This window comes from Paraburkholderia heleia NBRC 101817 (genome assembly GCF_000739775.1).
Classification (GTDB): domain Bacteria; phylum Pseudomonadota; class Gammaproteobacteria; order Burkholderiales; family Burkholderiaceae; genus Paraburkholderia; species Paraburkholderia heleia.
In genome coordinates this window covers 1-57,671 of the sequence record NZ_BBJH01000047.1, presented here as the reverse complement: position 1 = coordinate 57,671, position 57,671 = coordinate 1, and the positions used below count along the sequence as shown (strand labels likewise).

General features: G+C 63.0%; 50 protein-coding genes and 2 pseudogenes (1 of these 52 running past the window's edge). 28 read left to right on the top strand and 24 right to left on the bottom strand.

The annotated features are described in order from the left end of the window. Together BHE01S_RS30510 and BHE01S_RS30505 are read left to right on the top strand one after the other, a co-directional pair. Positions 1-443, top strand: the 3' portion of a protein-coding gene (locus BHE01S_RS30510; RefSeq protein ID WP_084069395.1) for a Pr6Pr family membrane protein. The gene continues 301 nt to the left of window position 1, outside the view; only the last 443 of its 744 coding nucleotides appear in the window; its start codon lies off the left edge, out of view; it ends in the stop codon at positions 441-443. Positions 444-467: 24 nt separating this feature from the next. Continuing rightward, positions 468-977 carry a DUF1697 domain-containing protein gene (locus tag BHE01S_RS30505; protein ID WP_042270617.1) on the top strand — a complete coding sequence of 170 codons (510 nt, stop codon included), beginning with the start codon at positions 468-470 and terminating at the stop codon, positions 975-977. A gap of 111 nt (positions 978-1,088) precedes the next feature. Here the strand turns inward: BHE01S_RS30505 and BHE01S_RS30500 are convergent, their stop codons facing one another. Genes BHE01S_RS30500 through BHE01S_RS30485 form a run of 4 tightly spaced genes read right to left on the bottom strand, consistent with a single transcriptional unit; the run spans position 1,089 to position 6,212 of the window. Beyond that, positions 1,089-2,381: an MFS transporter gene (locus BHE01S_RS30500; protein WP_042270616.1), complete on the bottom strand. Its 1,293-nt coding sequence runs from the start codon at positions 2,379-2,381 to the stop codon at positions 1,089-1,091. 17 nt (positions 2,382-2,398) lie between these two features. Then, on the bottom strand, positions 2,399-2,950 hold the full coding sequence (locus BHE01S_RS30495) for a GAF domain-containing protein (RefSeq protein WP_052406191.1): 552 nt from the start codon (positions 2,948-2,950) through the stop codon (positions 2,399-2,401). A 30-nt stretch (positions 2,951-2,980) separates the two neighbouring features. Beyond that, positions 2,981-4,393, bottom strand: coding sequence for an MFS transporter (locus BHE01S_RS30490; protein WP_042270615.1), 1,413 nt, complete (start codon positions 4,391-4,393; stop codon positions 2,981-2,983). A 34-nt stretch (positions 4,394-4,427) separates the two neighbouring features. Continuing rightward, the gene (locus BHE01S_RS30485) at positions 4,428-6,212 is read right to left on the bottom strand and encodes a gamma-glutamyltransferase family protein (RefSeq protein WP_042270614.1); all 1,785 of its coding nucleotides are present in this window, start codon (positions 6,210-6,212) and stop codon (positions 4,428-4,430) included. 30 nt (positions 6,213-6,242) lie between these two features. On the opposite strand from BHE01S_RS30485, the gene BHE01S_RS30480 reads away from it, so the two are divergent. Beyond that, a complete protein-coding gene (locus tag BHE01S_RS30480; RefSeq protein ID WP_245639902.1) occupies positions 6,243-7,088 on the top strand; it encodes a FadR/GntR family transcriptional regulator in 846 nt (281 codons plus the stop codon). A gap of 89 nt (positions 7,089-7,177) precedes the next feature. Here BHE01S_RS30480 and BHE01S_RS30475 read toward each other — a convergent pair whose 3' ends face one another. Beyond that, positions 7,178-8,374 carry an NnrS family protein gene (locus BHE01S_RS30475; RefSeq protein ID WP_042270611.1) on the bottom strand — a complete coding sequence of 399 codons (1,197 nt, stop codon included), beginning with the start codon at positions 8,372-8,374 and terminating at the stop codon, positions 7,178-7,180. Positions 8,375-8,711: 337 nt separating this feature from the next. On the opposite strand from BHE01S_RS30475, the gene BHE01S_RS30470 reads away from it, so the two are divergent. Next, the gene (locus BHE01S_RS30470) at positions 8,712-9,698 is read left to right on the top strand and encodes an aldo/keto reductase (RefSeq protein WP_042270608.1); all 987 of its coding nucleotides are present in this window, start codon (positions 8,712-8,714) and stop codon (positions 9,696-9,698) included. Between the two features lie 197 nt (positions 9,699-9,895). Here the strand turns inward: BHE01S_RS30470 and BHE01S_RS30465 are convergent, their stop codons facing one another. Both BHE01S_RS30465 and BHE01S_RS30460 read right to left on the bottom strand, forming a co-directional pair. Beyond that, positions 9,896-10,444, bottom strand: a complete 549-nt coding sequence (locus BHE01S_RS30465) for a carboxymuconolactone decarboxylase family protein (protein WP_042270606.1) — start codon at positions 10,442-10,444, stop codon at positions 9,896-9,898. A 181-nt stretch (positions 10,445-10,625) separates the two neighbouring features. Continuing rightward, positions 10,626-11,603 (bottom strand): AraC family transcriptional regulator, encoded by a 978-nt coding sequence (locus tag BHE01S_RS30460; protein ID WP_042270604.1) that lies wholly within the window; start codon positions 11,601-11,603, stop codon positions 10,626-10,628. 41 nt (positions 11,604-11,644) lie between these two features. Between BHE01S_RS30460 and BHE01S_RS30455 the strand changes: the two genes are divergently transcribed. The 3 genes from BHE01S_RS30455 (at position 11,645) to BHE01S_RS30445 (ending at position 13,940) form a co-directional block, all read left to right on the top strand. Continuing rightward, positions 11,645-12,394 carry an SDR family oxidoreductase gene (locus BHE01S_RS30455; protein WP_042270602.1) on the top strand — a complete coding sequence of 250 codons (750 nt, stop codon included), beginning with the start codon at positions 11,645-11,647 and terminating at the stop codon, positions 12,392-12,394. A gap of 19 nt (positions 12,395-12,413) precedes the next feature. After that, positions 12,414-13,172 (top strand): SDR family oxidoreductase, encoded by a 759-nt coding sequence (locus BHE01S_RS30450; RefSeq protein ID WP_042270600.1) that lies wholly within the window; start codon positions 12,414-12,416, stop codon positions 13,170-13,172. A 411-nt stretch (positions 13,173-13,583) separates the two neighbouring features. Further along, positions 13,584-13,940, top strand: coding sequence for a SpoIIAA family protein (locus tag BHE01S_RS30445; RefSeq protein WP_042270598.1), 357 nt, complete (start codon positions 13,584-13,586; stop codon positions 13,938-13,940). A gap of 163 nt (positions 13,941-14,103) precedes the next feature. On the opposite strand, the gene BHE01S_RS30440 is transcribed toward BHE01S_RS30445, so the two are convergent. Both BHE01S_RS30440 and BHE01S_RS36175 read right to left on the bottom strand, forming a co-directional pair. Continuing rightward, positions 14,104-15,120, bottom strand: coding sequence for a hypothetical protein (locus BHE01S_RS30440; RefSeq protein WP_042270596.1), 1,017 nt, complete (start codon positions 15,118-15,120; stop codon positions 14,104-14,106). Between the two features lie 161 nt (positions 15,121-15,281). Continuing rightward, positions 15,282-15,926, bottom strand: a complete 645-nt coding sequence (locus BHE01S_RS36175; RefSeq protein ID WP_052406190.1) for a response regulator — start codon at positions 15,924-15,926, stop codon at positions 15,282-15,284. A gap of 334 nt (positions 15,927-16,260) precedes the next feature. On the opposite strand from BHE01S_RS36175, the gene BHE01S_RS30430 reads away from it, so the two are divergent. Beyond that, positions 16,261-18,210: an ArnT family glycosyltransferase gene (locus tag BHE01S_RS30430; protein WP_063769114.1), complete on the top strand. Its 1,950-nt coding sequence runs from the start codon at positions 16,261-16,263 to the stop codon at positions 18,208-18,210. Between the two features lie 43 nt (positions 18,211-18,253). Here the strand turns inward: BHE01S_RS30430 and BHE01S_RS30425 are convergent, their stop codons facing one another. Together BHE01S_RS30425 and BHE01S_RS30420 are read right to left on the bottom strand one after the other, a co-directional pair. Next, positions 18,254-18,745, bottom strand: coding sequence for an aminoacyl-tRNA deacylase (locus BHE01S_RS30425; RefSeq protein WP_042270592.1), 492 nt, complete (start codon positions 18,743-18,745; stop codon positions 18,254-18,256). 170 nt (positions 18,746-18,915) lie between these two features. Further along, positions 18,916-19,227, bottom strand: a complete 312-nt coding sequence (locus BHE01S_RS30420; protein ID WP_042270654.1) for a DUF4148 domain-containing protein — start codon at positions 19,225-19,227, stop codon at positions 18,916-18,918. 196 nt (positions 19,228-19,423) lie between these two features. Between BHE01S_RS30420 and BHE01S_RS30415 the strand changes: the two genes are divergently transcribed. The 13 genes from BHE01S_RS30415 (at position 19,424) to BHE01S_RS30360 (ending at position 37,356) form a co-directional block, all read left to right on the top strand. After that, complete coding sequence (locus BHE01S_RS30415; RefSeq protein ID WP_042270590.1) at positions 19,424-20,113, top strand: response regulator transcription factor; 690 nt, start codon at positions 19,424-19,426, stop codon at positions 20,111-20,113. Beyond that, the gene (locus BHE01S_RS30410; RefSeq protein WP_042270652.1) at positions 20,103-21,383 is read left to right on the top strand and encodes a sensor histidine kinase; all 1,281 of its coding nucleotides are present in this window, start codon (positions 20,103-20,105) and stop codon (positions 21,381-21,383) included. Before BHE01S_RS30415 ends, BHE01S_RS30410 begins: the two co-directional genes overlap by 11 nt. 248 nt (positions 21,384-21,631) lie before the next feature. Further along, positions 21,632-22,876, top strand: coding sequence for a hypothetical protein (locus BHE01S_RS30405; protein ID WP_042270587.1), 1,245 nt, complete (start codon positions 21,632-21,634; stop codon positions 22,874-22,876). Positions 22,877-22,930: 54 nt separating this feature from the next. Further along, a complete protein-coding gene (gene potE / locus BHE01S_RS30400; protein WP_042270585.1) occupies positions 22,931-25,177 on the top strand; it encodes a putrescine-ornithine antiporter in 2,247 nt (748 codons plus the stop codon). A 280-nt stretch (positions 25,178-25,457) separates the two neighbouring features. Next, a complete protein-coding gene (locus BHE01S_RS30395; protein WP_084069385.1) occupies positions 25,458-27,110 on the top strand; it encodes a sensor histidine kinase in 1,653 nt (550 codons plus the stop codon). 3 nt (positions 27,111-27,113) lie between these two features. Then, on the top strand, positions 27,114-27,566 hold the full coding sequence (locus BHE01S_RS30390; protein ID WP_042270584.1) for a response regulator: 453 nt from the start codon (positions 27,114-27,116) through the stop codon (positions 27,564-27,566). Continuing rightward, a complete protein-coding gene (locus BHE01S_RS30385; protein ID WP_042270582.1) occupies positions 27,563-29,032 on the top strand; it encodes a hybrid sensor histidine kinase/response regulator in 1,470 nt (489 codons plus the stop codon). The genes BHE01S_RS30390 and BHE01S_RS30385 overlap by 4 nt, the downstream gene beginning before the upstream one ends. Positions 29,033-29,235: 203 nt before the next feature. Continuing rightward, positions 29,236-30,714, top strand: a complete 1,479-nt coding sequence (gene arcD / locus BHE01S_RS30380; protein ID WP_042270580.1) for an arginine-ornithine antiporter — start codon at positions 29,236-29,238, stop codon at positions 30,712-30,714. A gap of 14 nt (positions 30,715-30,728) precedes the next feature. Continuing rightward, the gene (locus BHE01S_RS38145; RefSeq protein WP_157025738.1) at positions 30,729-30,905 is read left to right on the top strand and encodes a hypothetical protein; all 177 of its coding nucleotides are present in this window, start codon (positions 30,729-30,731) and stop codon (positions 30,903-30,905) included. Positions 30,906-30,980: 75 nt separating this feature from the next. Further along, the gene (locus BHE01S_RS30375) at positions 30,981-31,961 is read left to right on the top strand and encodes an HlyD family secretion protein (protein WP_042270648.1); all 981 of its coding nucleotides are present in this window, start codon (positions 30,981-30,983) and stop codon (positions 31,959-31,961) included. Between the two features lie 3 nt (positions 31,962-31,964). Next, complete coding sequence (rbbA, locus tag BHE01S_RS30370; protein WP_042270578.1) at positions 31,965-34,763, top strand: ribosome-associated ATPase/putative transporter RbbA; 2,799 nt, start codon at positions 31,965-31,967, stop codon at positions 34,761-34,763. A 3-nt stretch (positions 34,764-34,766) separates the two neighbouring features. Next, on the top strand, positions 34,767-35,894 hold the full coding sequence (locus BHE01S_RS30365) for an ABC transporter permease (protein WP_042270576.1): 1,128 nt from the start codon (positions 34,767-34,769) through the stop codon (positions 35,892-35,894). A 7-nt stretch (positions 35,895-35,901) separates the two neighbouring features. Further along, positions 35,902-37,356, top strand: coding sequence for a TolC family protein (locus BHE01S_RS30360; RefSeq protein ID WP_174479542.1), 1,455 nt, complete (start codon positions 35,902-35,904; stop codon positions 37,354-37,356). 19 nt (positions 37,357-37,375) lie between these two features. On the opposite strand, the gene BHE01S_RS30355 is transcribed toward BHE01S_RS30360, so the two are convergent. From BHE01S_RS30355 to BHE01S_RS30320, 9 genes and pseudogenes are all read right to left on the bottom strand, one after another. Then, complete coding sequence (locus BHE01S_RS30355; protein WP_042270572.1) at positions 37,376-38,884, bottom strand: acetyl-CoA hydrolase/transferase family protein; 1,509 nt, start codon at positions 38,882-38,884, stop codon at positions 37,376-37,378. A gap of 492 nt (positions 38,885-39,376) precedes the next feature. After that, complete coding sequence (locus BHE01S_RS38140) at positions 39,377-39,883, bottom strand: hypothetical protein (RefSeq protein ID WP_052406189.1); 507 nt, start codon at positions 39,881-39,883, stop codon at positions 39,377-39,379. Positions 39,884-40,067: 184 nt separating this feature from the next. Continuing rightward, positions 40,068-40,254: pseudogene (locus tag BHE01S_RS39600) on the bottom strand (DNA-binding response regulator); the annotation flags it as partial. 25 nt (positions 40,255-40,279) lie between these two features. Further along, complete coding sequence (locus BHE01S_RS30340; protein ID WP_042270568.1) at positions 40,280-41,020, bottom strand: cytochrome b/b6 domain-containing protein; 741 nt, start codon at positions 41,018-41,020, stop codon at positions 40,280-40,282. Next, positions 40,992-41,399 (bottom strand): hypothetical protein, encoded by a 408-nt coding sequence (locus tag BHE01S_RS37305; protein ID WP_084069391.1) that lies wholly within the window; start codon positions 41,397-41,399, stop codon positions 40,992-40,994. The genes BHE01S_RS30340 and BHE01S_RS37305 overlap by 29 nt, the downstream gene beginning before the upstream one ends. A 35-nt stretch (positions 41,400-41,434) precedes the next feature. Beyond that, on the bottom strand, positions 41,435-41,785 hold the full coding sequence (locus BHE01S_RS30335) for a DUF1924 domain-containing protein (protein WP_157025744.1): 351 nt from the start codon (positions 41,783-41,785) through the stop codon (positions 41,435-41,437). Between the two features lie 219 nt (positions 41,786-42,004). After that, the gene (locus BHE01S_RS30330; protein ID WP_042270567.1) at positions 42,005-44,527 is read right to left on the bottom strand and encodes a cation-translocating P-type ATPase; all 2,523 of its coding nucleotides are present in this window, start codon (positions 44,525-44,527) and stop codon (positions 42,005-42,007) included. A 607-nt stretch (positions 44,528-45,134) separates the two neighbouring features. Continuing rightward, positions 45,135-46,313 carry a porin gene (locus BHE01S_RS30325; protein ID WP_042270564.1) on the bottom strand — a complete coding sequence of 393 codons (1,179 nt, stop codon included), beginning with the start codon at positions 46,311-46,313 and terminating at the stop codon, positions 45,135-45,137. A gap of 381 nt (positions 46,314-46,694) precedes the next feature. Next, on the bottom strand, positions 46,695-47,069 hold the full coding sequence (locus tag BHE01S_RS30320) for a DUF3562 domain-containing protein (RefSeq protein WP_157025736.1): 375 nt from the start codon (positions 47,067-47,069) through the stop codon (positions 46,695-46,697). Positions 47,070-47,173: 104 nt separating this feature from the next. Between BHE01S_RS30320 and BHE01S_RS30315 the strand changes: the two genes are divergently transcribed. Together BHE01S_RS30315 and BHE01S_RS37300 are read left to right on the top strand one after the other, a co-directional pair. Further along, positions 47,174-47,488, top strand: coding sequence for a hypothetical protein (locus tag BHE01S_RS30315; protein ID WP_157025734.1), 315 nt, complete (start codon positions 47,174-47,176; stop codon positions 47,486-47,488). A gap of 16 nt (positions 47,489-47,504) precedes the next feature. After that, a pseudogene (locus BHE01S_RS37300) lies at positions 47,505-48,091 on the top strand (transposase); the annotation flags it as partial. Between the two features lie 61 nt (positions 48,092-48,152). Here BHE01S_RS37300 and BHE01S_RS30300 read toward each other — a convergent pair. From BHE01S_RS30300 to BHE01S_RS30290, 3 genes are all read right to left on the bottom strand, one after another. Continuing rightward, positions 48,153-49,517: an MFS transporter gene (locus BHE01S_RS30300; RefSeq protein WP_042270556.1), complete on the bottom strand. Its 1,365-nt coding sequence runs from the start codon at positions 49,515-49,517 to the stop codon at positions 48,153-48,155. Positions 49,518-49,607: 90 nt separating this feature from the next. Continuing rightward, positions 49,608-51,131 carry a bifunctional 3-(3-hydroxy-phenyl)propionate/3-hydroxycinnamic acid hydroxylase MhpA gene (gene mhpA, locus BHE01S_RS30295; protein ID WP_042270554.1) on the bottom strand — a complete coding sequence of 508 codons (1,524 nt, stop codon included), beginning with the start codon at positions 51,129-51,131 and terminating at the stop codon, positions 49,608-49,610. A gap of 57 nt (positions 51,132-51,188) precedes the next feature. Further along, the gene (locus tag BHE01S_RS30290) at positions 51,189-52,040 is read right to left on the bottom strand and encodes a fumarylacetoacetate hydrolase family protein (protein WP_042270552.1); all 852 of its coding nucleotides are present in this window, start codon (positions 52,038-52,040) and stop codon (positions 51,189-51,191) included. 146 nt (positions 52,041-52,186) lie between these two features. Here BHE01S_RS30290 and BHE01S_RS30285 point away from each other — a divergent pair, with 146 nt between their 5' ends. The 5 genes from BHE01S_RS30285 (at position 52,187) to BHE01S_RS30265 (ending at position 55,994) form a co-directional block, all read left to right on the top strand. Then, a complete protein-coding gene (locus BHE01S_RS30285) occupies positions 52,187-52,753 on the top strand; it encodes a VOC family protein (protein ID WP_042270550.1) in 567 nt (188 codons plus the stop codon). A 164-nt stretch (positions 52,754-52,917) separates the two neighbouring features. Beyond that, positions 52,918-53,730, top strand: coding sequence for an IclR family transcriptional regulator (locus BHE01S_RS30280; protein ID WP_042270548.1), 813 nt, complete (start codon positions 52,918-52,920; stop codon positions 53,728-53,730). Between the two features lie 242 nt (positions 53,731-53,972). Then, positions 53,973-54,503: a hypothetical protein gene (locus tag BHE01S_RS30275; protein WP_157025732.1), complete on the top strand. Its 531-nt coding sequence runs from the start codon at positions 53,973-53,975 to the stop codon at positions 54,501-54,503. A 108-nt stretch (positions 54,504-54,611) separates the two neighbouring features. Continuing rightward, a complete protein-coding gene (locus BHE01S_RS30270) occupies positions 54,612-55,049 on the top strand; it encodes a GNAT family N-acetyltransferase (RefSeq protein WP_042270543.1) in 438 nt (145 codons plus the stop codon). 381 nt (positions 55,050-55,430) lie between these two features. Further along, entirely contained in the window at positions 55,431-55,994 is a 564-nt protein-coding gene (locus BHE01S_RS30265) for a lipid-binding SYLF domain-containing protein (protein WP_042270541.1), read from the top strand. Between the two features lie 518 nt (positions 55,995-56,512). Here BHE01S_RS30265 and BHE01S_RS30260 read toward each other — a convergent pair. Further along, a complete protein-coding gene (locus BHE01S_RS30260; protein ID WP_042270540.1) occupies positions 56,513-57,595 on the bottom strand; it encodes an ArsO family NAD(P)H-dependent flavin-containing monooxygenase in 1,083 nt (360 codons plus the stop codon). Between the last annotated feature and the right edge of the window lie 76 nt (positions 57,596-57,671).

Below are 57,671 nucleotides of genomic sequence, written 5' to 3'. Positions count from 1 at the left end.
GTGCGGTGAGTGCTGTCACGGTGTACATGGTGTTCGTTGGCATTGCTTATAACCTGCTGCTGCGGCATCTCTGGACGCCGCACGGTTATCGTGCGCTGCTCAACGAGAGCCTTCACAGCCTGATCCCGCTGCTATGCGCGGCGTATTGGCTGCTATTTGTCCCGCGCTTCAGCCTGAGTGCTCGCGATCGCCTCGCCTGGCTCGTCTATCCGCTGGGCTACCTTGCCGTCACCTTCTGGCGCGGCAGCGAGACCGACTTCTACCCCTATCCGTTCATCGACGTCGCACAGCTCGGCTATGCACACGTGCTCGTCAACAGCGCCTTGCTGCTCGCCGCGTTCATGGTGCTGATGGCGGTATTCGTGACGATCAGCGCACGCAGGCGCCCCGCCATCGTGGCAAGCGAAGGCCTCGCCGTAACCGACTTGCCGCGCCCTGACTAACTCGCGACTTCCCGGAACGAACCGATGCCCGTCTATATCGCCCTGCTACGCGCCGTGAATGTCGGCGGAACCGGCAAGCTCCCCATGCCCGAACTTCGCGGCATGTGCGAAGCGCTCGGGTTCACGCAAGTGCGCACCTATATCGCGAGCGGCAACGTGGTCTTCGAGAGCCGGCTGGCCGAGGCATCGGTGAAAAAGAAGCTCGAGCAGAGCCTGGAGACTTATGCCGGCAAACCCGTTGGCGTGGTGGTGCGCACAGCCGCGGAACTGGCCGCTGTGCTCCAGGGCAACCCGTTTCCCGCAGCCGCGCCTGATCGCACTGTCGCCATCTTTCTCGACACGCCGCCGCCCGCGGACGCATTCGACAACGTGAGCGGCCAACAGGCGGAAGAATTCCGCCTGGGCGAGCGCGAAATCTATGTGTTCTACAAGGACGGTATCGGGCGCTCGAAGCTCAAGATCGCTGCGGCGAAGGCCGGAACGGCGCGCAACATGAATACCGTGGCGAAGCTTCTCGAGATGGCGCAAGCGTGAGGTGCCCGTGACTTGCGCGGCGCACTGAACCACAGCGCAGGCCCTTGTTTCAACGACCAGAAGAAAAACTCGCAGCGGAGTCCGGTTTGGGACCACCCGCCCCGCTACGCGTCACCCCCTGCCTGGCGCCGTCGTCAAACTCCCCTGCCGCGCCTCCCCGCTCGCCTGCGCCGGATCGCCTTCGCTCGTATCGTGCAGGCGGTCCGGAATGAACAGCGCCGTCACACCGCTCAGGAAAAACACCGCGCCAACCACCAGAAAGCCCATGCCGATCGAAAACTGCGTAGCGATGTAGCCGATCACCACCGGCGCCGCGCCCGAGCAAAAGCGTCCCACGTTATACGAACCGCCCACCGCCGTGCCGCGAATTCGCGTTGCGAAGCTCTCCGACATGAACGTGCCGATCGTGCCCAGCGGCACGCCATAGAGAAAGCCGAACACGAGCATCAGCCACGCAATGTTCCCGCGGGTATGCAACAGCACGATCACGGGAAGAAAGACTGCCGCACCGATGCAGCCCAGCACATATACGCCGCGCCGGCTCCAGCGGTCGCCCAGCCAGCCCGCCACGATCTTGCCGATGAACGCCACGACCCAGGTCGCGGTCATGTACCCCGTCATCGAGCTGAACTTGATGTGCAATTCGCTTTCCAGATACGTGGGCAACCAGTTGTTCAGGCCGTAGAACCCCGAAAGCGCAAATACGGAAGCGAGCGACCAGAAGATGAACATCCGGCGTGCCTCGCGGTCCGCGAATATCAATGCGTAGCGGTTGTCGCGCCAGCGGCGGCCGCGCGGGCGAACCGCGGCCTCGCTCATGCGCCAGCTCGGCGGCTCGGGCACGAAGAAGTGAATCGCCACCGCGAGCAGCACGGGCGCCGCCGCCACATAAAACAGCATGCGCCAGCCGTAGTGCGGCAGGATCCAGGTGCTGAGCGCGATCACCGTGATATAGCCCGCGGAAATCGCCGTTTGCAGCATGCCGAGTATCAGCGAGCGCCGCGCCATGGGCACGTATTCGGCCACGAGCGTGCTCACCAGCACCATGCAGCCAATGCCCATCGAACTGATGAAGCGCACGACCGCGAATTCGACGAAGCTGTGCGTGAGACCGAGGAGACCCGCGCCCACCGAGAACAGCACCATCGCCCAGACCACCACGCGCACGCGCCCGAACGAGTCGCTCGCCCAGCCGCCCAGAATTCCGCCAATCGCCATGCCGAGCAGCGTCAGGCTGCCGAGTGCGCCCGCCTCGACATTGGTCAAGCCGAATTCGCTCTTGATACGCGAGAGCGTGAGGCCGTACATCATGACGTCCGCACCGTCGACCAGCAGCGCGAGATAGCCGAGCGCGAAGACGAGCAGCCAGCGATTGGCATTCCCCGCAGATGTCGTTGTCTTCATCAACACGGGTCCTGCGATCAAGGGCTTGAATGGGCTGCGCAAGACACGCCGTGCGCAAGGAGCGCAGGCGCGAGAAACGCGCCGAGCAGCAGGCCGGTTGCCTCGTGTCGCGCGGCGTACCAGCCCTCTACGTGCGTAAGGTTCATCGTCCCGACACAACGGCCGTTATAGGCCACTGGTATGTTCAGAATCGAGCCGAGTCCCATCGCCGTCATCACCGCGTGATCGTCGAAGGCTTCGCGCAGACCCTCCGGCGTTGTAGCGCGAAACGGTTCGAGATCCGCAAGAATGCGCTGCGCCCAGGGCGTGCCGCTCTTGCGCTTGCGTCCGCCCGGCGGGTAGACGTCGGGCATGTTCGAGAATACGCGCTCCACTTCCTCTCTCCCGGCGTCATAGGCCATGATCGTGAAGAGGCGAAAGCCGATGGCTTCGGCGGCGACGGCACACACTTCACGGAAAATCGCGTCCGGTTGCCCCGGCCGGCGAATGACGCGCGAAAGGCGCGTGAGAACGGAAATTTCGCGTTGCAGCGTGTAGGGTTCGTTCGCGAGGGAAAGGGGCGTCTGCATGGGGCGTACGAAAGTGAGAATGGGACGTGCTCAGCCGCGTAGCCCGTCGCGAGCGAGCGGCTTGCGCGCATCGAAGTCCGCCTGCGCGCCACTCGCCTCGATATCTTCAAGCGAGCGATTGCGCGTTTCGATGCCGAGGAAGAACACGACGCAAGCGCCCGCCAGCAGCACGGCGGTCGTCATGGCGAACACGCCGAAAAAGCCGAACGCCGGGTACACGAGACCGACCAGAATAGGGGCGCTCACCGAGCCGATACGACCGAACGAAGACGACGATCCCGTACCCGTCGTGCGTACGGCCGTAGGGAAAACCTCGGGCGTATAGGCATAGACGCCCGCAAAAGCGCCATTCATGAAGAACGAGAGACACACGCCCGCCGCCGTGATCTGCATGCCCGTGTGCGAGAAAGCCAGCGCAATCGCGGCGAGCCCCCCTAGCGTCATATACGAGGCCACGACGCCCTTGCGGCCGATCTGCTCATTGAGCCAGGCCGCCGAGAAATAGCCGGGAATCTGTGCGCCGTAGATGGCAATCGAATAGCCGAAGCTCTTCGTGAGCGTCAGGCCTTCCTTGACGAGCAAGCTCGGAATCCACGAGAAGAACGAGTAGTACGCGAAGGCCACGGAGAACCACATCAACCAGCTCACAGCGGTCGTGCCGGCGAGCCGGCGCGAAAACAGCGTCAGCACGTTCTGCAGCGCGCCGCCGCTGCCCTGCGCCGCGGCGGGAATCGCGTCGACCGAGCCCGGCGGCGCGAGCGCAATGCCTTCTTGCTCGTAGCGCGACTCGATCGCCCGCACGATGCTGTCGGCTTCGGCGGAGCGTCCGCGGCTTTCGAGCCAGCGCGGCGACTCGGGCAGCGTCCTGCGCCACCAGAGCAGCATCACTACCGGCAGCGAGGTCAGCACGGCGAGATAGCGCCAGCCGTCCGCGAAATTGCGCACGACGGTATAGCCAAGAATCGATGAACTTAGATATCCGAACGACATGAAGCCGACCAGCGCGCCGCAGAACATCCCGCGATAGCGCCGCGGCACGAATTCCGCGAGGAACGGTGCGATGACGACCGTTTCCGCGCCCGAACCGAAGCCCGCAAGTATGCGCAGCGCGAAAAACGTGTGCCAGTCATGCGCCGTGGCGCTCGCCATGGAAGCCGCGCAATAGATTGCCAGCGCGCTCATCATGATGCGGCGGCGGCCAATCACATCGGCCAGCACCCCCGAGAGAAATGCGCCGAAAAAATAACCGATATACGTGCTGCTGGCGACGAGTCCCGTTTCGGCACTCGTCAGATGCCACAGCCTGCTCACGACGGGCAGCAAAAAGGCGAGCGACGAAGAGTCCAGCCCGTCGAACATATAGCCGAGGCCGCCGATCAGCAGCAGTTTGCGATGGAAGCCCGCGAGCGGCAATCTTTCGAGTCGGGCGGCGACGGTGGACATGGTTGGGTCGGTTCCAGTTGAGCGTGGCGCGTGTTCAGCGGCCTATCGCATAGGCCTGCATCTGGCGCGGCGTGGCCGCGCCGCGCATCAGTCCGTTGCGCACGCCCACGGCGCACACGCGCCCGAGCCCCCAGGGCTCGGCCACAGCGAGGTCGTGGCCGCGCGAGCGCAATTGCGCGAGCGTGGCTTCGGGAAAGCGCGACTCGGCCGACATCTTGCCGAGCTGCATCGAGCGCGGATAAAACGAGCCAGGAAAGTGCGCGGTCTGGAACGAGGGGGCGTCCACGGCGGCCTGCAGGTTCATGCCAGCATGCACGTGCCGCAGGAACAACTGCATCGACCATTGATCCTGCTGGTCGCCGCCCGGCGTGCCGAACGCAGCATAAGGCTTGCCCTCGCGCGTGACGAGCGTGGGCGAGAGCGTCGTGCGTGGTCTCCGGCCCGGCCCGAGCGACGATGGCAAGCCCTCTTCCATCCAGAACATCTGCGCGCGCGTGGTGACGTTGAAACCGAGCCCAGGCACCGCCGGCGACGCCTGCAGCCACCCGCCCGACGGCGTGGCCGACACCATGTTGCCCCAGCGGTCGACCACGTCGAGATGAACGGTGTCGCCGCGCAATTCGGGCAGCGGCGCGAACGTCGGCTCGCCCTGCCCGAAGCCGCCCTGCTGCTGCCGCCCCGCGCTGGCGAGAATGCGCGCCGCGCGCGCTTCGCTGTCGAGAAGCGGCCCGGGGCGGAATTCGAATGAAGCCTTGTGCGGATCGACAAGGCGGCGGCGCGCGTCGTTGTACGCGTCGCTCAGCAGCGTCTGCATCGGCACGTCGGCGAAGCGCGGATCGCCATAAAACACGTCGCGGTCGGCAAACGCGAGCTTCGACGTTTCGATGACCGTGTGCACGAAATCCGCGCCGAACGGATCCATTGCGCCCAGATCGAAGCCCTTGAGCAGCGCGAGCTGCTGCAGGAACATCGGCCCCTGGCCCCACGGTCCTGTCTTGTGCACGCGCAGTCCTGCGTACTCGTACGAGAGCGCTTCCTCATAGGTGGGCTCCCAGCGCGCGAGATCGTCCGCATTGAGCAGGCCGCGATTGCGAAGACCGGACGTGTCGAGCACGTCGGTCGAGCGGAAATACTGGTCGATCGCGTCGGCCACGAAGCCGCGGTAGAACGTCGAACGCGCGAGTTCGCACTGCTCGGCGCGGTCGCTGTTCGCGCTCGCCTCCCGCAGGATGCGGCGGTACGTGGCGGCAATCGCGGGATTGGCGAACAGCGCGTTCGGGGCGGGGGCGTCGCCGTTGCGCAACCATTGCTCGGCGGAGGTCGTCCATTCGCTGAGGAAGAAGTCCTTGATCGCGAGAATCGACGCGCACATGCGCGGCAGCACCGGATAACCGTTTTCGGCATAGCCGATCGCGTAGCTCAGCACGTCTTCGAGCGGCAGTTGCCCGTAGTCGCGCAGCATCGTCATCCATGCGCCAAACGCGCCGGGCACCACGGCGGGCAGCAGGCCGGTGCCCGGCACGACGTCGAGCCCGAGCGCGCGCATGCGCTCGATCGTCATGGCCGCCGGCGTCACCCCCTGGCCGCACAGCACGCGCACACGGTCTTCCCGCGCGCTGTAGAACACGACGGGCAACTCGCCGCCCGGGCCGTTGAGATGCGGCTCGACGATCTGCAGCACGAAGCCGGCCGCCGCCGCCGCGTCGAACGCGTTGCCGCCCTTCTCGAGCACCGCCATCGCCGACGCGCTGGCGAGCCAATGCGTGGACGCCACCATCCCGAAGGTCCCGATCAGCTCCGGGCGCGTTGTAAACGACATCTTCCACTCCCTGTGCGAGCGGTTCGACTTGTGAGCGAACCATTTTTGATTGGTTCAAAGACCTTTCACGCTCAGCTTACGAAGGAAGATTTTTGGCCGCACCCGGTGTTAACCCTGGAATTCCGCCGAACTCCCCCGCGTTTCGTTCACTCTGGAGACCACGCGGTTGCGCGTCGCCGCATGACTGCTAGAATCGAACCAATTCATATTGGTTCACACCTCATCATGGAAAGGTCCGCGCTCGACCCCCTGCTTGCCTACATCGCACGACACCGCTTGAAAGACGGCGACGCGTTGCCTCCCGAACGCAAGCTCGCCGAAGACCTCGGCGTGAGCCGCCGTGAACTGCGCGCGGCGCTTGCCTCGCTGGAGGCGTCGGGCCGAATCTGGCGCGGCGTGGGACGCGGCACTTATCTGGGCGCGCGGCCGCTGAAGTTCGCGCCCACATTGCGCGGCCTGCGCTCGCGCACGAGCCCGGCCGACATCGCGGAGATGCGCCTGATGTTCGAGCCCGCGTTAGCCGGTCTTGCCGCCGCCAAGGCCACGCCCGAGGATCTCGCCGAACTGGAGAAGTGCGCAAAAAGAAACGCGGCGGCGAAAAACGATGAGGAGTGGCAACTATGGGACCAGCGCTTTCACCTGCTGATCGCACAGGCCTCGCGCAATCCCGCGATTATTGCTCTCATGGAAGTGATCAACGGCATGCGGGTCAAGCCGACCCAGCGTGAAAAAACCACGGATCAGGCCACGCGCCATCCTTTCGCGCAGCAGCACCAGTCTATCGTCGATGCGATTCTCGCCCGCGACGGCGAAACCGCCGCACGCTGCATGCGCGAGCATCTGTTGAAGGTGCAGGGATACGGCTCACCGCATTGATTGGCGGCCGGCGGGCCCAAAGCGTTACGCGCGTCCAGCCCTCGCCAGTCAACAGACTCGCGCGATACGCCGTGCGCAAGGCCGATGGATCAGCCCTCCTTACCATCGACACGCGGCGCAATGAGCCAGCCGGCATAGCGATAGCAATAGGCTGCGAACGCAACGACCCAGCACGCGCCCGACGCTTCGATCCACAACGTGAGCCACTGCGGTGCGAGCCACGGTCCCACCACGCGAATCAGGGCGGCGATCACGAGCAGCGCATAGCAGGCGATATCGAAGCCGCCCGCCACCAGCTTGCGGCCCGTATGTCCGCGCGCCGTGCGTGTGATCATCGCCATGATCGCGCAGCCGATAGCGCCCACCGTGAACGCGTGGATGGCGACCGTATGCGCGACGAGCCCCAATGCCGCGAGCGCGAGCAACCCGAAGCCGACGGGTATCCACGCATAGGCGACGTGCAGTATGGTCAGGATCGGTCGGTTACCGACACGCCACGAACGCCAACCCCAGATCCGCGCGCCTTGTGCGCACGCCGCCACGAGCGCGGCCAGCGCGACGAGCACGCCTGAGCCGAGCGCGGCGTCGAGCACGAAGGCCAGCGCGCTGAGCGGCATCACCGCGCGCTCGACCGCATGCCAGCGCTGTGCCGTGTAACCCGGCACGGCATTGGCCGTGAAGGACGGAATGATGCGCCCGCCGATGATCGTGATGAAAAGCACCAGCATGCCCACGGCGAGATACGCGCTGTGCAGCGCCCGGTCCGCGCGACCGGCCAGCATCGAAACATGGAACGCCACGTTCAGCGCGGCGAGCATGCCGAGCGCGACCGGCAAAAAGATGTTATGGCTGTTTTTTGCGCCGACGAGCACGCGCAGCAGGACAAGCGCGCATGCGGGGAGAAAGAAGCTGTCGACCACGGCGGCGACGCCAGACGGCGCGTAGGCAACGGTAATGCGCCCCGCGAGCCACAGCAGCCATAGCGCCGCCAGCGACTTGCCCTGCGCCGGCGTGACCGACGTCCACGCGCGCACGGCAGTCAGCAAAAAACCCGCCACGATCGCTGCGCCGAAGCCGAAAATCATCTCGTGCGCGTGCCAGAACATGCCCGGCAGGTACGAACCGAGGCCCGGCAACGGATGGCCGGCATACGCGGCCATCCAGGCCAGCAGCGCCGCGCCGCCAAAGAGCGCACCGCCAAGGTAAAACGGCCGGAAGCCGAGCGCCCACAGCGCAAAACCGCCGCGAGCCGCGGGGGTGGGTTCTTCTATCCGAAAGACGGTCATGATCGCTCTCGCCAATACATTCATTTTCAATGCATCTTATATGGACTGGCGCAGAAATGCCGCTGGGAAGCTGAAAACGCGATGTAATGCCGCAGGTTTGATACTGGCCTCGCCAGGAACCGGGTCAGGCGCGCTCACGCATGCTTGTACGTCAGCAAAGGTTCGGCGTGCGATGGCCGCCGCAAACCTGACTATGCGTTTGCGGGAAATGCGCCTGGCGTGCTGCCGCCCACTCGAGACAAGCACCGAAGAATCGTGCAAGGAATCAAGAGTATCGTGCTAACACGTATTCGTCGCGCGTGCCATTGTAGATAGCTAGCCATCACAGGAGGGCACTATGCTGAACACGCGCAAGCTTGGACGTGAAGGACTCGTCGTTTCGGAGATCGGGCTGGGGTGCATGGGGATGTCGTACGCCTACGGCACGCCCGATGACACAGAGTCGATCGCCACGATTCACCGGGCGATCGAGCTGGGTTGCACGTTCCTCGATACTGCAGAGATCTACGGTCCTTTCGCCAACGAGGAACTGCTCGGACGCGCGCTAAAAGGGCGTCGTCACGCGGTGACGATTGCGACCAAATTCGGCTTCAGGTTCGACAACGGGGTACGCGGCCTCGACAGCCGCCCCGACCATATCAGGGAGGTGATCGACGCGTCGCTGGCCCGATTGCAGACCGATCACATCGATCTGCTCTACCAGCATCGCGTAGATCCCGCCGTGCCGATCGAGGACGTGGCGGGTGCGGTCAAGGATGCGATCGCCGCCGGCAAGGTTCGCTATTTCGGCTTGTCTGAAGCGAGCGTCGATACCATCCGGCGCGCCCATGCCGTGCAACCCGTCTCGGCCGTGCAAAGCGAGTATTCGCTATTTGAGCGCGGCGTCGAAGACAAGGTACTGCCGGCGCTGCGCGAACTGGGTATCGGCTTTGTTCCCTACAGTCCGCTCGGCCGGGGCTTCCTGACCGGCAACGCCAGGCGCGCGGAGGACCTTTCGGCCGACGATTGGCGAGCCGCCAACGATCCGCGCATACAGGGCGGCAACTTCGATACCAACGTCAAGCTCGCAGATTTCGTCAAGACCCTTGCCGAAGAAAAGTCCGTGACACCGGGCCAGATCGCGCTCGCCTGGCTGCTCGAGCAAGGTGACGATCTGGTGCCGATCCCCGGCACCAAACGGCGCAAATACCTTGAAGAAAACGTGAACGCAGCTTCAGTTCGCCTGACGCTGGCGGAACTGGATCGCATCCGGGGTTTCCTTGCCGGGCATCAGACTGCGGGCACACGTTATCTGCCGCCCATGCTGTCTCAGCTAGACCGCTAGCGGACGACCAGACATCCGCCAGCAGGCAGTACCCAAGGCCTGTTCACATTCATAGCGGGCTTGCGGACGTACCTTGCCGGTCGCATTGCGGCCAGCAAGGTACGTCCAGTCGTGCAGAATCCGCCCTGTCACGAGGCCATCGGCTGCAGGCAAGGTATCTTCGCAGAAGCCTCGCTGGGTGCATCAGCCCATGGTGCTTAGGCCTGCCAGGCGTATTGCCGGAACATCTCCTCGAGCGGCGAATTGGCGACGCTGCCGGCGTAGTTCGTCATGGTCGACGCAGCGACAACCAGGATGACGTCGAGCACCAGAGTCGGGGCGAAACCGGCGGCCGTGAAGGACGCGACGTCCTGATCGTCGAGACGGCCGCGTTTGTCGATCAACGTGCGCGCGAGATGCGAGAGCGCTGCAAGCTTTTCGTCGGTCGGCAGACGACGGGCGCGAATCGCATGCACATCGGCTTCGCTGAGCCCTTCCTTGAGTGCGAGGAAGGTGTGGAAGGCGACGGCCCAGGTGCAGCCATTGGCGACGGCATTCGTGAGCAACAGGGCCTGAACCTGTGCCTCCGTGAAGCTGCCGCTGTGAACCTGCTGAAACACGCCGGTCAGGCCGTTGATCAGTTTCGGCGAACCGGCCATTGCGCCGGCAATGTTGGGGACCATGCCGAATGCTTCGGCAAGACCTCGAAGCGCGAGCTTCGAGCCTTCCGGTGCCGATTCGAGTGTATATACGGGGAAGTTAGCCATTATCTTTCCTTGAGAGTTGGACGCGCGCATCAAGGGGCGATGACACGACAAGCAAAGCGTAGTGACGCGCCGCGGCCTCGCCAATTACATGGCGTGTAATAGAAAAGAGTCGGGGGCTTCCTCGGTGTCTCGACGCCCGCAATGCGCCCCCCAGCGCTGCCGGCAACCCGCTTGCGCCTGCCTATGCGCCATCCGGGATCATCTGCTCCTCACGCGCGTACTGCGTCGGCGGCCGGCCGACGTGCCGCGTGAAGGCAACACTGAAGGTGCTGGCCGAGCTGTAGCCGACACGTTGCGCTATCTCGGCGATACGGCCGTGATCGCGACGCAACAGGTCCTTCGCGAGCGCCATGCGCCAGGTCAGCAGGTATTCCATCGGCGCGACGCCAACCGCGCGGCTGAAGCGCTCGAAAAACGTCGAACGCGAGAGCGCGGCCTCCTTCGCGAGCGCGGCGACCGTCCACGGCTTCGTCGGGTGCTCGTGCATCTCCCGGATCGCAGCCGCGAGGCGGCTGTCGGAGAGGCCGCGCACGAGGCCAGGTGGCGCATAGGTTCCCGCCGTGGAGCGCAGTGCTTCGATGAGCAGGACTTCCAGCAGACGTGAGAGCACGACTTCACGCGCGGGCCGCTGCTCCCTCGATTCCTCGCGCACGAGTTTTACGAGCGTGGCCAGCCGTTCCTGGCCGCGAACATGCACGAGTTGTGGCAGCAGCGAAACCAGCAGGGCTGAATCCGGCGAGCCGAAGCTGCAGTGGCCCGCCACCATGCGGGAGTCGATGGAGTCCTCCGGCGCGCCGATTCTGAATTCGTTGTTGCCCAGCGCGAAGGGCACGACTGGCTCGAGGTCCGGCGGGGGAGGCTCGAGGCTGCTCATCTCGATCCCATAGGACGCAGGAATCAGGACGAAGTCACCGGCCAAGAGTTCGAGCGGCGCCTGATCGCCGATCGTGATGCGGCACCCGCCATCGAGGATGACGCAATAGAAAGGGTCGCCCGCGCCCGAACGACTGATGCGCCAGCGGCCCGCGCCGAGGACGAGTTTGGAGTAGCGCGCACTCGGCTGCAGCAGCGTCACGACTTCAGCCAACGGATCGATCACGGCCGGACTCCTGCAAACGAAATTCGGACCTTTGATTGTAGCAAGTACGGTCGGCGCGATCTATCGTATGGACACACGCAAACCATGCCAAAGGAGATTTCATGCAAACCGTGCTGATCACCGGCTGCTCTTCCGGATTCGGGCTCGAGATCGCTCGCTACTTCCTGGCCCGCGACTGGCGGGTCGTCGCCACCATGCGCACGCCGCGTGAGGACGTGCTGCCGCCTTCAGAACACCTGCGCGTGCTCGCGCTCGACGTCACGAAGCCGGAAAGCGTACGCGAGGCCGTCATGGCCGCGGGCCCGATCGACGTCCTCGTCAACAATGCGGGCTTCGGCGCTGCTTCCCCGGCTGAGCTCGCTCCGCTCGAGGCAGTGCGCGAGGTCTTCGAGACCAACACGTTCGGCACGATCGCGGTGACACAGGCAGTGCTGCCCCAGTTCCGCGAGCGCAAGGCCGGCGTCATCGTGAACGTTACGTCGAGTGTGACTTTCAAGGCGTTGCCCCTGATCGGCGCGTACCGCGCGAGCAAGGCTGCGGTGAACGCGTTCACCGAGTCGATGGCGCTGGAACTCGAACCGTTTGGCGTTCGGGTGCGGCTCGTGCTGCCGGGCCGTTCGCTGGAGACGCGCTTTGGAGAGAACGCACGTGCCCACATCCACGGCTTCGACAACGAAGCCTACGCCGGGCTCGTCAAACAGGTCCTCGCGCATCTGGAGGACACAGCATCCCCCCTCACGCGGGCACAGGACGTCGCCGGGGCCGTGTGGCGCGCGGCGACCGACTCCTCGACGCCGATGCACATTCCCGCCGGCGCCGACGCCGAAGCATGGGCAGCTGAGGTCTACTAATCAACACCGGGAGATTGGCATGCAGGAGAACGTCATAGCCCTCGTGACCGGGGCCAATCAGGGAATCGGTCTTCAGATCGCGAAAGATCTCGCGTCACATGGCCTCACGGTGCTGGTCGGGTCGCGCAATCCCGAACGCGGTGAGGCCGCGGCGAGGGAGGTCGGGCCGAGTGCGCGCGCGCTCCAGCTCGACGTGACGGATCAGGCTTCGATCGCCGCCGCCGCGCAGCCCATTCGCGACGAGTACGGCCGGCTCGACGTGCTCGTCAACAACGCTGCGATTTCGGGCACGAACCGGCAACCCGGCCAGTCCGTCGAGGACTTTGCGAAGACCACTCGCCCGAGCAATGTCTCTCTCGATGAAATGCGCGCGGTGTGGGACACCAACGTGTTCGGCGTGCTGGCCGTTTATCAGGCGATGCTGCCACTCCTGCGCAAATCGACGGCCGCTTGCATCCTCAACGTGTCGAGTGGCGTTGGGTCGCTCGCGACGAACTCGGACCCTGCGTTCCCGTGGCGCTCGATCTTCGGTCCGGTATACCCGGCGTCCAAGACGGCGCTCAACGCATTGACCGTTGCCATGGCGATCGAGCTGGAGCCGGAGGGAATCAGGGTCAACGCCGTCTCTCCGGGCTACACCCGCACGAACCTCAACGGCTATACGGGCACGGAAACCGTCGAGGAAGGTGCCCGCGAGGCGGTGCGCGTCATTCTGCTGGGCCCGAACGGTCCGTCTGGGACATTCACTCGCTGGGAAAATCAGACGATTCCGTGGTGAGCGACGGGTCCGGTGAAGCACCTTCACTAAAGACGACGCGGCCGATCTAACCCAGACTGCAGTGCGCCGCAAGATGCCCTAATTTTGCTGTTGTGCCGTGTCGACACGAAGCGCCATTATTTTTGTCCGCTAGATGACTGCCACACGCCTTGAGTAATCTGGCGATGCGCCTGAATACGGAATAGCCCCCTGTTAGGTGCACCCCTCGGCCGCATCCTCGTATGCGGCTTTTTTTATGCACTGCCAATATTTGAGGCCGTCTTGCAAAACGGCATGGAAGGAACACCGTGGCACAGCATGTTGTTGCGGGAAGCATAGGGCACGCGAAAAGGGGTACCATGAGAAAGCTATCGAACGCCAGGCTTATCCGCGCCTGAGCGTGTAGCGTCTCCGTACCCAGGGGGGCCAGCCATGATCCAGTATCTCACCACTGCCGATTCGCCGGTCATCGAGATCACCGTCGAAGGCAAAATCACCGACCACGAACTGCGCGATGTTATCGAACGGATGCGTGGCGATCTTGAACTGAACGGCAAGACCCGTGTGCTCGAACGCATCGAGCATTTCAGCGGTATCGAGCCAAAGGCGCTGTGGACCGACATGACGCTCGGCGTCTCCGTCGCCCGCGAGGTCACCCGCGCCGCGGTGGTGGCCGACGCGGCCTGGATTCGCGCCTCGATGCATTTGGCGCGCTTCTTTACCAAAGCCGAAATCAAGGCGTTCCATATCAACGAGCTGGAACAGGCGCGCGCCTGGATCAACGCCTAAGCGGCCCTGCCGGCCAGTTGAGAGCAGCAGCGCGGCAACGGACGAGCCGGTCACGCCGACAATGGCGCCCATAACGCCATGCGCTCGTAGCGTGCATAAAATCCGCCGACGTTTTCAGATCGAGCCGCGCCGTTATTCAGGTGACAGGTATTCGAATTCCAAACTAGCCGCCGCCTCTGACACGTTCCCAGCCGTGTCTCACGGCCGTCTTGAAGCGCTCCCATCCGCTTTCCGGATATCGCGACTCCCAGTTCGCGCGCGCATTCGCTTCCACGCCCTGCCAGTCGGTCCCGCGATACCGCTCGTCGCGTCCGAGCGTGGCGCCGTGCGAGTAGGCACGGCGATACTCGTCGAACGACGCCCCGGTGTTCGCATAATGTGCGTCGTAGTCCTTCCTGAAGTCGTTGTCGTAAGGCTGTGGGTCGTCATGCTGGCCGCCGAGACCCGGATCGCCCATGAAGCCCGTCCCCAATGGACGCTGGGCGTTTGACGCTGCGGCGTTGGCGTCGGGAGCCTGCGCGGTGTGCGCCTTGACGCCGGCATCCGCATTCGTGCGCGCGAACCCGGCTTCAGACGCGCCCGCTGCGTGCGGCTGCTTCTCCACGGGCGGTGCAGATCCGCGCGCCGCTGCTGCAGGGGTGCCAGGAGAAGCCGTCGGCCGCAACGCCGACGCGGCCCGCGTGTCGCCTTGCCATCCCTGCGTGGTTTCGTGCGGCCTGGCACGTTCGCCGGTCATTGCGCTGCCCGGATGCGCTGCGTGTTCCGGACCTTGCGCCTTCGCAGAACCAGCGTGCCACGCGTTGGCGCGCTCCTCGATGTCCGCGGCACCGGTGCGGAGCATCGTTTCAATCGCCCGGTCGACTTGCGATTCGGAAACATCGGCGCTGACTACCGTGCCGCCGCGTCGGATGAATTCCCTGTAATCCTCTGCATCCGGTGGATACTGTCCACTCGTGAAGATGCGCGCGAACAGTTGTTCGAGCCGGTCGAAGACTTTCTTGTGGTGGTGCATATCGACAGCGCCCCGAACGTAGACACGTGGCCCCTTTTCGCGGGGCGCATCGACCGATATCGAATAGATGGCAATATCGGCTTGCGCTATGCCAGCCTCACCCAATGCGCGCTGCGCCGAACACGCATTCGCGTAGCTGTCGTACACGCCTAGCACCGTTGGCCTCATGACTTTCCCCTCCGCAATTGGCGGGCGGCGTCCTCGCCGCCGTATCGGCGCCAGGCGCACAATGCGTGCCCGCGTTCGCCGCGAAAAGCGTGAATGACCGGTATGGCAATTCGGAACACGGCCCCTGGAGAGGCCGCGTACTCTTCGTTATAGCGAGAAGATCAGCGAGGAGCGGAAAATAGCGGATCTACGGTAATCCGCTCAAAGCGCGTCAGCGTCGCAACACTACACACCATGGCCTCGTACAAGTCGATTGCCAGCGCGGTCTGGACACCGCGCCGCTCAAGCCCGGCTATCCGGCGCTCCTGCTCTGCCACCAGTTCGAAGGCGCGCGCAACACGCTGATGCTGCCGATTCGCTCTCGCCGATGTCACGCCCGTCATGCCCGTTTCGCACGCCACGCCCGCCACGCACGCGGCGTCATGCGACATCGGAAGCGCGCTTGCGCTTTCGGACCGCGTGCGCGCTGAAAGGCTAGCAAGGGCATCGAGAAGCACGCCTGGGTTAAAAGGCTTATGCAGAAACCCTTCGGCAACAATACCTGCGCCTGCCTCATCTCCCGACATGAGAATGACCGAAACATCGCGAAACCGTGGAATGGCTCGCAACATGGATACTGCGTCCGGCCCATCGAGAATGGGCATATGAACGTCTGACACAATCGCCTCCGGCGTGGCAGCCAGGGCCGCCGAGACCGCTTCCAGACCATTCCCGGCAGTCGTGACTTCATGCCCGGCATCGGCCAGCAACGTCTGAAGCGCATCACGAAAGGCTGTATCGTCGTCAGCCAGCAGTACGCGGCTCATCACTATCCCATACACCCCTGGAGTTAGCTGCTTCGCAGCATCGGCCGTTCCCACTGACAAATACCCCGAATGCATTTCGGAACCCGTGGAGCTGCCGTACCGCGAGTCGCCTCACGGTGTCACTGTCGCGTCTATTGTTAGGGATGCAAATAAATCAGACAAGCGGGATCGCTCGCGCTTACGTTGGGAAGCCAACCTTTCATATTAATTACGATGCTCTGTAATGTTTGGTAATAATTCGCGCATACAATCGTACCGGTGACAGCTGTCGCGTCGACGGCACATAACGAAAGGTGCTGACCAGATTGTCAGCGCGCCGGGGAGCAGAGGTTACATGCAAGAAAGCAAGGATGACGCGGGCATCGCAGAAGTCGGCATCGAACCGGTTTCCCTCGCCAACGGCGTGGTGCGGTTCGACGTACCGTGGGGGCTGGCCACGGGCAGCCAGCCGGCGACGCCCGCCACCCCGTTGACCCCGGAATTGCCGCGTGCCCGCAAAGGCTCGCGGGCATTGGCCACTTCCACTTGGTTCCTCGGGCTGATTGCGTTCGCGCTCGTATGCGCCTGGCTGCTGCCCGGCACGCTTGGCCACGATCCGTGGAAGCAAGACGAAACCTACACCTTCGGCATCATTGAACACATGCTCGACACCGGCGATCTGGTCGTCCCGACCAACGCCGGGCAGCCCTTCATGGAAAAACCGCCCATCTACGATTGGGTGGCAGCCTCGCTCGCCTGGATGTTCGGCCGGCTTCTGCCGCTGCACGACGCGGCCCGTCTCGCGAGCGTGGTATTCGCTGCGCTCACGCTTGCCTGTACGGCACGTCTCGCCTGGCGGGGTACCGGCGCCGTGCGCTGGTCCGACCCGCGCGTGCCCGGAATGCTCGCACTTTTCGCCAGCACGCTGGTGGTCGTCAAGCATATCCACGACATGATGACGGACGTCGCGCTGATGGCCGGCGCTGCGCTGGCATTCTGCGCACTTTACGATCTTGTCTGCGCTCACTTGCAAATGGACGGCGCGTTGCATCGTTATCCTGACGGAAACCGCGACGCCGCCAGCGCCTGCCAGGACCCGCGCATTCAAGGGCGCGCTGCCCGGCATGCCGCTGCCATGTTCGGCGTTGGAGCCGGAGTCGCCTTTCTGGCAAAGGGCCTGTTCGTGCCGCTCGTGTTCGGTGCAACCATCTGCGCGGCGATGCTGCTTTACCCGGCGTGCCGGAGCGGAAGCTTTGCGCGCTCGCTGGCCCGCTCGGCCCTGTACTTCGCTCCGTTCGCGCTGATCTGGCCGCTTTGCCTCTATCTGCGCTCCGAAACGCTGTTCAGGATCTGGCTGTGGGACAACAACATCGGTCGCTTCTTTGGCTTTTCGGTGCCGCAGCTCGGCTCGGAAAACGCCGGCCACCTGTTCGTGCTGCGTACGGCGTTGACAGTCGGCTTTCCGGTCGTCCCGCTCGCGCTCGTGGCGCTTGCGGCCGGTGCATGGCGACGTCTGCACGAACCCGACGTTGCACTGCCGGTGCTGTTTTCCGGGATCGGCTTCGCGGTACTGCAAGCGTCGGCGACAGTGCGCGAACTCTACATCCTGCCGTTCATCGCCCCGCTCTCCCTGCTGGCCATGCAGTCAGTCCGCTATCTGCCGCAGCGGGTGCACCTCGCGTGGGACATGACAAGCCGTATTGTGTTCGGTTCGTTTGTGGCGCTTGCATGGGCCGTGTGGTGGACGATGACGGCCTCCCCCGACACCCACGGCGTCCTGCATGTGCTTGGCCGCTGGCTGCCGCTCGAATGGGTGATGCCACTTCAGCCGAAGCTGATCATCGCGGCGCTCGCCCTCACGCTCGGGTGGGTCTTGCTGCTGCCTCGGCTCAAGTCGGCCGGCAACTGGCGCGGTGTATTCAGCTGGTGCCTGGGCACCATCGTCGCATGGGGGCTCGTCGGCACGCTGCTGCTGCCGTGGCTCGATGTCGCGAAGAGCTATCGCGCGCCTTTCGAGAATCTGCGTACCAAACTGAACGGCACCTGGAGAGCCGGCGACTGCATGGCGAGCCACGGGCTCGGCGAATCTGAAGCTCCCATGCTCTATTACTTCGCCGGTATCACGCACATGCCCACCGCGGACCCTCGGGCCACGTCCTGCAACTGGCTTATCGAACAGGGTCGGCCCTCGCAGGGAGAGCCGCCTGCGGGAGGCTGGCGACTGTACTGGGAGGGCAGTCGTCCGGGTGACAACGACGAGGCGCTGCGCGTCTATGTACGCATGGCGGCGACGACCTCTTCGTAATCGGCACCGCGCCTGCCTGAACCAACGCTGTTCGACGACTCACTCACGCACGCACGCCCATGCCTCGCATGCGTCTTGCGAAATGGGCTCGCTCCGCGTCGTCCATCAGCGCCAGGAACTGGTCCCCTTCCATATGAACCAGTTCTTCGTGATCGCCCGCCTCGAAGTAGACGTCCGGTTGACCGGCCAGGTTTGTCTCGAGGTAGGTTTTCATTCCATAAGCCGCGCAGATCGGCGGCAGCGCCCCTGCATCGCAGTCCTTGAACAGCTCGCGCAGTTCGTCCTCCGTGGCAAGGGCGAGCCTGCGTCCGGTCTTGTTCCAAAGCTCGGACAATTGCACGGCATAGGTTGAGGGCAGAACGACGGCCACATAGCCGTGCTCGTCCTCGAGCAGCACCGTTTTTGCAAGACGGTCACCGGGAATGTGCGCCGCAGCCGCACTTTCCATGCTCGAATGACTGTATGGGTGGCGCACGATTTCGTAGCGTGAGCCCTTGCTGCGCAGGCGCTCCTGCAAAGTGATCGACATCGACATGGCACACCTCCCGTCGAATGCGTAGAAGAAAACCAGCCTCCACCAATCTTTTCAGGATAGGCCACTCGCGCGCAAATAGCACGCCGATGCCGGCGCCATGGACCTGCAGGACAAGGGCCCGGCAGCAGGACTCAACGGGGTCGCCGGGACGTGGAACGAACTCGCCTGGCTCACTGGGGTTGAACCGGGTGGCACTCCGTGTTGAACCAGTAGTCGACCAGACGCTGTGCCGCCTGTAGATCGTCCGGGTAGTATGGGTCGTCGTACCATGGCGACGGGTTGTAGCCCGCTTTCCTCAGGGCCGCCAGTTCGCTTTGGTGTTCCGCCATCGTCGGAGGCGCGTTGCTTCTGAGCGCGGCCAGGTCGCGGCACTCCGTCGGGCTCAGATGTGGCCCGCTTTGTGACACGCCGCCGACGGCACATCCGGCCAGCAGGAGCGTCAACGCAGTCAGTGTCAGGGGGAGTTTCGGAAAGCTCTTCATGGCGCATCTCCACGCGTCTGATGGGCGCAGCGCAACCCGGGCTTCCATCGCACTGCAACGCCATGTTACGTCCATGCGCGCCATCGGGCAGGCGAAGCCGGAATCGCGAACCATCGCGGCCTACGCAGCCGCAGCGCATGAATAAACTGCGGTAGCATCAGCCTTCCCGATACCCGAGGGTGACGAACCGATGTCCATGAAGGTGCTCATTGTCGAAGACGATTCTTCGATTGCCGCGAACCTCTACGACTATCTCGAGGCAGGCGGTTACGAGGCCGACGTGGCCTCCAGTGGCAACGCGGGGCTGCAGATGGCCCTCGCCGGCTCATGGGACGCCATTTTGCTCGATCTGTCACTGCCAGGCATGGACGGGCTCACACTCTGCCGCAGGCTGCGGGACGAGGCGGCCCGGGACACGCCCGTGCTGATGCTGACCGCGCGAGACGCACTTGACGACAAGCTCGCGGGATTCGTGCACGGCGCCGACGACTATCTCGTCAAGCCGTTCTCCCTGAAGGAAGTGGGTGCGCGGCTCGGCGCCATGATCAAGCGCTATCGTGGCCAGGTCGCCACCATGGAGCTTCGATTTTCGGATGTGCGGCTCAACCTGTCGTCGATGACCGCCGAACGTGCCGGACGCCCGGTGAAGCTCCCTCCCAAATGTCTTCACCTGCTGCGTATCCTGATGCAGTCGCCCCACCGCACCTTGACTCGCGCCGAGCTCGAGTCCGAAGTCTGGGGCGAAGAACTGCCGGACAGCGACACGCTGCGCACGCACATCTATACCCTGCGTCGGGCCCTGTGCGGGCCCGGTGATTCGGATGTGATCGAAACGCTGCATGGCGTCGGTTACCGGCTCGTGGCGGGTGGCGATGATGCGAAATAGCCTGCGCTTCAAGGTCGCCCTGTTTTTTTCCGTGCTGACCATCGCGCTGCTGGCCGCTCAGGCGCTGGGCGTGCGCGCACTGGCCGAGGCGCAGGAGGAGCGGCTGATTGCGGCGCTCATCCGCGACGACATGGCAAGCGTGCTCAAGAGCTACCGGGCCAATCCTGCGTTGCTGCCACCCTTCGACGTGCGCATGAACGGTTATGTTTCAGGTGCGGACCGCGGTTCCATTGTCCTGCCCGAAGCCGTCAGGACCCTGCCGTTCGGCACGCACGAGATCATTATCGACGACCGGGAAATTCACGTGGAGATTGCCCCCCTTGGCACCGCACGCCTGTACCGGGTATACAACTTCAACATCTACGAAAAGCATTTCAAGGAAGTGATCAACGCCCTGATGGGCGGCACCGGCATCTTTGCACTCCTGACGATCTGGCTGTCCTTTGGCCTTTCCGGACTGCTCGTACGTCAGGTTGCAGGACTCGCCCGGCAGGTCAAGACACTGCGGCTGGGTGAATCGGCTGCGATTCTTCCCGGCAAATACGACGAAACGGAGCTCGTCGGGCTCGTGGAGGCGTTCAACGACTACAACCTGCGCATGGCCGACATGATGGCGCGCGAGAAAGAGTTCACGGGCAATGTCAGCCACGAGCTGCGCACGCCGCTCACGGCCATCCAGACAAGCTGCGAACTGCTCGAACAGGATACGGCGATCCAGGGCAAATCGCGCGCAAGGCTGCAGCAGATCGAGCGGGCAGCAGACAACATGCGCGAACTCGCCAATGCACTGCTCATGCTCGCGCGGGAGGATTCTGCACGCGAAGTCGAGCCGGTGGCCGTGGCGAAGATGATCGAGACCGCGTTGTCACCGTTTGCCGCCCGGCTCGCGCAAAAGGGACTCGGCTCATTCATTGATATCGACGGCGAGCTTCGCGTCGTGGCGAACCGCCCTGCGCTTGCGATCGTGCTATCCAACCTGATCGACAATGCCGTGCGGCATACCGACCACGGAAGCCTGCGCTTTCGCTACGCCAACGGCTGGCTTTACATCGAGGACACGGGACCAGGCATTCCGGCGCACGCGATCCCGCATGTCTTCGACCGGTTCTACCGGGCTGCATCGCCCGACACCCCGACGCCCGGGGTCGGGATCGGCTTGTCGATCGTCAGGAAGCTGTGCGAGCGCTACGGGTGGGCAATCGAGATTGGCAGTGAGCCCGGCAAGGGAACCAGCGTGTCGCTTCGGCTGCCGGCGGCGAGCCGGACCTGAGCCGGTTTCACGCGGATCGGCTCGCGCGGCTATCGCGTCGATCGGGCGAGCCACCTTTCTGGAGCTGCGCGGCTTCATGCAGACAACGTACGGCCATGGCACGAACATGACCCAGATCAATTTGCGCGACCGGTCCGCTCCTACGATGACCTTCAAGTCGAGGGTGAGTGTGTGAATGCTGCCCTGTCGTTCTGGCTGCCGGATCTGGAGCTATGGCGACTGAATCAAGGAGGAAGGAGCGCCGAACCATGAGTCACTACCTGGGTTTGGGACCGGAAAAAGCAGCCCGTACGGTGCCGAGTGCCGAGGATATTCTGCAGGATGCGCAGAATTTCTCGCTGGTCCTGGGCGGCCCCCTCTTCCAGCTCCTGCGCCGGGCGCACATGGCCGACGATGCGCTGGAGTTGGTGCGCCTGCGGGTTCTTGTCATCTCGCTCGTGGCGTGGCTGCCGCTGCTGGTGCTCGCCGCTCTGGACGGACATCTGCTGGGCAACAGGGTGGCGGTACCGTTCCTGCTGGACCTGGAAGTTCACATCCGCTTCCTTGTGGCAGTGCCCCTCCTGATCATCGCCGAGCTCGTTGTGCATCGGCGCCTGCGTCCGATCGCGCGTGCATTCCTCGACCGGAAGATCATTCCAGAAGCGTGCGTGACGCGGTTCGATGAGGCCGTCAGGTCGGCATTCCGCCTGCGCAATTCAGTGGCCGCCGAACTGCTGCTGATCGCGCTGGTGTACGGTGTGGGTATCCTCGTCGTGTGGCGCCAATATAGCGCTCTGCAAACGACGGCGACATGGTACGCAGCACCTGCCCCCGGCGGCCTGACGCTTACGCTCGCCGGATTCTGGTATGCCTATGTGAGTGTGCCGCTGTTCCAGTTCCTGTTGATTCGCTGGTATTTCCGGCTATTCATCTGGACGCGGTTTCTCTGGCAGGTATCGCACATCGAACTGAGCCTCGTTGCCGCGCATCCTGATCGCGTCGGCGGCCTGGGATTTCTTGCCAATACCGTTTACGCGTTCACAACCCTCCTTGTCGCTCACGGAGCAATGCTTGCCGCCCAGTTCGCCAACCGCATTTTCTTCGCCGGGGCGGCACTCACGGAATTCAAGGCCGAGACCGGCGCGATGGTTCTCTTCCTGCTGTGCCTGATCTTTGGCCCTTTACTGGTCTTCGCGCCTCAACTGGCCCAGGCGAAGCGCACGGGCCTGAGCGAATACGGCGCGCTTGCGCAACGGTACGTGCGCGAGTTCGATGCCAAGTGGCTGCGCGATGGCGCGCCTGCCGGCGAGGCATTGGTCGGAAGCGGCGATATTCAGTCGCTTGCGGATCTCGCCAACAGTTTCGACGTGGTCCGAACCATGCGGATCGCCCCCGTTACCAAAGATGCCGTCGTTCGCCTCGCGGCAGCGGTACTTGTACCCATCGTGCCACTGGCACTGACGATGATGTCTCTCGAAGACCTCCTGAAGAGGCTATTTGGATTGGTATTTTAGAAGCTGTCGCGACTTGCCGGGCGCTCGCACAGCGATACGGGCAGGAGGATTACCATGACCGATCAACCCAAAAAGATGAATGTCGTGCAACTGACGTTCATCGTCACCGTGAACATGATGGGATCGGGCATCATCATGCTGCCGGCCAACATGGCGCAGGTCGGTGCGATCTCGTTGCTGTCGTGGCTCGTTACGGCAGTCGGATCGCTCGCCATTGCCTGGGGCTTTGCCGAAGCCGGACTGTTGAATCAGCGTGCCGGCGGCATGGCCGCCTACGCGGAGGAGGCTTACGGCAAGGACGGCTATTTTCAGGTCTTCTTTCTCTACTTCCTGTCTATCGCCATTGCGAATGTAGCGGTCGCGAGTTCTGCGCTCGGCTATCTCGCCGCATTTTTCCCCTTGCTGACCTCGTCCCCGCTCGCGACCTGTCTTGGCGTGATCGGTCTTCTGTGGCTGACCACGCTGGCCAATTTCGGCGGCCCCAAAATAACGGGCCGCATCGGCGCGGTCACGGTTTGGGGTGTGATCCTGCCCGTAGGCTTCATCTCGGTTGCAGGGTGGCTGTGGTTTCAAGGCGCAACTTTCGCCGCAGCATGGAACCCGAAAGGGCTACGCCTCGTGGAGGGCATGGGTTCGAGCATTTCGCTTACGCTTTGGGCGTTCCTCGGCATGGAATCGGCAGTTCAGAACTCGTCGGCCGTCGAGAACCCCAGGCGCGATGTGCCGTTGGCCTGCATGTTCGGCACCCTCGGCGCGGCGGTTATCTACATTCTCTCCACGGCCGTGATCCAGGGCATCGTGCCGAATGCGGAACTCGCCCAATCGACGGGACCGTTCGGCCTCGCCTTTGCCAGAATGTTCAACCCTGCCGTTGGTTCCGTCGTCATGGCCCTGGCGGCCATGGCGTGCGTCGGCTCCCTGCTGGGCTGGCAATTCACGCTCGCGCAAACGGCCAAAGACGCTTCCGATAGCCAGATGTTCCCCGCTGTTTTCGGTAAGGCAAATCGCTTGGGCGCGCCGGTTGCGGGCATGGTGATCATGGGAATCGTGCAGTCAATGATGGCCTTGTCCACGATTTCCCCCAATCTGAGCGAACAATTCGCTGCACTCGTCAACCTTGCCGTCGTCACCAATGTGATTCCGTATGTCATTTCGCTATCGGCTCTGTTCGTGATGATGCGCAACGCCGCCACGCAGGCAGCGAAGTACCGGCTCAACGCGTCGGTCGCGGTGGTGGCCCTGGCGTACTCGGTCTATGCCATCTACGCTTCGGGCAAGGATGCCGTGATGGGGGGAATGCTGGTCATGGCGATCGGCTACGCGATCTATGGCTTCGCGGTCAATCGCACCGGCTCGCCGGCCTCCGCGCCGCGCACGGCTGCGGGTTCCGCTGCTGCGGCGATGACCATCGGCATACTCGCGCTTTCGGCGTTCATGCCGCATCCGGTGCACGCCGGGGAGCCAACGACGAGCGCGACGCTCCTGCGAATCGGGCAGTCGGGCACGATCCGCATGGGCTATCTCAGCGATGCGCGTCCGTATGCGTACAGGGACGCCAGTGGTCAGGTGACGGGCTACACAGTGGCGTTGTGCCAGAAGATCGCGGAACAGATCCGCAGCGAGACGGGCCTCGCCACACTCAGGATCCAGTGGGTTCCGCTCCCGCACGGCGACGACACGCGTGCGTTGCGTGAAAAGCGGGTCGATCTCGTGTGCGGGGTGCTCGATACGCTTACGAACCGACAAGGCATGTCGTTTTCCATCCCAGTCTATCCAGGCGGTATAGGCGCCCTTTTGCGCACCGATGCGCCTTCCGGGCTGCGCGAGATTCTTTCGGGCGAGCGCCTGTCTCATCCGATCTGGCGCGCCTCGCCTGCCAAACTCCTCTCCCGGCAAACAGTGTCGGTCGTCGCGGACTCGCCTGCACAGCGCTGGCTTGGCGACAAGCTCGACAAGTTCGCAATCTCGGCGACGATTATTCCCGTCACTTCAATCCAGGCCGGTTTCCAGAAGGTCACGGACCGCCAGTCGAGCGTCTTCTTCGCGGACCGCGCGCTTCTCATTGCGGCGGCGCACGACAGCCCCGCGGCAAACGACCTCGTCGTTCTCGACCGACACTTCACGAGCGTATCGGTGGCAATCGGCATGACGCGCGGAGATGACGACCTGCGTCTGCTGGTAGACCGCACGCTCAGCCGCCTGTATGGGTCGCCGGAGTTCGCTGCAGTGTACGAAAGGTGGTTCGGAAAACTCGATGCGGATTCACGCGCGTTCTTTCGCTGGGCAACGCTGCCGGAGTGAACAACCTGCGTGACGCGGACGGCCCTCGCGATTGCCCATCATCCCTGTTTGCGGCTGGCCCGGTGCCACGTGAACGCCCCGTGGAAGCCATATCCGTCTCACCTCACGATATTGACGATCAGACAGGCTCATAGCCGCCGCCACATGAGGCCACGTTGACGGGCCATTCGTGGCGTTGGTTAGCCCTGCTCGCCTGTCGGCCGGCCGCGAGCGCGGCGTCTGTTGCTCCCCTGGATCGCGGTATCGCTCGCCGCTATACAATGATGCGGGGTCAACCGCAATGTCGCGGTTCAAGCCGCCACCCGTTCTGCAGACAACGCGCGCGGCCGATGAATCAGCCCATGGCCAGGCAACTTTGCGCCGAGCAGTGAAGTCCCGGTTGTGTTCCGACAGTCAGTTCGAAACGAACACGGAGAGCGAATTGGAACAGAACAAGCCACTCAGCGGCCTGACCCACGAGCTCTTTCGGCAGGTGGTGGAGGCGGCGCCCAACGCCATGGTGATGGCCGACCGCGACGGCCAGATCATCCTGGTAAATGCACAGACGGAAAAGCTCTTCGGCTACTCGCGCGACGAGCTGCTCGGGCATTGCGTCGATATGCTCGTACCGGAGCGCTTGCGCGCTGCACATCCGGGTTATCGTCATATGTTTTATGGCGACCTGCGCAGTCGCCCGATGGGCGTCGGTCGCGATCTCTTTGCCCGGCGCAAGGACGGCTCCGAGTTTCCGGTCGAGATCGGACTCAACCCGGTCACGACCGACAACGAGATATTCGTTCTGGCAGCCGTTGTCGACATTACCGAGCGCAGACGGCTCGAGGAGCGCTTCCGACAAGTGGTGGAAGCCGCACCCAATGCGATGGTGATGGTGGATCGTGAGGGCCGGATCGCCCTCGTCAATGCGCAGACCGAGAAATTGTTCGGTTATACGCGCGAGGACCTCTGCGGCAAGCCCATTGAAACGCTCGTACCGGAGCGCTTCCGTGCCGGGCATCACGAGTATCGCGCCGCGTTTTTCGGTGACCTGAAGCCGCGGCCGATGGGCACCGGGCGCGACCTCTACGGGCTGCGGCGGGACGGCTCGGAATTCCCGGTCGAAATTGGACTGAACCCGGTCCAGACCTCGGACGAAGTCTTTGTGCTCGCTGCGATCGTGGATATCACGGAACGCAAGCGTGCTGAGCAGGAACTGCTGAGACGGACGGAAGAGCTCGCCCGCTCCAATCAGGATCTCGAACAGTTTGCTTACGTCGCCTCCCATGATCTTCAGGAACCGTTGCGCGCCGTTGCCGGCCCTCTGCAATTGCTGCAGCGCAGGTATCAGGGTCAGCTGGATGCGCGTGCGGACGAATTCATCGGACACGCAGTGGACGGCGCGACGCGCATGCAGACTCTCATCGACGACCTGCTCGCCTATTCGCGGGTGGGCCGGTCGGGAGCCGCACATCAACTGACCGAGTGCGGAAGGGCACTCGACCAGGCGCTAAAAAGCCTGAGCGTCGGCCTGCTGGAGGCTGGCGCGACGATCAATCGCGGAGAGTTGCCGACTGTGATCGCCAATCCAACACAGGTTGCCCTGCTTTTTCAGAACCTGGTGGGAAATGCCCTCAAGTTCCGTCGTCGCGACGTCCCCGCGCAGATCGATGTCAAAGCCGAGCGCGACGGCAAGGACTGGGTGATCTCGGTGAGGGACAACGGGATCGGTATCGACCCCCAGTATTTCGCGCGGATTTTCCTGATCTTCCAGCGCCTTCATACGCGCGCCGAGTATCCAGGTACCGGAATAGGACTGGCACTCTGCAAGCGGATTGTCGAGCAGCACGGGGGGAGGATCTGGATCGAGTCTGTTCCAGGTAGCGGGACAGCCTTCTTTTTCACGCTGAATGCAGGGACGGGCGATGCGCTTCCGTCCCGGCCCGAATCGCAGGAGTAGCCCATGCTATCCGATCCAGCCGACGACCTGATTCACATCCTCCTCGTCGAGGACAGTCCCACGGACGTCATGATGACGCGCGAGGCACTTGACTATTACAAGGTCGCGAATCCGCTGCATGTGGTGGAGGACGGCGTGGTCGCCATGGAATTCCTGCGGCGCGAGGGCAAACATCGCGCAGCGCCTCGACCCGGCCTGATCATCCTCGATCTCAACCTGCCGAGAAAGAGCGGTCGGGAGGTGCTCCAGGAGCTGAAGACCGATCCGGATCTCATGCACATTCCGGTAGTCGTGCTAACCACGTCCAGGTCGGAGGAGGATGTAGCGAGAACGTACGGCCTCCATGCAAACTGCTACATCGCCAAACCGGTCGATTTCGCGAAGTTCGTCGACGTCGTGCGCACAATCAAGGACTTCTGGTTTGGTGTCGTCACGCTCCCCGCTGTCAAATCATGATCAGGCTGCCGGAATTTCAGATCCTCCTCGTTGAGGACAGCCCGAGCGACGCGCTGCTGATCGGCGAGGCGCTCAGCGATGTGCGGGATTTCCGGCACAGCCTGGTTCGAGCCGAGTCCCTGTCAGGCGCGCTGGCACGCCTTGCGACCGCGCATTTCGACGTGGCGCTGCTCGACCTGGGATTACCGGACGCGCAAGGTCTCGACACATACAGAACTTTGCATCGGCAGGCACCCGACCTGCCGGTGCTGGTTCTCACGGGCCTCGAAGATATGTCGGTCGGCGTGCAGGCGATCCAGAACGGCGCGCAGGATTACCTCTCGAAGCGCGAGATACGTCCGTCGGACTTGAGCCGGGTCATCCGGTACGCGCTCGAACGGCATCGCGCAGCCATGGCGCTCAGGGAAAGCGAAGAACGCTTTCAGTTGGCCATAAGCGGCGCAACCGCGGGCTTGTGGGACTGGAATCCGAACACCGACGCAATCTATCTCTCGCCACACTTCAGGGAAATCGCCGGTTATGGCGGCGACGAGTTGCCGGGTCGAACCCAGGTCCTGCTCGACGTCGTTCATCCGGACGACGTCGATCGGGTCAAGGCCAGCCTCGCGGGGCACCTCGAGCACAAGTGCGCCTATGACGTCGAATATCGGATACGCATGCGTTCCGGTGAGTACCGGTGGATCCACTCACGCGGCCAGGCGTTGTGGGACCGCGCCGGCCGGCCCTACCGGATGGTCGGCTGGATCATGGACATAACGGACCGCAAACGCGCAGATGAAGCGCTGCGGGAGTCGCGCGAAGACCTGCAGCAGCTCTCGGCGAATATCCAGCATGTGCGCGAAGAGGAAAAGACGCGTATCGCGCGCGAACTGCACGACGATCTGGGCCAGCAGCTGGCTGCGTTGAAGCTGGAAGTCTCCCGCATCGACAACCGCGCCGAAGCCTCCATGACGGCACTGGCCGGCGCAGATCTGCACACCATCTACACGTTGATCGATCAGCTCGTTGTGTCCGTGAGGCGAATTGCTGCGGATCTGCGTCCCGCCATGCTGGACGATCTCGGCTTGATCCCCGCAGTCGAATGGTTCAGCGACCAGTTTTCGGCGCGATATGGAGTGCGCGTGATCCGGCAGATCGATGCAGACGACATCGACTTCACCCCCGAAATCGCGACTGTCGTGTTCCGCGTTGTCCAGGAAGCCATGACCAACGTCGCCCGTCATTCGGGCGCGACCGAGGTGATGCTCAATATTGTGCGGCAAGGACCGAACTGTATCGTAACCGTTGCCGACAACGGTCGAGGCTGCCCGAGCGACAGGCGTCCTGCGCGCAATTCGTTCGGCCTGCTGGGCATGCGTGAACGTGCCGCGGCGCTCGGCGGTGAGCTGTGGATACAGACGGCACCTGGACAGGGATTTACGTTATCCGTTTCATTGCCGGTTGCGGGGGGCTCGTCTATGGGATGAACGGCGCGCCGCGGGAACGTCAATGCATCGGGGTCGCCGCCGTGGCCATCCGCTTGACGCACGCCAATCGCGCGGCGGTCGGCGCACACCGCTTGCGGCCGCGAGATCCGATTCGCCTGCTCCTTGAAGTCGATGATCCAGATCAATTTGACGCGGCGATTCCGTGACGTAATAGACCGGCGTTCCGTTACGAGGAGCTTGTCATGAGTCAACCCGCAGGGCATTTCCACGACGCGCAGCAGGCCAAAGCCGAACCACAGCTTTCGGCCGCGCCGCGCAAACTCCGGTTTGGGCTGCTGAGCGCACTGGTCATCGGCTCGATGATCGGCAGCGGCATTTTCTCGCTGCCGCAAAACATGGCCTCGGGCGCTGGGGCGGGCGCCATCGTGCTCGGCTGGCTGGTTACCGGCATTGGCATGCTGATGCTGGCGCTCGTCTATCAGACGCTGGCGTTGCGCAAACCCGAACTCGACAACGGCATCTATGCGTATGCGCGGGCCAGCGCCGGCGAGTTCGTCGGCTTCAACTCCGCGTGGGGCTACTGGGTCAGCGCGTGGATCGGCAACGTCGGCTATCTCGTGATCGTGTTCGGCACGCTGGGCTACTTCTTCCCGGCATTCGGCGACGGCAACACGCGCGCCGCAATCGTCGGCGCCTCCATCGTGCTGTGGCTCATGCACGCTGTCATCCTGCGCGGCGTACGCGGGGCGGCGATGCTGAACGCCGTCACCACCATCGCCAAGATCGTCCCGCTCGTCATCTTCATCGCGATCGCCGCCGCCGCGTTTCACACCGGCCGCTTCAGCGCCGACTTCTGGGGCAACGCCAAACTGCCGAGCGTGCTCGACCAGGTGAAGAGCACAATGCTCATCACGGTCTGGGTGTTCATCGGCATCGAGGGCGCCAGCGTCTACTCGGCGCGCGCCCAGCAGCGCGAGGATATCGGCCGCGCCACCATCACGGGTTTCGTCGTCGTGTTGTTGCTGCTGATGGCGGTTTCGCTGCTCTCGTTCGGCATCGTGACGCAAGCCGAACTGGCGGGCATGAAGAATCCGTCGATGGCCGGGGTGCTCGAACACGTGGTCGGCCGCTGGGGAACCATTCTGATCAGCATCGGCCTGCTCGTCTCGGTGGGCGGCGCGCTGCTCGCCTGGACCCTGCTCGCCGCCGAGACGCTCTTCACGCCCGCGCAGGATATGGTCATGCCGGCATGGCTCGCGCGCGAGAACACGCACGGCGTGCCCGCCAATGCGCTGTGGGTCACCAACGGTCTCGTCCAGCTCTTCCTGATTGTCACGCTGGTCTCGAACGCCACATACCAGGCGCTGATCTCGCTCGCGACCTCGATGATCCTCATTCCTTACCTCTTCTCCGCCGTGTATGCCGCCAGCATCGCGATTTCGGGCGACGGCTATGCGCCCGGCGACGCGGGTCGCCGCCGCGACGTGCTGATCGGTGCGCTCGCCACCGTCTACTGCGTCTGGCTCCTGTATGCGGCCGGCCCGAAGTATCTGCTGCTAAGCGCCCTGCTCTATGCGCCGGGCGTGTTGCTCTACGGCTGGGCGCGGCGCGAGCAGCACGCTCGCTGGTTCAAGCCGTACGAGGCCGTCGTGCTGCTCGCCATCGTCGGGCTCGCCGGGCTCGCGGCATGGCTGCTCGCAACCGGCCGACTCGGCCTCTGAGCGCAGACGCGGCCATGGGATTCGGCGTCTACTCCGAGGCAGGCAAGCTGCACCGCGTGCCCGTCTCGCGCCCCGGGCTCGCCCAGGCACGCCTCGCGCCCGCCAACCGCGAGGCGCCACCGTGCGACGACGTGATCAGCGTTGCGCAGGTGATTGCCGCACCGCCGCCGCGCTCGCGCCTGCGAGCGTAACGCGGCTTTCCGCGCCCGTCCGGCGGGGTAATGCAGAAACACGCCGGAGATCACGAAGTGAACGACCGATTGAAAATGAAAAGAAAACTCGTGTGGATCGGCGCGGTGCTCGCCGTCGCCGCTCTGCTCTCAGCGGGCGTCGCCTGGCGGCACAACCGCGAAGGCGCATTGCCCGCAGACATCGCCCACGCGAACGGGCGGCTAGAGATGACGCGCGTCGATGTTGCCGTGAAGTACGGCGGGCGCATCGTCGCGTTGCCGGTGCATGAGGGCGACCTGCTCGCGGCGGGTGCCGTCGTGGCGCGCGAGGATGACGCGGAGCTGCGTGCCCAGCTCGACGCGGCCAAAGCCGCTCGCGAACGTGCCGCCGCCACCCGCCAGCGCGCCGGCGACGAGGCCGACGCGAGCACCGCACAGGTGCGCCTCGCACGGCTCGAATGGACTCAGGCGTCGAACCTCTTCGCCTCCGGGCAGATCTCCGGTGTCGAGCGCGAGCGGCGCCAGCTCGCGCTCGACGGCGCGCAAGCGGCGCTGGACGCCGCCCGGGCGGCGCAAGGCGAGGCGAGCGCCGCCATCGCGGAAGCCGACGCGCAGGTCGCGCGCCTGCAAGCCGTAATCGACGAAACGATCATCCGCGCGCCGCTCGCGGGACGCGTCGAGTACCGCGTCGTGGAAGTCGGAACCATGCTGCCCGCGGGCGGGCGCGTCGTTTCAATGCTGAATCCCGAAGACATCTACTTCACGATCTTCCTGCCCGGTCCGCAAGCGGGCCGTCTCGCCATTGGCGCGCAGGCGCGCATCGTCCTCGACGCCTTTCCCGGCGAGCCAATCCCGGCGCGCGTGGGCTACGTGGCGAGCGACGCGCAGTTCACGCCGAAGTATGTCGAGACGCAGGGCGAGCGCGCGAAGCTCATGTACCGCGTGAAGCTGCAGTTGCCGCCCGAGGTGGCGCGCCGCTTCGCCGCGCGCCTGAAGGGCGGCATGACCGGCGATGGCTATGTGCGGCTCGATGCGTCGAAACCGTGGCCGGCCGCGCTCGCCGCGCATGGAACCTGAGCGATGCGCACGCAGGAAACCGGCACGCCACGCGGGGCGAGCGCGGACGAGATCCGCATCGAACGCCTCTCGCACCGCTACGGCGCGGCTCTCGCGCTCGACAATGTCTCGCTCGCGCTGCCATCGCGAACGACGATCGGGCTGATCGGCCCCGATGGAATCGGCAAGTCCACGCTGCTCGCCCTTATCTCAGGTGTGAAGCGCATTCAGGATGGCGAAATATCGGTCTTCGGCGCTGATCTGCGCGTGCGCAGCGCGCGCGAGCGCATGCTGCCGCGCATCGCCTACATGCCGCAGGGGCTCGGGCGCAATCTCTATCCCTCGCTCTCGGTCTGCGAAAACGTGGACTTCTTCGGCCGCCTGTTCGGCCTGCCGGCGCGCGAGCGTGCTGCTCGCGTGGCGCGGCTGCTGGAGGCGACGGGACTCGCGCCCTTCCGCGAACGCCCTGCGGGCAAGCTCTCGGGTGGCATGAAGCAGAAGCTCGGTTTGTGCTGTGCACTGGTGCACGACCCCGACCTGCTGATCCTCGACGAACCCACCACCGGCGTCGATCCACTCTCGCGCCGCCAGTTCTGGACCCTCGTGGACGAGCTGCGCGCCGCGCACGGCGCGATGACCGTGCTGGTCGCCACCGCGTATATGGAGGAGGCACAGCGCTTCGCGCATCTGGTGGCAATGGACAATGGACGCGTGCTCGTCAGCGAACGCACCGACGCCGTGCTGCAGCGCGCCGGCACCCACAGTCTCGAAGCGGCCTACATTTCGCTCCTGCCGCCGCAACGGCGTGGACGTGCAGAGCATTTCGCGATCGGAGCGCAGATCCGGTCGGACGGCGCGCCCGCGATCGAAGCCCACGGCCTCACGCGCCGTTTCGGCGCGTTCGTCGCGGTCGACCACGTGAGCTTTCGCATCGAGCGCGGCGAAATTTTTGGCTTCCTCGGCTCGAACGGCTGCGGCAAGACAACCACGATGAAGATGCTAACCGGCCTTCTCGACGCGAGCGAAGGCTCGGCCATGCTGCTGGGCAAACGCGTCGACGCGTCCGATATGGGCACGCGCATGAGGATCGGCTACATGTCGCAGTCGTTCTCGCTTTATGAAGAGTTGAGCGTGCGCCAGAACCTCGACCTGCACGCGCGGCTCTATCGCATGGAAGGAGAAGCGGCGCGGCGCGCCGTGCACACCGCGCTCGCGAGCTTCGAGCTGCAGGCCTGCGCCGACGAGCGGCCCGCGAGCCTGCCGCTCGGCATCCGCCAGCGCCTGCAGCTTGCGGCGGCCTGCCTGCACGGACCGGAAGTGCTGATCCTCGACGAGCCGACATCGGGCGTCGATCCCGCCGCGCGCGACATGTTCTGGCGGCATCTCGCGCGGCTCTCGCGCGAGCAGGCGGTCACGCTGTTCATCTCCACGCACTTCATGAACGAAGCCGAACGCTGCGACCGCATCTCGCTGATGCATCGCGGGCGGGTGCTCGCGATAGGCAGCCCGCAAGCATTGCGCGAGACACGCCATGCGGCGACGCTCGAAGAAGCGTTCATCGCCTGGCTCGAAGAAGCGCAGGCGCAGGACGCGCCGCCGCCCGGGGCACGCCCGGCGCCTCCTGTTGCCGCGCAGCACGAGCCACACGATGCGCGCGCGGCAGACAACGCGGCGCGCACCACGCACCGGTGGTCGCCATCGGTAGCGCTGGCGCGCGTCTGGGCATTTGCGCGGCGTGAATCCATCGAGCTCGCCCGCGACCGCCTGCGCCTCGCCTTCGCACTGCTCGGCCCGGTCGTGCTGCTGCTCGCGGCGGCGTGGAGCGTTTCGTTCGACGTCGAGAACGTGCGTTTCGCGGTGCTGGACCGCGACCAGAGCCTCGCGAGCCGCGAGCTGGTCGAGCAATTCGCGGGCTCCCGCTACTTCGAGCCGGTGGGCGCCGCGCACAGCGAACCCGACGCAACCCGCCTGCTGCGCGCCGCCGATGCGCAGCTCGTGATCGAGATCCCCCCGGATTTCGGCCGCGACCTGCTTGCTCAGCGCCGCCCCGAAATCTCGTTCCACGTGGACGGATCGAGTCCGTTCCCCGGTGCAACCATCGCGACCTACGTGGACGCCGTACTGTTCGGCTTCATGCGGACGTGGCAGGCGCGTGCGCCGCTCGCGCAACCTCCGCTGCCCATGCGCGTGGAAACGCGCTTCGTCTACAACGAGTCGTTTCGCAGCATCTATGCGATCACGCCCGGCATTGTCATGCTCGCGCTGATCCTGATCCCGGCCATGCTCACCGCGCTGGGCGTCGTACGCGAAAAGGAAATGGGCTCGATCACGAACCTGCACGCTTCGCCGGCCAGCGCGGGCGAATATCTGCTCGGCAAGCAGTTGCCCTATGTCGCGCTCGCGATGCTGAGCTACGCCGTGCTCGTGCTGCTCACGGTGAGCGTCCTGCGCGTACCGCTCAAGGGCTCGCTCATCGCGCTCTCATTGGGAGCGCTGCTCTTCGTGTTCGCCACAACCGCGCTCGGGCTGCTCGTCTCGACCTTCGTGCGCTCGCAGGTAGCGGCGATCTTCGGCACCGCGATCCTGTGCCTGATTCCGTCCGTGAACTTCTCCGGCCTGCTCTATCCCGTCTCCACGCTCACGGGCAGCAGCTACTGGGCGGGTCTCGCGTTTCCGTCGTCGTGGTTTCAGCTCGTGAGCCTCGGCTGCTTTGCGAAGGGCCTCGGCGCCGGCAGTTTCGCACCGATGTACGGGGCGCTGCTCGGCTTCGCGCTCGTCTACCTGCTCGCCGCCTACTGCCTGCTGCCAAAACAGGAGACCTGAACAATGAAGCAATGGCTCAAGAACGTCGCGCGGCTCGCACGCAAGGAGCTGTTCAGCCTCCTGCGCGACGCGACGCTCATGGCGCTGATCGCGTTCGCCTTCACGCTTGCCGTGTACTCCGTTGCGAAGGGCATCAAGGCGGAGGTGTCCAACGCCTCGGTTGCCATCGTCGATGCTGACCATTCCGACCTTGCGCGCCAGTTGCGCGCCGCGATCCTGCCGCCGTACTTCAAGCCGCCCGTCGACGTGGACCGGGGTGCGATAGATGCGGCCCTCGATCGTGGCGCCTATATCTTCGCCGTGGAGATTCCGCCGCGCTTCGAAGCCGACGTGCTGGCCGGACGCGCGCCCGCCGTCCAGGTGCTCGTGGACGCGACCGCCATGACCCAGGCGGGGCTCGGCACCGCGTATCTGGAGGCGATCTTCACTCGCGAAACGCTCGCGTTCCTGCACGCGCGCGGCATTGAAACGTCCACGCCGGCCAACGCCGTCGTGCGTGTGCTGTTCAATCCGAACATGGAGTCGTACTGGTTCAGCTCGACGATGCAGATCGTCGTCAACATCACGGTGCTCTCGATCATCCTGGTAGGCGCGGCCGTGATTCGCGAGCGCGAGCACGGCACGATCGAGCATCTGCTCGTCATGCCCGTGCGCGCCAGCGAGATCGCCGCGGCCAAGATTCTGGCAAACGGCTTCGTGATCTTCGCCGTTTCCCTCATTTCGCTCGCCCTCGTCGTGCACCTGTGGCTCGGCGTGCCGCTGCAAGGCTCGCTCGCGCTCTTCGCCCTCAGCACGGCGCTCTACCTCTTTTCCGTGACGGCGCTGGGCATGTGGCTCGCTACGCTCGCGCCCGCCATGCCCCAGTTCGGACTGCTTGCGGTGCCGACCTACGCGGTCGCCTATCTGCTCTCGGGCGCGGCCACGCCGGTGCAGAGCATGCCGCAGGCAATGCAGCCATTCGTGAATCTTCTGCCGACCACACAATTCGTCTCGCTCACCCAGGCGATCCTGTTTCGCGGTGCGGGTCTCGAGATTGTCTGGCCGCAGCTCGCAGGCGTGAGCGCCGCGGGCGCGTTCTTTCTCGCGCTGGCGTTGACGCGCTTTCGCTCCATGCTCGCGCAACAGGGCTGATCCTTCGATGAAACACGCTTGCCGTCCGATGCGCGCCGCCCGCCTCATTTCGCTCATGCCGATTGCGCTTGCCGCATGCACGTCGTTTGTCGAAGTGCCGATTCCACCGCAGCGCGACGTGCCCGCGACCTTCACCGAAGTCCCCGTAGCCGCGCCGCAAAGCGCTCCGGATCTCGCCCATTGGTGGCGTGCGTGGCAGGACCCCGCGCTCACCGACACGATCGAGCAGGCGTTGCGCGCGAACACCGATCTGCGCATTGCACAGGCACGCGTCCAGGAAGCGCGTGCATTGGCGGCCATCGCACAGTCCGCCCGCTATCCGGCACTCTCGGCGCAGGCGGGCGCAGCCCACGCGTTTGGCGATCTGCGCGAGCCTGCCATCGCGCCGGACCACTCGCCGGATCTCGACGCCTATGCGGGCGGCGTGACGGCCGTGTGGGAAGTCGACGTGTTCGGCGCGCGCGCAAGCGACGCGCAGGCCGCCTCAGCCCTTGCGAGCGCCGAACAGGAAAAGCTGCGCGGCACGCGCATCGCCATCGCAGGAGAAGTCGCGCAAAACTATCTGGAGGCGCAAGGACTCCAGCGGCGTCTCGCCGTGCTCGATCGCAGTCTCGATACCTTGCGCGCGCTGGAACGCTACACGGCAGCGCGCTTCGACGCGGGCGAGGCAGCCCGCGCGGACGTCGATCGCGTGAGCGAGCGCATCGCTCAACGCGAAGCGCAGCGCGGCGTGCTCGTGAGCCAGATCGAAGTGCGCGAGCGGCGGCTCGCCATGCTGAGCGGCAGGCCCGCGCAGGAGGCCGAACGGCTCGCTGCGCCAGGCCCGCTGCGCATCCCCGCCCCGCCTTCGGGCGAACTGCCGTCGAGCGTGCTGGAGCGCCGCCCCGACGTGCGCGCGAGCGCCGCGCTCGTACGTGCGGCGGCGGCACGGCTCGGCAGCGCGAAGGCGGACTTGCTGCCGCGCTTTTATCTCACGTTCATCGGCCTCGATGGCCATGTGCGCCTGAACGGCCTGCCCGGACTCTCCGGTGCGGCCGGCCTCGTCGGCATTGGCGCCGATCTGCCGATTTTCAACGCGGGACGCCTGCGCGCGAACGTGGCAGCCAACGACGCGCGCTTGCAGGCGGCGCTCGCGCTGCATGACAAGACACTGCTCCAGACGCTGGAGGAAGTGGACAGCGCCTACGGCGTACGCTACGGACTCGACGCGCGCCGCGCCCATCTCGACGCCGCGCGCGAGCTTGGCATGCGCAACGCCGGGCAGGTCCAGCGGCTTTACGAAGGCGGACAGCGCACGCTGCAAGACGTGCTCGACGCGCGCATCGACGCCATTTCGCGCGAAGACGACCTCGACGAGGCCAATACCGCCGCCGCGCTGGCAACCGTGCGGCTCTACCTGGCATTAGGCGGCGGCTGGTCAGCAGACGATACGCACCCCGTCGACGCCGCCGCGGCCCCATGAGCGAGCGCGGCGCGCCGCCTCAGCGCATGCGCCCGCTCTCCACAAAACGCCAATGCCACGACAACGCCTCGTCGAGCAGATGCGGCGTATGCTTGCCTACGCTCTCGCGGCAGGCGCGCTCGAAATAGTCTTCAAGCAGCGGACGATAATCGGGATGTGCGCATTGCGCGATGATGGCCCTCGCGCGCTGCTTGGGCGAGAGCCCGCGCAGGTCCGCGAGCCCCTGCTCGGTGACGATCACGGTCACGTCGTGCTCGGTGTGGTCCACGTGGCTTGCCATGGGCACGATGCATGAGATGGCGCCGTTCTTCGCAATGCTCGGGGTCACGAAGCACGACAGGAAGCCGTTGCGCGCAAAGTCGCCCGACCCGCCGATGCCGTTGATGATCGACGTGCCCGCCACGTGCGTGGAATTGACGTTGCCGTAGATGTCCGCCTCCACCATGCCGTTGATGGCGATGCAGCCCAGACGCCGCACCAGTTCGGCATGGTTCGAGATTTCCTGCGGACGCAGCACGATGCGGCTGCGATAGTGGGCAATGTTGCGCTGGAATTCGTCGACGCCCTCGGGGCTCAGCGAAAGCGCCGTGGCCGAGGCCACGCGCATCGTGTCGGTGCGGATCAGGTCCAGCATGCCGTCCTGAATCACTTCGGTGAACGCGCTGAGGTTTTCGAAACCGCCGTCGCGCAGGCCGCCCAGCACGGCGTTGGCAATATTGCCCACGCCCGATTGCAGCGGCAGCAACTCGGGCCGCAGCCTTCCGACTGAAATCTCGTGCCGGAAGAATTCGACGAGATGCCCGGCGATGCGCGCACTGATCTCGTCGGGCTCGGCGAAGCGGCCCAGACGGTCGGGCGCATGGGTCTCGACCACGGCCACCACCTTCGCGGGATCGACGCGCAGATACGGCTCGCCGATACGGTCGCCGGGCGCGACGAGCGGAATCGGCTTGCGCTCCGGCGGCAGTGCCGTGCCGTAATAGATGTCGTGCATGCCGTCGAGTCCGGCAGGCTGATTCGAGTTCACTTCGACGATCACCCGGCTCGCCAGATCGAGCCATGTCTTGTTGTTGCCCACGGAAGTCGAGGGAATCAGGCGCCCATCGGGCAGGACGCCCGCGACTTCGATCACTGCCAGGTCGATCGGGCCGAGAAAACCGAACCACGCGTACTGGGCCACCTGGCCGAGATGGATGTCCATGTACTCGATCTCGCCCCGGTTGATGCGGACGCGCAGTTCGGGATCGCTCTGATAGGGCAGACGAAAGTCGATTCCGCCCACCTTGGCGAGCGCCCCGTCGAGCTCCGGCGCCGTCGATGCGCCCGTGAGCACGCGAATCGCAAAACGTTCGCCCCGCGCGTGCGCGCCCTCGATCAGGCGTGCAAGCTCCAGCGGCACGGCCTTCGGATAGCCCGAGCCGGTAAACCCGCTCATGCCCACCGTCATTCCCGGTTGAATCAGCGCAGCGGCCGCGCCGGCCGGCATCCGCTTCGCCGCAAACGATGCGTTCTGAATACGCGATTCCATATCCGCTCCTTGCCAGTCTGAACCCCTGTCCCTCTGGCTATCATTGCACAACCAGCCGGACCACGACGTCACGCACGCTCATGCCGCCGCAAGCAGTCATTTGATATGACAACCGCTGTCCCAGCCTGGCAACACGCTGCGCCTGCCGGGAGCGCCCAATATCTACGGCCTTTTCCCCGCCGGATATGCAATGCGTTCAGCGCCGAGCTGCTTCCCGCTTCAAAATAGACAGGCTCAACGCCTGCTTGCGAAGGAGCAGGCCAATAAGGTGGGCTGACGAGCAAAGCGCGTGATCGGCGTCATTTCCGGCGACCGTGACGCACACGCTGCGCTCACGAGATCCTGCGCTGAAAAAAAATCGGTATTCGTGACCCGCTTGCATGTTGCGCGAAAGCCCGCAACGTGCAAGCGGACCAGCACCGGCGCGCCTGCGGCGAGAACGGGTAACTGACCGGGTGTGCCGGCCAGCTGATTCAGGTGCACGATGCCCGGTCAAAAACGATGATCGTATGCGAGCCGGATGCGGGTCGGCTCAGTCTGATCTTTTCTCTGGATCGAAAGATCGATGCGATAGTGGCCCTCCCACGACATGTCGAAGTAGTTGCCGTAAGTCACCGTATCATTGATCCGCAATTCCTGCAGAGGCTTCACTTGCGTTTGCTTGTGCGCGCTGTGGGCCGGCCCGATCACTTTAGCCGTCACGATCACATTGTCCACGCGCTTGCCGCTCGACTTGTCGAATAGCGCGACGACGAGGTGGTAACTGGAGGCGCTGCCGGCCTGCGTATCTGCGGGAGCGCTTGCTCCCCGCTCCACAGCCTGTGCGTTCTCTGCGGGCACTACGCCGAAATGAACCGTCAAGTCACTTTTGGTCACGCTTCGATCAAGCCCACCGGCATGAACTCCGCTAGCCGCTGCACACAACAATGTCATCACTACAATGGTCAGGAGTCTTCGAGCATTCCACATGATCGCCTCGCGTGCGTGAACAAGTTGCATGGCATCGTGTGCACGCACGGCGCGATTGCGCTGTGCTATGGACACAATACTGAGATGCTGCTTTCGGCGAGCTATGATCACGTTGATTCAGGTCAAGCCCTGCCGGCCGCGACACGCTGACCGATGACGGCGTCCGCATCATCATCTACCTGGTGCGATCGCACCCGCGCGCGCCCGTCTGCGCGCCGTCCAGGCGCGGCAAGCCCAGATCGAGGACCGCGGCTGCGTACGGTTGTGCTCGCAACTCGCGCTTCCTCGCGCTGCGCGGCCTCCCCGTCGCAGACCCAGTCGACCTGAAAGCCTTGCTGCTGCAACCCGGCACGGATACCGTCACCGAGCAGGAAGTCGTCCTCGACGAACAGAATGCGCATGCATGAAGAGTTCTGTCGATGGCGCTCAGTCGCCGTCGTCACCATCGCGATCGCCACGGAGGTGAGCGGCGGCGCCAGCGGACTGATGTGTCACCGGTGACTGCGGCGCCGTCTGCCATTGCGCCCACCACCACGCAATAGCGGCTGCCATCACCAGGGCAGCAATCCCCCAATGTGCCGTTCGAATCCCTTCATCGGCGCTCCCGGACTTGTAGCCCGTCACCATCGCACCGGTCAGATTTTCCCGGTGCAGCAGGCTGCTCGCTACCACCGCGACGACGTGTATAGCCACAAGTGCAAGCATGGCGATCGCAACCACCTCGTGCAGCTCGCCGAGCCATTCACTGCCCGTGCCGTTATATTCCGCCCAGCCAGTTGCCCCAACGGCCCACGTCAGGAGCAGCATCGCAACGATCGCGATTGCACCTGCTGGATTGTGACCGACGTGCCGTTGCGGGCGTCCCCGGGCGAGGCCCGCCACGTACTGGATCACGGCTGGCGGCGAGCGCACAAACGAAGAAAACCGCGCGTACCGCGTTCCGGCAAGTCCCCAGACAATGCGAAAAGCCACCAATCCGACCATCGTGTAGCCCAACGTCACGTGCAGCAGGCGCCATCGCTCGCTCTCGGCCGTTAGCCAGGCGCCTGCGAATGAGACAACCATCAGCCAGTGGAACACACGTATGGGAGCATCCCAAACCAGGATGCGTACCGTGCCGGAGGCATGCGTTTCGTTATCAGTTCGGGATGCGAATATATCGTTCATCAAAATTTCCTTGATCTGACCGGGTATGACAGGCGGCGCAGTTCGATGCGCTTTTGACTCCCGCAAGCCGCCAGGTCGACGCCGGAATTTCGTCATGTGCGGACATGAACCATTTCGAGCGGGTAATGCGGTCCCCGGGTGGCGCGCTCGCCCCTCTCGCCGCAGTTTGCGCATGTGCTGTGGTATCCGCGGGCAACATCCCGGGGGGATAGGCAATGTGGCAGGCAGCACACTCCTGTTGATACTTCGGCAGTGGCTGCACCAGGTTTGCCTGTCGCTCTTCCTCCCCGAACGCGGAACTCTCAAGCGCAGTCGCTCCAAGCGCCACGAATGCGCACGCGAATACGGCAGTGAATCGGATACTCACGTTACTGTTCATCGCGAAGTCGTCAATGCAGTTCATGATCGTGCGCACTATGGCTTGAGCGTCATCAGCCAGCTCAGGATGTCGGCCTTCTCCAGCGGCGTGCAATCGCGCCCGACTACGTCACCGCAATTGCGGCGGAGCCACTTTTCCGTTTTCGTCGCGTTCGTAAACCGCTCCGGATTGAACGCCGGCGCCAGCGGTGCGATAGTCTTGCCTGTCGCCGCGTGTTGCCCGTTTCCGGTAGGCATGGCGCCATGGCACGTTGCGCAGGCCCAGTCATGTCCATGCCGCATGGTGAAAAACTGCTGGCCGCGCGAAGGAGCCGGCACGGTTCTGGCCTGCGCCGAGTACCCATCCAGAATTTGTGCAGGAGTATCCGCATATGCCGTCGAGACCATGAAGAAAACGAGAATGCTCAGGACATGCAAAAAACAACGCGATGGAAAGGCCGCCTCCTTGATCGACACGATTGATCGTTCGACGCATGGTAGTGATATCGCGCACGCGCTCGTCGACAGCGCGTCGCCAAGGAAAACAAAATACCCGATCGTGTCATTTTCGCCGTAGAAGGACATACAAGGACTAAGCGCAACGACTCCCCGCAATTTCGTTGCGTGCTATACGCCCGCGCCGACGTCAAGCAGCGCAACGAGCCCAAACAGCCGAGCCACGGCGGGAACAGTCATCAAAAGCACAAGCGCGACTCCGGTCACACCCAGGACAATCCAAAGATACCGATTGGGGCGGCACGCGCGGAAACGCCTTCCCGGTTGGGACAGCATACGGATCACGAAGATCAACGCGACGTTGCCCAGTACGAGTGTGATGAACGCGAGCGTACGGGCGAGTGGCTGCTGATAGCCCGCGCTCAGCAAACCGGCATAGACACCCAGCACCACCAATGCGGCGAAAGTGCCTGCTGCTGCACCTTGCGTGAGTGAGCGGTTCGATAGCAGCCGCGCACCGATGCGGCGGGGTGGCACGCACATGAGGTTCTCGCGTTCTGGTTCGTTCTCGAACACGACCGAGCAGACCGGATCGATAACCAGTTGCAGAAAGACGATATGGACCGGCGCAAGCATTGGCGGCCAACCAACGAGTACCGGAAGCATGGTGGCGGCAATCATCGGAATGTGGACGGCGACGGTATAACTGATTGCTTGTACAAGATTGGCGTAGATGCGCCTTCCGAGCCGGATCGCCGACACGATCGGCGCGAAGTCGTCACGCAGCAAGACCAGCGAGGCTACCTCGCGCGCTACCTCGGCACCGCGCAATCCCATTGCGATGCCGATATGCGCCGCCTTGAGTGCAGGCGCGTCGTTCACGCCGTCGCCGGTCATCGCGACCACATGGCCGCTTTCCCGGAACGCACTGACGAGCCGAAGTTTCTGCTCCGGCCTGACACGGGCAAACACGTCCGCGCTCCCGATTGTCTCGCGAAGCCGTGAGTCATCCATGACCGCCATCTCCTGACCGCTAACGATTCGCGATACGTTGATGCCGACCTCGGTTGCAATAGCGCGCGCCGTCGAAGGATAATCACCGGTGACCATCACTACGCGCACGCCTGCCGCCTTGCATTCTGCGATGGCGCGCGCAACCTCCGGCCGCACCGGGTCCAGAAGGCCAACCAGTCCCACGAAAGTAAATTCGAAGTCGTGCTGCTTCTCCGGCCAATCGCCAGGTGGGTGTCGCGCCCGGGCCACCCCGAGCACCCTGAGCCCGTTCGACGCCATCTGCGCGGCCTGATCCATGACTGTCTGCGTTTCGTGCGCGCCGAGGTGACACAACGCACAGACTGCCTCCGGCGCGCCCTTGGAGGCCACGGTGTGATACCCGAGATCTGGCGAGTGCCAGGCGTGGGACATGGCAGGCAACTCCGGTGTCAGTGCGTACTCGCGAACCAGCGTCCAGTCGCCGTGGAGACGCCCGGTCCCAGCCAGGCCCGCGTGGCCAGTTTCGTGAAATGCGAGCTCCATTGGATCGACCGGCTCGATTTCGCTCGCGAGCACAAGATATTCGATGAGCTCGTGATATGTCTCATCAATGTGCTGAGTGCCCTGATCAATGAACTGCAGTTTTCCTCGCGCGCAAAGGGCGCGCACCGACATGCGGTTTTGGGTCAATGTGCCCGTCTTGTCGACACACAGTACAGAAGTCTGGCCAAGAGTCTCGATCGCACTCATGCGGCGCGTCAGCACGCCTTCGTTAGCGATGCGACGAGCGCCCAGTGCCATGAACACCGTCAGTATTACGGGAATTTCCTCGGGAAGAATTCCCATGGCGAGCGTTATGCCAGCAAGCACTCCCGAAAGCCACTCCCCGGATCGCAAACGATAGGCCACCACGAGCAGTACGCACAGTGCGATCGAGGCCGACGCAAAGCGATTGACGAATGTTCTCGTCTCCAACTGCAATGGGGAGTGCGCTTCAGTGATGCCGGTCAACGACTTGCCGATGCGACCGAGCGTCGTATTCGGCCCCGTTGCGGTCACGATCATCTGGCCCTGGCCCTGCACTACCATTGATCCGAAAAAGAGCTGCTCGCCTGGATCTTCGTCTGGAGGCAAACTGGCTCGCGCCGCGGACTTGCTCACTGAAACGGACTCGCCTGTCAATAGCGATTCGTCAACGCTCAGTTCGTGTGCCTCCGTGATGGCACCGTCAGCGGGCACGCGTGTGCCTTCGTTGACGAAGACCACATCGCCGGGGACCAGTTCGGCAGCGGAAACGAGTTGTCGTTGTCCGTCACGCAGTACCTGCGCGCGAGGTGCTGAGAGTTCGCGAAGCGAGTCGAGAACCCGCGCGGTGCGATGACTCTGAAAAACCGTGAGAAAAATGATGCCCGTCACAAACGCGAGAAGCGTCAGCGCCTCAGCGACGTCCCCAAGCACGAAATAGATCCCGCTCGCGGCGAGCAACAGAAGGAACATGGGCTCGTGGAGTACCTCCCACAGAGTTTGCCACAAGGTGCGCCGCGCCTTCGAGTCGACGACGTTGCGGCCGAATCGGGCACGCCGCTCCTCCACCTGTGCGCTTGTTAGCCCGCGCTTCATGTCGACGTATCGGTCCGGCAGTGCCTGTTCGGCGTGCCCGGAGACTGCGCCGGATGCAGGCTCAACGGGAGTTGTCTGCATCACGGGTGACGATTATCACGTGAATCGCAAAGCGGAACAGGCCGCTCACAGACGGTGCATATCGGGACAGATTTCCCGGACAAAGAGAAATGGCCCGCTATATAGGAAATTCCATTTTGTGAAACAGGTCGCGGTGATGCTTGCGCAAGCGCAACACCATTGACACAGGCATAAAAGAGGAAAGGCAAAAACAAGGAAAAGCGGGCGTTTCTGACCATGACAATCCCTTTAATACGAACTTTCCCGCGATGCAGCTAATCTATCCATAGATTCGTGTTGGATGCCCTTCCATGCGTTGACCTGAGTCAACCGACTGGGTTTCGGGGTGAATTCGCCTGAAGAAATGCTGGGCGCGCTACTGACGTTGCTGTCTTTCTGCGCGGCAACTAAAAACCTGGCGACGATCGAAAGGCACGCCCGGCGATATGGTTCCCGCATTGCCATATCAGCCTACAACGAACCCTTTGTAAAGGACGTGACCTGCCATGCGTCGGAGCCGCATTACGACTATGCGCCGGGAAGTCGACGCCTCTCCCGTGGATCTGCCATGACTGTGCGCGCCCGTGCACCCGACACGACGTCCGCGTCGGCGGGTATGAATACGTCTTTAGAACATCGTGCGAAGTCCGACCGCCACGCCCACCTGATTGGTCCGGCCAATCGTGTTCGTCGGAACGCCCTCGCTGTTGGCCCCGCCCGGGTAGTCGGCGGAGAAGGCGCCGGTGCCGCGCGCGAAGTCCGTGATCCCGTAGACTTCCGTGCGCTTCGTGAACGAGTATTCGGCGAGAACGGTAGCCGATTGGTTCACCCCCCTGCCGAGCGTGCCGTCGAGCAGTTCAGCATTGCGCGTCTGCCCGTAGTAGTAGGCAAATGTGAACAGCAGCGAAGGCATGGCATGCCAGTTCGCACCGATGTACCAAGTATCGTCGATACGGTTGGGGCTACCTGTACCCTTCAGTGTCGGCGCGCCAGATTGCTGCATGTAGAGGTCAGTCAAACCAGTCCGGTCCTGCCCTCGCAACCAGCCGGCCAGGAGGCGAATCTCGTGGGTAATCTGAAACGCGCCGCTGATATGCAGGAAGTTGGACTTGGCGCCATTGATCGAACTGCCGACACTGGTGCCAACCGAAGAGCCAGTCGCAGATGTCGGAACGGAGACCTGCTGGAAGCCTGCGTTCAGCATGGCAGGGCCGTAGGTGTAAGTCAGTTCCACGGCATAGGTAGCGCCGAGACCGAGCGCGCCCGGCTGGTTGCCAAAGCCGTAAAGGGCATTGATATCCAAACCGTCGAAACTGCCCTTGTACTTCACCGAGTTGTTGACTTCGAGGTAAGGCCCGATACCGTTATACATCCAGCTGTTTTGCCAGTAATTGCCAACGGTCAGCGGGTCAAAGATATCGCCCAAGGTGTCGTAGGCCGGCGCATATTGCCTGCCAAAAGTCAGCGAGCCCCATGTTTTGTTCGACAGCCCCACGAAAGCTTGCCGACTGAACAATGTGCCGGGAACATGTAGTTGCCCATTGAAGGCTTCGAAGCCGTTTTCGAGACGGAAGACTGCGGACCAGCCGTCCCCCAGATCCTCACTGCCCCTCAAGCCCCAGCGGCTATGGGTTTCCGGGCCGGATGTCATGGCGACCTGGTCATTGCCGCCCGGCCCCGCATTCGTCTGATACCGGATGGCTTCATCGACGATGCCATACAGCGTGACCGAGCTTTGTGCGAACGCCGCCGGTGCCGCGGCAGCGAAAAGCGCGCCAGCGGCGCTGGAAACAAGTATTCTTTTCATTAGCAATCCACAGTAATCTGCGAGGAACTGGGAAAGTTTTTCCACGCCCGAACGAGGCCGTGAACGCAAGCGTAGCGCCTCGTGCCATAGAGGCACAGCGATTAATGATGGAGTGTTGTTTATTTGCAGCGCCGGGAAAGGTAATTGCAAATCGTCTGTTCATTTTCTGCACGCGAATTCGCGACACGATCCACCGCGCGTAAGGCGCGTCCGGCGGCTCGCTATCGCGCAGCGTGTGCGAGTGGCGTCCGGCAAACATTTCGACCAAAGTTATCCAACGGTCTCAATTCCGATCACAAAAACGCTCAATGCACGGACGCATCCCGCTTTGGCACACGCTGCCCACCCAACCCAGCCAGGAATGTGTCGCGTCACCGCCCGTTAGCGCGCACGGCACGCATGTTTCTGGAGAATCTTGCGCACGCGCTTTTCCGCAAGCAGCGGGACAAAGCAGAAAATCCGCGCATCGCGATTGAGTGTCTCGTACGCGCTGACATAGAGGGCGCGTACGGCCTCCTCGCTTGAATGGGTCGCTTGCGCGATATCGGCAACCATCTTTGTCACACCCGGATCGTTCAGCGGATCGCCGCTGGGCAGGTCGTGAAATACCGGTTCGTCTTGCACGAGCGAGCCCCCTGGAATCTGGTGTCGACAGGCGGTACGCGCACGTTTGAAAACAGTGCGCATTGAGACCGTGCTGAACCGCTTCGCGGCCTGCCGACGAGATTCATGATGATGCCGCGCCGCATCAGCCAATTGATGTACATCAAGCGCCCGGATGCACCGGTTGATACTGTCGGCAGGCGTCGCGCGTGTTGCCCATGCGCGCGCCCCAGCGTCGAAACCACTCGGCGTTCCCCATGCGAAAAACCGAAGCACTCGCCGTAATGGGGCAGCACAGTCTGCTGCTGCCCGCCCGCATCAAGGCCGCACTCGCGGCCAATGACCGGTTGAAGATCTATCTGAGCGTTCTGCAAAGCGCGGTTGCACACGCCGCGCAGCCGGAAAACCGCCTCCTGCGTCTGGACGCCGAGTTCGCATCCACAGGCGTCAACTTTCCGTGGCTGCGCGCCATGCCGGCGTCGGGCGAGTTGATCGATGGGGTCTTCGTCCTCCAGGAATGCGAACATCTGACGGCGGCTGAAAAAAGTGGATGCCAACGTTTCGTAAAATAGAGGAACGGAGGCATAGATGAATCGAATCCCGAAAGCGGTGTACACGAAGGAATTTCGCGAAGAGGCAGTCAAGCTCGCGCTGACGGAAGGCGTTGGCGTTTCGGAAGCAGCACGCCGGCTGTCGATCCCGATGAAGTCGCTGGCGAACTGGGTGTACGCCGCGAAGGCGGGCAAACTCGGCAAGGTTGGGCAACAGCAGAAGCCTCTGACTGAGTTGGAGATGGAGCTGAACCGGGTCAAACGGGAACTCGCCGAAGTGAAGATGGAGCGCGATTTGTTAAAAAAGTGCGCGGCCTACTTCGCGAAGGAGTCGCGGTGAAGTACGGCGTGATTGAGCAGATGCGACAGGACTATCCCGTGCCGCCGATGTGCCGGCTGCTGGGTGTGTCGACCAGCGGCTACTACGCGTGGCGCAAGCGGCCAGCGTCGTCCCGTGCGCAACAAGAACCCCGTCTGGAAGCAGAAGTCCTCGCCGCGCACCAGCGCACGCGCGAGACGTTCGGCGTTGAGCGACTGCAGAAAGATTTGCGGGAGCACGGTGTGAAGGTTGGCGTGCATCGCATCAAGCGATTGCGCAGAAAGCTTGGATTGCGTTGCAGACGATTTGCGAGCAAAGCGCCCTTCGGCTCGTGAAAAAACAGAACCGGAGAGTGGCGTTGGGCTGCTACGTTGTTTCGCGGCGGTTCAATCCAACGTCACACGTCATTCGGCGTTCCGGGTGAGCTGAGCCCGGCAGCAGACTTGCCTTTGGCAAGGCAAAGCTCGCGAGCAAGGCGACCGCGCATGCACCGATCACGTAGTAGGCGGGTGCGGCCAAGGATCCTGTCTCACGAACCAGCACCGTGGCGAGCAACGGTGCAAAGCCGCTGAATACGACCACGGAGATGTTGTACGCAAGAGCGATGCCACTGAACCGGACCTGGACAGGGAACTGATCGGCGAGGACGGAGGGCCACGTACCGCTTGCGAGTGAAAAGACCACCGCGGCGAGAATGAATAAAACAACCGGATTGACGGTGTGATTTACGAGCGCCCAATAAAACGGGTAGCTGAGCACAATCAGCAGCGCCGCTGACGTTCGCAACAGGTATCGTCGCGCAATCTTGTCTCCCAGCCAGCCCGCAGCGAGCAGACCGAAGGAACTGACGACCAGATAGGCATTCTGGGCGATCGCCGCCGTCCGGGGCGCATAGTGCAGTTGTTGGACCAGATAGGCCGGCATGTGACCGTAGAGGATGCCGTTCACGCCGGCCATCACAGCGATCGTGAGCGCTCCCGTGACGACAGATTTGCCATGATGTCGCAGCATCTCGCGAAATGGTTGCTTGACGACCGCGCCATGCATCTCCTTGAACTCGGGGGACTCGTCCAGATTGCGACGCATCCAGTAGGACACGAGCCCACAGAATCCGCCGAAGAGGAACGCGATCCGCCAACCATAGGCCGCCGCGTCAGCACTGGAGAGGTAGCTCTGGATGCCGAGATTAACGAACGTAGCAAGCAAAACACCCACGTTGACCGCACAGATGATGATGCCTGCGGCGAGGCCCGCACGATGCGGCGCCGCTTCCACTGCATAGGTAATGGCACCTGGCATTTCTCCACCGACGCAGAAGCCTTGCAGCATGCGCAACAGGATGAGCAGGATCGAAGCAGTGATACCCCAGCTCTGAAAATTGGGAAGCAGACCTAGACAGATGGTGGCCGTGGTGACCACGATGATGGAACCCAGGAAGACCGGACGACGGCCGTAACGGTCCCCCCAGCTACTGAGGACGATACCGCCCAGCGGCCGGATGACATAGCCGATTGCCAGCACGGAGAAAGTGGCCAGCATGCTGATCAACGACGAGGCGTTCGGAAAAAACTGGGCTGCGATGTAATGGGCGAAGAAACCGTAGACGATAAAGTCGTAAAATTCCAGCGAACCGCCCAGGCTCGCGATGAGAATCATCTTCCACTGCGCCCGCGATAAGCCGGGCGAGTACGTATGGCCAGCGGCGCCAACCGGGTGGTGAGATATTTCCATGACTCCTCCAAAGATTGTTGGCTTCTTCGTCCAATAGATGTGTGTGGTCGTGACGCATCAGCGGCTCCAAGCGTTCTGCGCGCCGGCCGGTTATACGCCCGCTGTTTGCAATACCGGGAATGCGTGTTCGAGCAAGCTGTGCAACGATGCGGTGTCATGTGCGACGCCGTACACGTAGCGGTCAGGACGGGTCAACACCGCAGCGGCGCCCGTTGACGCTAAAGACGCATTTACCGCGTTTCCATCGCTCACGATCTGGACGCCCGCGCGTTCAGCATGACGGACGATATCGTCACATCCGGCGAGCAGTTCAGGCGAAGCGACGAGCGCAAACCGATATCCAACGACGTCATCCATCAAGCGTCCGTCCTTCAGGCGAGGCTGGGACGAGATCTGTCCAACCACGGCCGATAACGATCCGTCGAGACAGGCTCCTGGGCCGAGCTTCGGTTGCGGGGTGACAAAGTTGCGAATCGCGGCGCTCATTTCGCTGTCGCGGTTGCTCGCGGCCTCAGGACTGGTCGTCTGAATGACTGAACCTAGTTGCACCGCGGTTTCGATAAACTCGCGCACATGAGGCGAACGCTCCGATTCGTAGGTATCGAGCAGACTATCCGGAGAAGTACCGCGAATGACGGCGCCGAGCTTCCATGCAAGATTCGACGCGTCGCGGATGCCGGCTGCCATCCCCTGGCCCATGAAGGGTGGTGTCTGATGCGCTGCATCTCCAGCAAGCAACAGTCGTCCGCGGCGCCAGCCGTTCGCCACGACCGAGTGGAAGGTGTAAATCGCGGAACGCTCAAGTCGGGCATCGGCCGGGGAAATCCAGCGGGCGAGCTTATCCCAAAGCCATTCGGGGGACGCGAGTTGCGTCGCATCGTCGCCCGGCATGACCATGATTTCCCAACGGCGGCGATTTGCCGGACCACGCGTGTAGGTCGTCGGGCGCGCCGGATCGCAATACTGGATTGAGAAATCACCGAGGTCGGGTCTCGGGGTGTCGAGCAATACATCGACCACGACCCACCGTTCATGCGATTTTAGATCCGTGAGTTCGGTGCCCATGAACCGACGCGCAATCGAGCGCGCCCCATCACAACCGACCACATAGCGAGCCGTAGCGTGACCAAGCTTGCCGCAGCTGGTGTCTTCAAAGCGCAGTTGGACCCCATCGTTCGTTTCGTCAAGCGCAAACACTTCGTGACGCAGCCGTACGTCTACATTGGGGTGCAGTGCCAGGCGATCTCGTAACGCGTTTTCGAGGTCGGGTTGATGAAACTTGTAACTTGCGCACCAGCCCTGCGGGCCAATACACGTGGGCCGTGCCCAGTCGATGAGAAGCTTGCCCGCCGCGTTCACGAATTTCATGCCGGGACCGACAAACAATTTGGGAAGCAGTGTGTCCGCGAGCCCGATGCTCTGAAACACCCGCATGCATTCGCCGTCAAAATGCACCGCGCGGGGCAGCGCAAAAATGTCCTTGTCTCGCTCCAGCACGAGTACCCGCAAGCCTTCGATGGCCAGCAAGTTCGCCAGCGTCGCACCGGTCGGGCCGAGACCGATGATGGCGACATCGTAGTCGCATGCGTGCATCGAAGTGGTTTTATCTGACATGTCTACATCCGCTTGATGAGGCGCCGGATGCACACAGGGCGCGTCCGGCAACAATCTTTATGCTTCGTCGGCGATCGGATTGGAGAGGACGCCAATCCGGTCGACTTCCACTTCGACCCGGTCGCCAGGCTTCATGAACAGCGGTGGATTACGCTTTGCACCGACGCCGCCGGGCGTGCCGGTGACGATGACGTCGCCCGGAGCGAGCGGCGTGAAGGTCGACAGGTAGGCGATCTGCCTGGCGATGCCGTGAATCAGCATCTGCGTGGTTGCGCGCTGCACTTCCTGCCCGTTCAGACGAGTGACAAGCGTCATGAGGGCGTTTGGTTCGATTTCGTCGCTCGTCACCATCCACGGCCCGAACGCGCCGGTGCGATAAAAGTTCTTGCCCGGTCCCCATTGGGTGGTGTGACGCTGCCAGTCGCGCACAGAGCCATCGTTGTAGCAGGCGTACCCGGCGATGTGATTCCAGGCGTCGGCTTCAGCGATGCGCCGCCCACCGCGCCCGATGATCACGGCGATTTCGCCCTCGTAGTCGAACTGCTGGGACTCGGGCGGACGCAGCATCGGCTGCCCATGGCCCACTTGCGAAGCCGGAAGCCGCATGAAGATCACGGGCTGCTCAGTGGTTTCGCGATTGGTTTCCTTGACATGCTCCGCGTAGTTGAGTCCCACACAGAAGATCTGCTCCGGGTTGGGAATCACCGGCAGAAGCGTCACTTCCGACAACGGGTAGTCGCCCTGAGCGCCTTGGGCCGCTTGGGCGGCCTCACCAAGCGCGTCGGCGGCGATCAGTGCCTTCAGGTCGGCATAACGACCGTTCAGGCACTTGCCGAGGTCAACGACGCTGTCGTCGCGAACGACGCCGAAGGAGGTGCCTTGATGGGTGGAAAAGCTGACGAGTTTCATTGAACCTCCAAGTAGATAAAAATCCTGGTAGATCGACGCGGACGACCTTATAAAAGTCGTGTATTTATCGTAATTTGAGAATAAGCTATATTTATTGATCTACACAACGTGTTTTTCGTTAGGGTTTATCACTACTGGAGACGAGCATGGAAGGTATGAAGAAAGCGCGACGCGGACTGTCGCTGAGCCATATGGGCTTCTACGTGAGCGACATGGCGCGGGTGGAAGACTTCTATTCGCGGGTGTTGGAGTTCACTGTGACGGATCGTGGGACGCTGCAGACGCCACACGGCAAAGTGCGGCTGGTGTTCTTGAGTCGTGATCCCGCTGTTCATCACCAGATCGTGCTTGCGAGCGGTCGGCCTGAGCACCTGGCGTTCAATCCGATCAATCAGATTTCGTTCGAAGCGGACAGTCTTGATACGCTCAGGCAGTTTTACGCGCGCTTTGTCTCGGAAGGTTTGGAAGAGATCAACCCCGTCACTCATGGCAACGCGATTTCGATTTATGCGCGCGATCCTGAGGGTAACCGGCTGGAGATCTTCATCGACACGCCTTGGTACGTCGATCAGCCGATGCGAGTACCGGTCGACTTTGATTTGCCTGACGCAGACCTGATGGCGGCTGTTGAGCACCACGCGAGCACACTGCCGGGATTCAGGCCACGAACCGATTGGCAGGCCGAGATGGCCGTGCGCATGGGCCTTGTCTAACGTGGTGCTTGCCCGATCGGCTGCGCGTCGGGCAAGCACAAAGGCAGTACCCTGCGAAACAGGTTGGCAGCCGCGCACCCAACCGTTTGCCGTGAGCCGAGGAGACCGGCGGGAAAGCGCGCTAGTGGCATAATCCGTTCACATAGAAGGAGCTCAGCGCCCAGATGTCGAGCATCACCCGGCTTTTATCCATACTGGAACTGTTTTCGGAGGCAAAGCCGTTCTTGTCCGCCGAAGACGTTGCCGCCGAACTCGATTGTTCGGCGCCGACGGCTTATCGCTACGTGCGTGAGCTCGTGGATGCGGGTTTGCTCGTCCGGTACACAGGCGGAGATTACGGTCTCGGTCCTCGCATCATCAGGCTGGATTACCACCTGCGCGCTTCGGATCCGTTGCTTGCGGTCGGCCAGCCGATCATGCACGAGTTAAGTGAGCATTCCGGCTTCGATGTAGTGATGTCGCGCTGGTACGGAAACGAGCTTGTTGACACGCATCGGGAGACTCACGACGCGGCTCTTGATCTCCGATACGGCCGAGGCCGACCGAGGCCCCTGTTTCTCGGAGCCGCTCCGAAGGCGATCCTTTCCACCTTCACGAAGGCCAAGCTCGCGATACTGTTCGAACAGTATCCTGAGGACATTGCACAAAGCGGCCTCGGGACGACGCTCGAAGAGTTTCGGGCTTCGCTCTTCAAAATCCGGCGCGCCGGTTTTTATCTCTCAAGAGACGAACTGGAACACGGGGTTTCGGCACTCGCGTCGCCGTTGTTCACCGACGACTCCGGTGAAGCGGTCGGATCGCTTGCGGTGATCGTCCCGACTCAACGTCTCGAGTTCGCTAATCTGGAGCGTCTCGTCGAATCACTACGGGAGGCCGCGGCGCGAACTTCACAACGCACACGGGCGGCCATTGAAAGCCGTGGAATTGCGACAGCTTCGCTGTCGCACACCGTGTCGCCAACAAGGCGCTCGGCATAATTCACGACCATTTGCGCCCACAAGCGTTCGGTGCAATTAGATCGCTTTCGAAGACTCAACTCGTTGCCACTGCACGTAGCATTAGCTATCACGGAATAGCATTTTACGAAAGGCCGTTCAAGTCCGACTTGAACGGCCACAGGACATTCGTGAGAGGCGGGAACGGGGTCGCTTTATGCCTTTTGCATGAGAGTCCGTGCCCGCGGCGATCGCCACGCTTGGTCGTCGGGCGCTAATCGGCCATGAGCAGACGTTCGGCTATGGGGCACAGATCGTCAACAATCTCGTTCTTTGCATCGCTGGACCGGTATAGTAATAAGCTGCTCAACGACGACGATGGACCTGCAATGCTGTTAACCCTTGAGCCCATATGGCACGATCACGACGGCATGGTTCAACTTCGATTTTCCCTGGAAGGCGCCGGTTTCGCAGCGACAGTAGATTTCTACTCCTACGGAGAGGCATTAGAGGAGTTCGGCCGTGCCTTGCACGAGTTCCCTCGTTCGTCGACAGATGAAGTAGTGTTTGAGAACGGCTCCAGTGCCGCGAATTCATACAGCTGGCTGGTTCTCCGCGCGTTTGTTTTCAACAGCGTTGGACACTCGGCACTTGAGGTCGAGTGTCAAAGAAACGGTACGCGTCTTGTGAGCGCCCGATCTCGCTTCGCAGTTGAGCTCGAGCCAGCAACGCTCAATCGGCTTGGCCTTGGACTCGCGACTTGGGCGTCGCGGGTCAGCGAACTCTCGTTTGTGTTTGACTCCGACGAGAGCTAGGCAGTCGTGGGCGCGAACGGTAACAGGCGGCCACAACCGGGCGGTCGACAAGGTGCTGGAGATCGTCAACAATCTGTAGCGTTACCGAGGCTTTGGTCGAGGGTTCGAATGAAGAATCTTGGAATCACGCTCCGTGCTGCGACGCCTGCCGATGAGCCGTTTCTGTTCGATCTGCGGAAAGCGACGATGGACGAGCACCTAAGACGCGCCGGCGAGCCCACCGACGAGCGTACTCACTGGGAGCGTCTTCGGTATCGCTACAACGACTCTTGCATAGTTTGTTGCCGGTCCGAAGAAATCGGACTTTTCAAATCTCTTCGGGACGAAGATGAGTGGGCCATCGTGCAAATTCAGATTTTGCCCACGCATCAGGGCCGCGGCATCGGGGCGCATCTGGTCCGTGAGTTTCTACAGCTGGCAGACGTTGCCGGTGTACCTGTCAAGCTGAGTGTTTTGAAAGGAAATCCGGCAATCCACCTTTATCACCGCCTCGGGTTTCGTGTGACAAAGACGACCGACACGTCGTTGCAGATGAGACGCGGGTAAGCGGCAGTCGCCGCCATCTACGCTCATTGACGCGCGCTCTCCCACCGACACTCGAAGTGCGGCTCCTACGGATACCGGACCGTCAGGTCCCAAACACGCCCGTCACGTCATAGTCCGGACCTTCGTCCGGTCAGCGGACCACGTAGCGCTTGCCGATTGCGGAACGCACTGCCTTGACGCAAAGCTCATCGCGCCGCGAACAGGCCGACTTCCGGAGCATTGCGGGGACGGGATGGCTTCAGGAGCCTGCCACGCCGGCAATAGACCAAGGTCCTATTGCCTTGACGGCAAGCAGGAACCACTATTGAAATGATCCGGGAAGATCCCGATGCCGGAGTTCGTTTCATACAGCCAGGTCGCATTCCGAATGGAGCGCGTGTCATGAGCAAGTATCTGTGGCTTTTTCTCGTGGTCCCGCTTTTGCTGCTCACGGCGGCCTGTTCGACGCAAGAGACTTCGTCGCCTGGAACGGGTGATCCAGAGCTGGAGGCGCAAGCGCGCACGGCGCTGCAGCAACTGTTTGACACGGTGCCCAGAGCCAGGGACCTTCATGATCGGGCGAAGGCAGTCCTCGTGTTTCCGAACATCCTCCGAGCGGGCCTCGGGGTGGGCGGGCAAGGCGGAAGAGGCGTACTGTTCGGTTCCGACGGGAAAGTCCTGGGCTACTTCAGAAACACAGGGGTTTCGTGGGGCCTGCAGGCTGGTGCGCAGACGCTCTCGGAAGCGTTGTTTCTGATGACCGACGCAGCCGCGCGCCAACCCTTCGAAAGTAGTGGTTGGGCCGTTGGCGTAGGCCCGACCGTTGTCGTCGTGGATGCTGGCGCGGCAAGGTCGATGAACACCACGACGCTGCAGGCGGATGTCTATGCATTTATCTTTGGCCAGCAGGGATTGATGGCCGGGCTTGGCGTACAAGGCCAACGGATTACGAGGCTCAATCCGTGAGATGAACGACGGCCCCGTCGAGCTGGAGCTGCTCTTTTATTTGGTACGACGTTGGCCGACCTCAATCATGCGACTTCCTCGTAAGCCGACATTCGTGAACCGGGAAAGCTGCAGCTATCCTGACGTCGGCAATGGCGGACGACCTGCCGGGCCCTACGAGTATAAGGATGGCCACTGTGCACTCGAAAACCGCCATTCAGCCAAAGCGGTATCAAGGGACCGCAATGGGTCGCTTTATGCCCTTTGCATGAGGCGCCGCGCCCGAGGGATCGCCAGGCCCGGACGGCGGGCGCTACCCGGCCATGACCGGTCATGCGCCAGTAACTCCACATGACCGTGCGAGCGTCCGCTCAACGCAAAGAACGGACCCACTTTTCTTAAGGTTTGTCTTCATCGTACCCTGTGCGACGCATCTCCGTAGCTGCGGCTCGGCCTCGATCCCCCAGCGCCTGCCGGATGACCGCGACGTGGCGTGGCAGGTAAAAGGGGCGACGCCTGATTTGCGTTGCCCTCATCGGCTACGATGCCGACGCGTTGCTCGGTTGTATGGGACGCAGATATTGGGCTATGCCGTGCGCCGCTTCCCGCGCGCCACGCATTACACCGATAAGCGTAGCCGAGGCGGCGCCGCACCACTCGCCGTAGCCGACCAGCCACAAGCGCCCTTCATCTCGCGCGTGCGTCCCATCTGTTCTGGGCAATCCGTTGGCGTCACAGATCTGTAGCGGGTCGAGGTGTTTGAGTGCGGGGCGGAACCCGGTGCACCAGATCACGACATCGACGCGGGAATGCGTGCCATCGCTCCACACGACGCCGTCTGCATCGAAGTGGCTGAATGGATGCATTGCGTGGAGCACCCCTCGCGCACGCGCCTCCCGTACAGAGGCCACCATGACGATGTCGCCTAAACCACCTACTGGTGCCGTCGTCGTGTGCCTGTCGCGTAGAGCCTGCCATCTGGCGGTCGCGCGTTCGAACAAGACCCGGCCATCCACGTCGTCGGGAAGAAAAACGGGTTCCTGCGGTGTCACCCATGTAGCGTCGCAGACGGTCGATATCTCCGCCAGTATCTGCGCGCCCGAGTTGCCGCCGCCCACCACCAGCACGTTTTGTCCGCGCAGATCGTCCGGATTGCGATACTGCGCCGAATGCATCTGACGACCACTAAAGATCTCGCGTCCGGGGTAGTCCGGGACATAGGGTGCGCTCCAGGTGCCGGTCGCGCTCACGACTGCCCTGGCAATCCATTCCCCGCGATCGGTGCTGACCAGCAAGCCGCCCTGAACGCGTGAAACGGATTTGACATGAACGGGGCGCCGGACAGGGATGTGATAACGCTCCTCATATCGCGCCAGATAGTCGATAACCTCGTTGCGCGACGGGTACGTGTCGTGTGTTACAGGCATCTGCCAGCCTGGCAGAGAACTCCATTGCGACGGCGAAAACAGGTGTAGCGAGTCCCAGGTATGTTGCCAGGCGCCTCCTGGTGCGCTCTGGTTATCCAGCACGAGATAGTCGAGTCCCGCACGACGCAGGAAGTAGGCGGTGGCAAGGCCGGCCTGGCCGCCTCCGATGACTACGACATCAAGCTTTGCAGGCATACGCTTTCGTCCCTCTCCTGATTCGAATGCCGGCGATCATGCGGCCCGTTGAGTTTAAAGGCGGTGGTCGGTGCGC

Coding starts and splice junctions, on each gene's coding strand:
- BHE01S_RS30505 (WP_042270617.1), top strand. CDS start 468: ATGCCCGTCTATATCGCCCTGCTACGCGCCGTGAATGTCGGCGGAACC.
- BHE01S_RS30500 (WP_042270616.1), bottom strand. CDS start 2,381: ATGAAGACAACGACATCTGCGGGGAATGCCAATCGCTGGCTGCTCGTC.
- BHE01S_RS30495 (WP_052406191.1), bottom strand. CDS start 2,950: ATGCAGACGCCCCTTTCCCTCGCGAACGAACCCTACACGCTGCAACGC.
- BHE01S_RS30490 (WP_042270615.1), bottom strand. CDS start 4,393: ATGTCCACCGTCGCCGCCCGACTCGAAAGATTGCCGCTCGCGGGCTTC.
- BHE01S_RS30485 (WP_042270614.1), bottom strand. CDS start 6,212: ATGTCGTTTACAACGCGCCCGGAGCTGATCGGGACCTTCGGGATGGTG.
- BHE01S_RS30475 (WP_042270611.1), bottom strand. CDS start 8,374: ATGACCGTCTTTCGGATAGAAGAACCCACCCCCGCGGCTCGCGGCGGT.
- BHE01S_RS30470 (WP_042270608.1), top strand. CDS start 8,712: ATGCTGAACACGCGCAAGCTTGGACGTGAAGGACTCGTCGTTTCGGAG.
- BHE01S_RS30465 (WP_042270606.1), bottom strand. CDS start 10,444: ATGGCTAACTTCCCCGTATATACACTCGAATCGGCACCGGAAGGCTCG.
- BHE01S_RS30455 (WP_042270602.1), top strand. CDS start 11,645: ATGCAAACCGTGCTGATCACCGGCTGCTCTTCCGGATTCGGGCTCGAG.
- BHE01S_RS30450 (WP_042270600.1), top strand. CDS start 12,414: ATGCAGGAGAACGTCATAGCCCTCGTGACCGGGGCCAATCAGGGAATC.
- BHE01S_RS30445 (WP_042270598.1), top strand. CDS start 13,584: ATGATCCAGTATCTCACCACTGCCGATTCGCCGGTCATCGAGATCACC.
- BHE01S_RS30440 (WP_042270596.1), bottom strand. CDS start 15,120: ATGAGGCCAACGGTGCTAGGCGTGTACGACAGCTACGCGAATGCGTGT.
- BHE01S_RS36175 (WP_052406190.1), bottom strand. CDS start 15,926: ATGAGCCGCGTACTGCTGGCTGACGACGATACAGCCTTTCGTGATGCG.
- BHE01S_RS30430 (WP_063769114.1), top strand. CDS start 16,261: ATGCAAGAAAGCAAGGATGACGCGGGCATCGCAGAAGTCGGCATCGAA.
- BHE01S_RS30425 (WP_042270592.1), bottom strand. CDS start 18,745: ATGTCGATGTCGATCACTTTGCAGGAGCGCCTGCGCAGCAAGGGCTCA.
- BHE01S_RS30420 (WP_042270654.1), bottom strand. CDS start 19,227: ATGAAGAGCTTTCCGAAACTCCCCCTGACACTGACTGCGTTGACGCTC.
- BHE01S_RS30415 (WP_042270590.1), top strand. CDS start 19,424: ATGAAGGTGCTCATTGTCGAAGACGATTCTTCGATTGCCGCGAACCTC.
- BHE01S_RS30410 (WP_042270652.1), top strand. CDS start 20,103: ATGCGAAATAGCCTGCGCTTCAAGGTCGCCCTGTTTTTTTCCGTGCTG.
- BHE01S_RS30405 (WP_042270587.1), top strand. CDS start 21,632: ATGAGTCACTACCTGGGTTTGGGACCGGAAAAAGCAGCCCGTACGGTG.
- potE (WP_042270585.1), top strand. CDS start 22,931: ATGACCGATCAACCCAAAAAGATGAATGTCGTGCAACTGACGTTCATC.
- BHE01S_RS30395 (WP_084069385.1), top strand. CDS start 25,458: ATGTCGCGGTTCAAGCCGCCACCCGTTCTGCAGACAACGCGCGCGGCC.
- BHE01S_RS30390 (WP_042270584.1), top strand. CDS start 27,114: ATGCTATCCGATCCAGCCGACGACCTGATTCACATCCTCCTCGTCGAG.
- BHE01S_RS30385 (WP_042270582.1), top strand. CDS start 27,563: ATGATCAGGCTGCCGGAATTTCAGATCCTCCTCGTTGAGGACAGCCCG.
- arcD (WP_042270580.1), top strand. CDS start 29,236: ATGAGTCAACCCGCAGGGCATTTCCACGACGCGCAGCAGGCCAAAGCC.
- BHE01S_RS38145 (WP_157025738.1), top strand. CDS start 30,729: ATGGGATTCGGCGTCTACTCCGAGGCAGGCAAGCTGCACCGCGTGCCC.
- BHE01S_RS30375 (WP_042270648.1), top strand. CDS start 30,981: ATGAAAAGAAAACTCGTGTGGATCGGCGCGGTGCTCGCCGTCGCCGCT.
- rbbA (WP_042270578.1), top strand. CDS start 31,965: ATGCGCACGCAGGAAACCGGCACGCCACGCGGGGCGAGCGCGGACGAG.
- BHE01S_RS30365 (WP_042270576.1), top strand. CDS start 34,767: ATGAAGCAATGGCTCAAGAACGTCGCGCGGCTCGCACGCAAGGAGCTG.
- BHE01S_RS30360 (WP_174479542.1), top strand. CDS start 35,902: ATGAAACACGCTTGCCGTCCGATGCGCGCCGCCCGCCTCATTTCGCTC.
- BHE01S_RS30355 (WP_042270572.1), bottom strand. CDS start 38,884: ATGGAATCGCGTATTCAGAACGCATCGTTTGCGGCGAAGCGGATGCCG.
- BHE01S_RS38140 (WP_052406189.1), bottom strand. CDS start 39,883: ATGCAACTTGTTCACGCACGCGAGGCGATCATGTGGAATGCTCGAAGA.
- BHE01S_RS30340 (WP_042270568.1), bottom strand. CDS start 41,020: ATGAACGATATATTCGCATCCCGAACTGATAACGAAACGCATGCCTCC.
- BHE01S_RS37305 (WP_084069391.1), bottom strand. CDS start 41,399: ATGAACAGTAACGTGAGTATCCGATTCACTGCCGTATTCGCGTGCGCA.
- BHE01S_RS30335 (WP_157025744.1), bottom strand. CDS start 41,785: ATGGTCTCGACGGCATATGCGGATACTCCTGCACAAATTCTGGATGGG.
- BHE01S_RS30330 (WP_042270567.1), bottom strand. CDS start 44,527: ATGCAGACAACTCCCGTTGAGCCTGCATCCGGCGCAGTCTCCGGGCAC.
- BHE01S_RS30325 (WP_042270564.1), bottom strand. CDS start 46,313: ATGAAAAGAATACTTGTTTCCAGCGCCGCTGGCGCGCTTTTCGCTGCC.
- BHE01S_RS30315 (WP_157025734.1), top strand. CDS start 47,174: ATGCGAAAAACCGAAGCACTCGCCGTAATGGGGCAGCACAGTCTGCTG.
- BHE01S_RS30300 (WP_042270556.1), bottom strand. CDS start 49,517: ATGGAAATATCTCACCACCCGGTTGGCGCCGCTGGCCATACGTACTCG.
- mhpA (WP_042270554.1), bottom strand. CDS start 51,131: ATGTCAGATAAAACCACTTCGATGCACGCATGCGACTACGATGTCGCC.
- BHE01S_RS30290 (WP_042270552.1), bottom strand. CDS start 52,040: ATGAAACTCGTCAGCTTTTCCACCCATCAAGGCACCTCCTTCGGCGTC.
- BHE01S_RS30285 (WP_042270550.1), top strand. CDS start 52,187: ATGGAAGGTATGAAGAAAGCGCGACGCGGACTGTCGCTGAGCCATATG.
- BHE01S_RS30280 (WP_042270548.1), top strand. CDS start 52,918: ATGTCGAGCATCACCCGGCTTTTATCCATACTGGAACTGTTTTCGGAG.
- BHE01S_RS30275 (WP_157025732.1), top strand. CDS start 53,973: ATGAGCAGACGTTCGGCTATGGGGCACAGATCGTCAACAATCTCGTTC.
- BHE01S_RS30270 (WP_042270543.1), top strand. CDS start 54,612: ATGAAGAATCTTGGAATCACGCTCCGTGCTGCGACGCCTGCCGATGAG.
- BHE01S_RS30265 (WP_042270541.1), top strand. CDS start 55,431: ATGAGCAAGTATCTGTGGCTTTTTCTCGTGGTCCCGCTTTTGCTGCTC.
- BHE01S_RS30260 (WP_042270540.1), bottom strand. CDS start 57,595: ATGCCTGCAAAGCTTGATGTCGTAGTCATCGGAGGCGGCCAGGCCGGC.